A 55918-nucleotide genomic window follows, 5' to 3' on the forward strand; every position below is an offset into this window, starting at 1 on the left:
TTGGGGGCGGGGGGGGGGGGGGCCCTGTGGCGGGGGCCGGCCGGGGCGGGGGCCCGCCATGGGGGGGGGGGGGCGGGGCGCGTGCGCCGGCCACCCCCGCCCCCCGGCACGTCACCGCGAGCAGTATCGGAGTCATGCTGTGGTCGGACCCCGAGAACAACCCGCCCAAGGACATGCGGGACATGCAGGTGAAGATGCGCCGTGCGGGACTCGTCCTCGCCCTGGCGATGGTCGTGGCGATGTTCGTCCTCGGCCTGCGCTGACCCTCACCGGCCAAGGCTCACCGGCTGAGGCTCACCGGCTGGAACTCGCTACGCTGGCCGCATGAGTGATCAGCCCCGCCGTCTCGTCCTCGCCTCCAAGTCCCCCGCGAGGCTCGGCCTCCTGCGCCAGGCCGGTCTCGCCCCCGAGGTGATCGTCAGCGGGGTCGACGAGGACGCCATCTCCGCACCGACCCCCGCCGAGCTCGCCGTCGCCCTGGCCGAGGCCAAGGCGTCGGTCGTCTCCGCGCGCCCGGACGCGAAGGGCGCCCTGGTCGTCGGCTGCGACTCGGTCCTCGAACTGGACGGCGAAGCGCTGGGCAAGCCCGCCGACGCCGAGGAGGCCACCGCCCGCTGGAAGTCCATGCGCGGACGCGCGGGCATCCTGCAGACCGGCCACTGTGTGTACGACACCGTGGCAGGACGGCATGTGTCGGCGCTCGCCTCGACCGTCGTCCGCTTCGGTGAACCCTCGGACGAGGAGGTCGCCGCCTACGTGGCGAGCGGCGAACCGCTGCACGTGGCGGGCGCGTTCACGCTCGACGGCCGCTCGGCCCCCTTCATCGACTCGATCGAGGGCGACCACGGCAACGTCATCGGCCTCTCGCTGCCGCTGCTCCGCCGCCTCCTCGCCGAACTGGGCGTCGGCATCACGGAGTTGTGGGCGAAGTAGCCCCAGGAGGCCTCGTCCGGGCTCAGGCGGGCTGTGGGGCGCCGTTCTCCGGTGCGCCGCCGCCCGCTTCCCCGTTGCCGACGCGCGGCTCGCCGAAGGCCGCGTCGGGCTTCTTGTCGTACGCCACGAGGGTCAGGACGATCAGGCCCAGCACGACCATCATGAAGACGAAGGCGGCCCAGCCCACCAGGCCGATCGAGAACGCCCCGAGCACGCCGTGCACCACGGCGGCGCTGATCAGGAGCAGCCGCCCGAAGCGGCCCGGCGCGCGGTCGCGGATCGCCGAGCGCAGCATGATGACGCCGCACAGCGCGAGATAGAGGCCGAAGAGGCCGCCCGCGATCCACGTCGACACGGACATCGCGTGCGGGTCGAGCCCGGCGAGCGACATGTCCTGCTTGTTCACGACGAGCCCCAGGAACCAGTTGAGCAACGCGATGCCCACCGCCTCCACCAGGAGCACGATCGCGCCCACCCAGGCCACCGGTCTACGCGCCACGGCGCCCACCCTCTTCCGCTGTTACCGCTAGTACGCCCGCCCGTCGCCCGACCGCCACCCCTCGACGGGGCACTCCGGGCCACGAGCCTTCTTTCAGCATCGCGAACGCTACTAACGGGTAAACCAGGGGACAAGAGCTGTGCCGAAGGCAAAGAATCATTGGGCCATTCGTAGGGACTCCACAAAGAATGCCCCTCTGCCGCAGCGCGCTCTCACAGAGACCTTGACCACACCGGCGCGTTAGTCTCACCGGAAGGGACCCTGCGTACCGTGGTGCGACAAGGGATTTCGCGGACGGGCAGGCCCCGGATCACGCTCCGTGTGGGCAAGCTCACCACTGGGGACGGGTCGAAAGGTCGTGTCGGCAGTCCCTAAACTCGGCTTGTTTCAAGGAGGGAGCCATCGTGCGCAAGGTGCTCATCGCCAACCGTGGCGAAATCGCTGTCCGCGTTGCTCGGGCATGCCGGGATGCAGGGATCGCGAGCGTAGCCGTCTACGCAGATCCTGACCGGGACGCTCTGCATGTACGCGCGGCAGATGAGGCGTTCGCCCTGGGCGGTGACACTCCGGCCACCAGCTACCTGGATATTTCCAAGGTGCTGGCCGCGGCCAAGGATGCGGGGGCGGATGCGATCCACCCCGGTTACGGCTTCCTTTCGGAGAACGCCGACTTCGCCCAGGCCGTGCTGGACGCGGATCTGATCTGGATCGGACCGCCGCCGCAGGCCATCCGTGACCTGGGGGACAAGGTCGCCGCCCGGCACATCGCGCAGCGCGCGGGTGCCCCGCTGGTGGCCGGTACGCCCGATCCCGTCAGCGGGTCCGACGAGGTCGTGGCCTTCGCCGAGGAACACGGCCTGCCGATCGCGATCAAGGCCGCCTTCGGTGGCGGCGGGCGCGGTCTGAAGGTGGCCCGGACCCTCGAAGAGGTCCCCGAGCTGTACGACTCCGCGGTGCGCGAGGCCGTGGCCGCCTTCGGCCGCGGCGAGTGCTTCGTGGAGCGCTACCTCGACAAGCCGCGGCACGTGGAGACCCAGTGCCTGGCCGACCAGCACGGCAACGTGGTCGTCGTCTCCACCCGTGACTGCTCGCTGCAGCGCCGCCACCAGAAGCTGGTGGAGGAGGCGCCCGCGCCGTTCCTGAGCGAGGCCCAGACCGCCGAGCTGTACGCGGCGTCCAAGGCCATCCTCAAGGAAGCCGGCTATGTGGGCGCCGGCACCGTGGAGTTCCTCGTCGGCACCGACGGCACGATCTCCTTCCTGGAGGTCAACACCCGTCTGCAGGTGGAGCACCCGGTCACCGAAGAGGTCGCGGGCATCGACCTGGTCCGCGAGATGTTCCGCGTCGCCGACGGCGAGGAACTGGGCTACGGCGACCCCGAACTGCGCGGCCACTCCTTCGAGTTCCGCATCAACGGCGAGGACCCGGGCCGCGGCTTCCTGCCCGCGCCGGGCACCGTGACCCTCTTCGACCCGCCGTCGGGTCCCGGCGTGCGCCTGGACGCGGGCGTCGAGTCCGGCTCGGTGATCGGCCCGGCGTGGGACTCGCTCCTGGCCAAGCTGATCGTGACCGGCGCGACGCGCGAGCAGGCCCTGCAGCGGGCCGCGCGCGCCCTCGACGAGTTCACCGTGGAGGGCATGGCCACGGCCATCCCCTTCCACCGTGCGGTCGTCAAGGACCCGGCCTTCGCCCCCGAACTGACCGGCTCCGCCGACCCGTTCACGATCCACACCCGCTGGATCGAGACCGAGTTCGTCAACGAGATCCCCGCGTTCGCCGCGGCGGTCGACACCGAGACGGACGAGGAGCCGGGCCGCGAGACGGTCGTCGTCGAGGTGGGCGGCAAGCGCCTGGAGGTCTCGCTCCCCTCCTCGCTCGGCATGACCATCGCCCGCACCGCCGCCGCGGGCGGCGCCCGCCCCAAGCGGCGCGCGGCGAAGAAGTCCGGCCCCGCGGCCTCCGGTGACACCCTCGCGTCGCCCATGCAGGGCACGATCGTCAAGATCGCGGTCGAGGAGGGCCAGGAGGTCCAGGAAGGCGACCTGGTCGTCGTCCTGGAGGCCATGAAGATGGAACAGCCCCTGAACGCGCACCGCTCGGGCACGATCAAGGGCCTCACGGCGGAGGTGGGCGCGAGCCTGACCTCCGGCGCGGTCATCTGCGAGATCAAGGACTGATCCGCGGAGCGTTTCTCTTACGCTGGCCGGGCTGGAGCATCCAGCCCGGCCAGCGAGGTATTCAGCCCGTCCGGCGATTGAGGACGAACTCGGCGGAGCCGGTGATCGACGGTACGCACGCTTCGGGCAGACTTGAGCCACGCGTACGTTCAGGGAGGCACGCCATGGCAGAGAGCCCGCAAGAGCGCCCCCGCTTGAAAAGAGCTGACGCGCGCCGCAACTACGACCGGCTTCTCGCCCAGGCGCGCGCGGCCTTCGCCGAACACGGCACTGACGCCTCCCTGGAGGACATCGCCCGCCACGCGAACGTAGGCATCGGCACCCTCTACCGCCACTTCCCCAACCGGCACGCTTTGATGAGCGCCGTCTTCGAAGAGGCGGTGAGCGATCTCCTCGACCACTCCTACGCGCTGCTCAAGGACCCGCACCCCTGCTCGGCCCTGGTGACCTGGCTCCGCGCCATCATCACTCATGCGGGTGAGTACCGCGGGCTCTCCCGCGCCCTCATGTCGGCGTCGCACGACGACAGTTCGGCACTCTCCCGGTGCAGCAGGCCGATGCGCGAGGCGGGCACGGCCCTGCTCGTGCGGGCGCAACAAGCCGGTGCCGTACGCCACGGCGTCTCGATCGGCGATCTGATGCAGCTGACCAACGCGATCGCGCTGGCCGCCGAAGAGACCCCCGACGAGCCCGAGTTGGCCGACCGCCTTCTGATGCTGACCCTGCGCGGCCTGAAGCCCGAAGGCTCGGCGCCCGAAGGGCCGGCACCCGAAGAGCCCGTTCAGGGCCCGGTGGCCGGTTCAACGGCGGCGTAGATCCGCCACCCGCGCGGACCGCTCCCCGGGCTGCTGCTCCCCGAGCACCGCACTGCGCAACTGCGCCCCAGGGCCCGCCCCGTGACCACCGTGGTTACGGCGCTGGCCCGGCAGGGGCACGTCCCGGCGCTGCTGTCGCGCCGGGACGGAATCCACCCCTGATCCGGAGTTGGAGCTCGCGCTCCCGCCCGCGACCGCGATCTGTACGCCCTGGTCAGCCAGGGCCTGCAGTTCGGTGGCCGCACGGTCGTCGTGCGTGGGTGGTTCGTCCGTGACCAGGCGGGTGATGACGTCCGTCGGCACCGTCTGGAACATCGTGTCGGTGCCGAGCTTGGTGTGGTCGGCGAGGACCACGACCTCGGCCGCCGCCTGGACGAGCGCACGGTCCACGCTCGCCGAGAGCATGTTGGACGTGGAGAGGCCGCGCTCGGCGGTCAGACCACTGCCCGACAGGAAGGCGCGCGAGACCCGCAGACCTTGCAGGGACTGTTCGGCCCCGCTGCCCACGAGCGCGTAGTTGGATCCGCGCAGAGTGCCGCCGGTCATGACGACCTCGACGCGGTTGGCATGGGCCAAGGCCTGTGCCACCAGGAGGGAATTGGTGACGACGGTCAGACCGGGCACCCGCGCGAGCCGTCGGGCCAGCTCTTGCGTGGTCGTACCCGCCCCGACGACGATGGCTTCGCCTTCTTCGACGAGTCCCGCCGCGAGATCGGCGATAGCCGTCTTCTCGGCGGTCGCGAGATGTGATTTCTGCGGAAAGCCGGACTCCCGCGTGAATCCGCCCGGCAATACCGCACCGCCATGTCTGCGGTCGAGGAGTCCTTCTGCCTCCAGCGCGCGCACGTCCCGCCGTACGGTCACTTCGGAGGTCTGGACGACGCGGGCGAGCTCCCGGAGCGATACAGCTCCGTTGGCCCGCACCATTTCGAGGATCAATTGGCGACGTTCTGCAGCGAACACGAAACTGACAGTAACCCCAACGACCGTCTGCTTTCAGCAGTTTGCGCCGAATTGCAGAAGTTGTTCGCACGGCTGGTCGCGAAGTGGTATAGGGCCTATCCGTGCCGCCTATGCCGGGCGAATGGGACGCGACAGCCCGTGACCTGCGCAGAGTTAATACCCGCTCGAAACCCGATCAGTCGCCGTTCAACCGACGATCTGTCCGCGATCAGCCTTCGCCCGCCGACTTCCGCGTGTGGAGTTGACGCGCGACCTCCGCGATCGACCCCGAAAGGGATGGATACACGGTGAAAGCGTTCGCGATCTGCTCGACCGTCAGATTGTTGTCGACCGCGATCGCGATGGGGTGGATCAGTTCCGAAGCGCGCGGCGCGACGACCACACCGCCCACCACGATGCCCGTACCCGGGCGACAGAAGATCTTGACGAAGCCGTCGCGGATGCCCTGCATCTTGGCGCGCGGGTTGCGCAGGAGCGGCAGCTTCACGACACGGGCGTCGATCTTGCCGCCGTCGACGTCCGACTGGCTGTAGCCGACGGTCGCGATCTCGGGGTCGGTGAAGACGTTCGACGACACGGTCTTCAGGTTCAGCGGCTGCACCGCGTCGCCCAGGAAGTGGTACATCGCGATGCGCCCCTGCATGGCGGCGACGGAGGCGAGCGCGAAGATCCCGGTCACGTCACCGGCGGCGTACACACCGGGCGCCGACGTACGCGACACCTTGTCGGTCCAGATGTGCCCCGAGTCCTTGAGCCGGACCCCGGCCTTCTCAAGGCCCATGCCACTGCTGTTGGGGATGGCGCCCACGGCCATCAGGCAGTGCGTACCGGAGATGACGCGGCCGTCGTCGAGCGTCACCTCCACGCGGTCGCCCACACGCTTGGCGGAGGCGGCGCGCGAGCGCGACATGACGTTCATGCCGCGGCGCCTGAAGACGTCCTCGAGGACGGCGGCGGCGTCCGGGTCCTCGCCGGGCAGCACGCGGTCACGGCTGGATACGAGCGTGACGTTGGATCCGAGCGCCTGATAGGCACCCGCGAATTCGGCACCGGTGACACCGGAGCCGACCACGATGAGTTCCTCGGGGAGCTCGTCCAGGTCGTACACCTGGGTCCAGTTCAGGATCCGCTCGCCGTCGGGCAGCGCGTCGGGGACCTCGCGCGGGTGCCCGCCGGTGGCGATGAGCACGGCGTCGGCGACGAGGGTCTCCTCGGTGCCGTCGGCCGCGCGCACGACGACCTTGCGCGAACCGTCGGTGTCCTGCTGGCCCTCCAGGCGGCCACGGCCGCGCAGCACCCGCGCACCCGCGCGGGTGACGGAGGCGGTGATGTCGTGGGACTGCGCGAGCGCGAGGCGCTTCACACGCCGGTTGACCTTGCCCAGGTCCACGCCGACGACGCGCGCGGGAGTGTCGATGTGCGGAGTGTCGTCCGCGACGATGATGCCGAGCTCCTCGTACGAGGAGTCGAAGCTTGTCATCACCTCGGCCGTGGCGATCAGAGTCTTGGACGGGACGCAGTCGGTGAGCACCGACGCCCCGCCCAGACCGTCGCAGTCGACGACGGTCACCTCCGCGCCGAGCTGGGCGGCAACGAGTGCCGCCTCGTATCCGCCGGGTCCGCCGCCAATGATCACGATCCGAGTCACGTACTCCATTGTCCCGCACGCTTCAAGGTGCTTCGCCCCGGGGGCTCCATCCGGGCCGTTCCTCCCACATGTCCGCTACATGAGCGACTGCACGGACGGCTACGTGCCTGGGCCGTTCTTCCTACAAGAAGGGCGCTTCCGTACCGGAGGGACACACGCGTCGCCTGCCGTACCCTCGACCACATGTCGCTCTACGCCGCGTACGCTGGCAATCTGGATCCGCGGCTCATGTCACGCCGCGCCCCTCACTCGCCACTGCGCCAGACCGGCTGGCTGAACGGCTGGCGGCTGACGTTCGGCGGGGAGCACATGGGGTGGGAGGGCGCGCTCGCGACCATCGTCGAGGCGCCGCGCTCACAGGTCTTCGTGACGCTCTACGACGTCGCCCCCATGGACGAGGACTCCATGGACCGGTGGGAGGGCGTGGGGCTCGACATCTACCGCCGGATGCGGGTGCGGGTGCACACCCTCGACGGCGAGGAACCCGCCTGGGTGTACGTCCTCAACGGATACGAGGGCGGGCTGCCATCGGCGCGCTATCTGGGCGAGCTGGCGGACGCGGCGGAGACCGCGGGAGCGCCCCACGACTACGTGATGGAACTCCGCAAGCGCCCTTGCTAGGCCCACTTCTTCCCCCTTCTGGGCTGCTGTTCTTCGCCCTTCTTCGCTGCTCTTCTTCGCTCTTCTCCGCTCTTCTTCGCCGGCTCCGGGCCTCTCGTCGGAAACGACAAGACAACGATCCGAATCCCGTGAGCATCGTCATCTACGCGCGTAGGGCGTGAGCGGCTACTCTCATCCGCGTGAACGCTTCAGTTATTCCGGACGACATCCAGGGCGACCCCTACGCCGCCGCCGACGCCGCCGCCGCGCGCCTGCGTGAGCTGACGGGCGCCGAGACCCACGACGTAGCCCTGGTGATGGGCTCCGGCTGGGCACCGGCGGTGGACGCGCTCGGCGTGCCCGACGCCGAGTTCCCCGTCACCGAGCTGCCCGGCTTCCCGCCTCCGGCGGTGGAGGGACACGGCGGCCGCATCCGCTCCTTCAAGGTCGGTGACAAGCGCGCGCTCGTCTTCCTTGGCCGCACCCACTACTACGAGGGCCGTGGCGTCGCCGCCGTGGCACACGGCGTGCGCACCGCGGTGGCCGCGGGCTGCAAGACGATCGTGCTGACGAACGGCTGCGGCGGCCTGCGCGAGGGCATGCGCCCCGGCCAGCCGGTCCTGATCAGCGATCACCTGAACCTGACGGCCACGTCGCCGATCGTCGGCGCGAACTTCGTGGACCTCACGGACCTGTACTCCCCGCGCCTGCGCGCCCTCTGCAAGGAGGTCGACCCCTCCCTCGAAGAGGGCGTCTACGCACAGTTCCCCGGCCCGCACTACGAGACCCCGGCCGAGGTCCGCATGGCCCGCACGATCGGTGCGGACCTGGTGGGCATGTCGACGGTCCTCGAGGCGATCGCCGCGCGCGAGGCAGGCGCGGAGGTACTCGGTATCTCTCTGGTCACGAACCTCGCAGCGGGCATGACGGGCGAGCCGCTGAACCATGAGGAGGTGCTCCAGGCGGGCCGCGACAGTGCTACCCGCATGGGGGAGCTGCTCGGTCAGGTGCTGGGGCGTATCTGATTTTCGCTGGCGGGGGCGCCTTTGCTGGCGGGGGCGCCTTTGCATGGGGGCGCTGTCTTGTATGAGGGCGCTGCCTTGCCTGGCGGGGTCCTGCCTGGAGCGCTGTCTTGCCTGGCGGAGCCCTCTGCCCCGGGGACGCCTTGTTTGGCGGGGACCTCTGCCTGACGGGGCTCCGCGCACTTCGCCCGGCACCCTGCGATGGCCGCTGCCGCACAGGCTTTCCCGCCCACCCGCCCGATCACCCCGCATCATCGGCCAAGCGCACAAGCCCTCCCACGCCCCCCGGGGCACCTACCCGACCCGGGGCAATCGGGCGCGTGGGCGGGGGGGGCATCCGCCGCGCAGCGGCCGGACAGGAAACGCCTGCCCCACCCAAGACAATCGGCCGGGCGGATGGGCGGGAGACAGCCGCCGCGCGACGGTGGGACAGGGGAGACCGCCGACCCCACCGGGTAGGCGTACCCCGCACAGGCAGAAAGCCCCGCAGGGCAGGCACCCGGGCCCAGCAATAGAACTCCGCATACGAGAGGCTGAAGAAACGTGCTGGACGACTCTGAACTCATCGCCCGCGCCCAGACCTGGCTGGCCGAGGACCCGGACCCCGAGACCCGCGAGGAACTCGCGAAGCTCATCGACACCGCGGACACCGAAGAGCTGGCCGCCCGTTTCAGCGGCACCCTCCAGTTCGGCACCGCGGGCCTCCGCGGCGAGCTCGGCGCGGGCCCCATGCGCATGAACCGCTCCGTGGTCATCCGCGCGGCAGCGGGCCTCGCCGCGTACCTCAAGTCCAAGGGCCAGACCGACGGCCTCGTGGTGATCGGCTACGACGCCCGCCACAAGTCGACGGACTTCGCCCGCGACACCGCGGCCGTCATGACCGGCGCGGGCCTCAGGGCAGCGGTACTCCCCCGCCCCCTCCCCACCCCCGTACTGGCCTTCGCCATAAGGCACCTCGGCGCGGTCGCGGGCGTAGAGGTCACGGCGAGCCACAACCCCCCGCGCGACAACGGCTACAAGGTCTACCTGGGCGACGGCTCCCAGATCGTCCCGCCCTCGGACGCGGAGATCGCCGCGCGGATCGACGCCGTCGCCACGCTCCACGACGTCCCCCGCCCCGAGTCCGGCTGGCAGACCCTCACGGACGACGTCCTGAACGCCTACCTGGCCCGCACGGACGCCGTCCTGGCCCCGGACTCCCCCCGTACGGCCCGCACGGTCTACACGGCGATGCACGGCGTCGGCAAGGACACCCTCCTGGCCGCGTTCGCCCGAGCAGGCTTCCCCGCGCCCGCCCTCGTCGCCGAGCAGGCGGAGCCCGACCCGGACTTTCCCACGGTCGCGTTCCCCAACCCGGAGGAGCCGGGCGCGATGGACCTCTCCTTCGCGAAGGCCCGCGAGGTGGACCCGGACCTGATCATCGCCAACGACCCGGACGCGGACCGCTGCGCGGCGGCGGTCAAGGACGGCACGGACTGGCGCATGCTCCGGGGCGACGAGGTCGGCGCGCTCCTGGCGGCCCATCTCGTACGCCGAGGCGCCCGCGGCACGTTCGCCGAGTCGATCGTGTCCTCCTCCCTCCTGGGCCGGATCGCGGAGAAGGCGGGCCTCCCGTACGAGGAGACCCTCACCGGCTTCAAGTGGATCGCCCGCGTCGAGGGCCTGCGCTACGGCTACGAAGAGGCCCTCGGCTACTGCGTGGACCCCGAAGGCGTACGCGACAAGGACGGCATCACGGCGGCGCTCCTGCTCACGGAGCTGGCGTCCGGGCTCAAGGAGCAGGGCCGCACGCTGCTCGACCTCCTGGACGACCTGGCCGTGGAGCACGGCCTGCACGCCACCGACCAGTTGTCGGCCCGCGTGGAGGACCTGTCCCTGATCGCGGACGCGATGCGCCGCCTGCGCGAGCAGCCGCCGACGGCGCTCGCGGGCCTGCCCGTGACGAAGGCCGAGGACCTGACGCGGGGCACGGACACGCTGCCGCCCACGGACGGCCTGCGCTACACGCTCGACGGGGCCCGCGTCATCGTGCGCCCGAGTGGCACGGAGCCGAAGATCAAGTGCTACCTGGAGGTGGTGGTCCCGGTGACGGCGAAGGCCGACCTGCCCGCCGCCCGCGCCACGGCGACGGACCTCCTCTCGGCGATCAAGCGCGACCTGTCGGCGGCCGCGGGCATCTGACGAACGGCTGAGGACGGCTGAGGACGGCTGAGGACGGCTGAGGACGGCTGAGGCGGGCGGCCACAGCCGCCACCCGCCGCCACCCGTCCGAGTGGTTCCCCCGACGCGGCTGCCGCGACGATCCGTGCGCTGCCGGTCCCCCAGGAAGGGTGACCGGCAGCGCACGATCACGTTCCGGGAGCTGCCGCAGTGCCGTACGGACCGACCCCAGACACCTCGACCGCCTCGGCGCCCACCGCCGCACCCGGGATCATCCACCCGTCCCGCCCTCCCCGCATTTCCCCGAAGCGCCCCGCCCGCGCCCTTGGGCACGCGTCCCCCGCACTCCTCGCGTACGCCGCCGTACGCCTCTTCGGCGCCCTGGTCTTCGCCCTCTGGGCACGCGGGGAGCACCGGGACGTCTGGCACCTCCTGGCGGAGTCATGGGACTGCGACTGGTACCTGAAGATCGCCGACACCGGGTACACGCACACGCTGGGCACCCGGATCGACGCGAACAACCTCGCGTTCTTCCCGCTGCACCCCCTGCTCATCAGGGCGGGCAGCGTGCTCGTGCCGGGGCCGCGCGGGGCCGTGGGGCTCGCGGTCGCCGTCGTCTGCTCGTTCCTCGCGGCGTGGGGGATCTTCGCGGTGGGCGACCGGCTGTACGGACGCAGGGCGGGCGTCCTGCTCGCCGCGCTCTGGGGCTCGCTCCCCGTCGCGCTCGTGCAGTGGATGGGCTACACGGAGTCGCTCTTCACGGCACTCACCGCGTGGGCGCTGTACGCCGTACTCACCGGGCGCTGGATCTGGGCGGGCACGCTGGCCGCGCTCGCGGGCCTGACCCGCCCCACGGGTGTCGCGCTCGCGGCCGCGGTCTCCCTGACGGCGCTGCTCACGCTGTGGCGCCAAGGACGTCAGGAACGCCCGGAAGAGGGCCGACGTATCGCGCTCCGCACCCTTCTGGGCGCCCTGATCGCCCCGCTCGGCTGGCTTTCGTACGTCGCCTGGGTGGGGGTCCGGCTCGGGCGCTGGGACGGCTACTTCGCCGTACAGGCGCTGTGGCACAACGAGTGGGACGGCGGGGTGGGAACCCTGCGGACCGTGCGGGACCTGCTGTCGGTCGAGCGTCCGCAGCTGTTCCTGATGATGGTGACGGCGACACTGCTCGCGTCCGCGGCGCTGTTCGTCCTGTCGGTGGGCGACCGGCAGCCGCTGCCCCTGCTGCTCTTCACGGGGCTGCTGCTCCTGATCGTCCTCGGCAGCAAGGGCGTCTACTTCCCCCGGGCCCGCTTCCTGCTCCCCGCCTTCCCTCTGCTGCTGCCGCTCGCGGCGGCGCTGGCGCGGGCGCGCGCGCATGTCGCCGTCACGGTGCTGGTGGCGGCGGCAGTGACATCGGCGGCGTTCGGCGGCCACATGCTGCTGGGCTGGCACGGCCCGCCGTAGGCAGGTGAGCCTCCGATGAGCACGTGCGCCCTCCGAGCCCGATGGCCCTCCTAGCCGATGGCGAACAGCACCACGAGCAGCACCGCCCCGACCACGGCGGGGGCGATGACCTCGTAGCCCCAGCGCACCGCGGGCTCGCCCTGCGCCGACTCCGCGCCGACCCGCTGCTCGGAGAGTTCGCGCAGGTCGTCCATGATCTGGTCGCCGGGTGCGCGCAGGGAGTGCGCCTCGGCGGGCCGCCGCGCGTTCACGACGCTCGGATCACCGGCCGCCGCCCCCTGCGACTTCCTCCGGGAGGCCTTCTTGCGGCCGCGCAGGGAGACCGGGATGGCCCAGAGCTGGTACTTGGTGCCGGACTGGGTGAAGACCTCGTTCGAGTACCCGGAGCGGAGACCCGAGACGGACGCCCAAGGCAGCGTGATGGTCCTGAAGGGGTTCCGGATGCGGAGCCGGTCGTCGTTGGCGTACACGGCGGGGCGCACGGTGAAGGCGACGACGAGCGGCACCGCGAGGAGCAGTCCGGCGAGCGCGAGCCACGGGGTGCGGCCCTCGCCCCGGATCATCGCGTCGATGCCGAGCCAGCCGCCGAGGGCGAGCAGCAGGACGCCTCCGGCGATACCGCCGGACGACCGGAAGGTCCGGTCCTTGTACTCGGGGTGCTCGGGCTCCACCACGGGGGGCTGGGGGTCGGTCATACCCCTGATTCTGCCTGAACCCGCCGGGAGTCCGCCGGGAGCCCCACGGGAGCCGCAGGTGATCCCTGGGTGAGCCACTGGGTGAGCCCTAGGGGCGAGCGCCCTCCCGAAGTGGGGGCAACCCACTCGTCACCCGCCCTCTGTACAGCCGCTACGCGCGTAGATATGCTCCCCTCGTGACCATGCCCAATGCATCCGCACCTGCACACGCACTGACCGACGCCACGGCGTCGGACCGCACGCTGCGCCGCTTCCTCCACGGGCTGCCCGGCGTCGACACGGTCGGCCTGGAGGCACGCGCCGCCTCGCTCGGCACCCGTTCGATCAAGACGACGGCGAAGGCGTACGCCATCGATCTCGCCATCTCGATGATCGACCTGACGACGCTGGAGGGCGCCGACACCCCGGGCAAGGTCCGGGCGCTCGGCGCGAAGGCCGTGCACCCGGATCCGACCGACCGCGGCACCCCCAGGACCGCCGCGGTCTGCGTCTATCCGGACATGGTGGCCACCGCCAAGGAGACCGTCGGCGACAGCGGCGTCAAGGTCGCCTCCGTCGCGACCGCCTTCCCCGCGGGCCGCGCCGCCATCGGCGTGAAGCTCGGCGACGTCCGCGAGGCCGTCGCGGCGGGTGCCGACGAGATCGACATGGTCATCGACCGCGGCGCCTTCCTCGCGGGTGACTACATGACGGTGTTCGAGCAGATCCGCGCCGTGAAGGAAGCATCCGGCGAGGCCCGGCTCAAGGTCATCTTCGAGACCGGCGAGCTGTCCACGTACGACAACATCCGCCGTGCGTCCTGGATCGGCATGCTCGCGGGCGCGGACTTCATCAAGACCTCGACCGGCAAGGTCGGCGTCAACGCGACCCCCGCGAACACCCTCCTGATGCTGGAGGCCGTGCGCGACTTCCGCGAGCAGACCGGCGTGCAGATCGGCGTGAAGCCGGCGGGCGGCATCCGCACCTCCAAGGACGCGATCAAGTTCCTCGTCCTGGTGAACGAGACCGCGGGCGCGGACTGGCTGGACAACCACTGGTTCCGCTTCGGCGCCTCATCGCTCCTCAACGACCTGCTGATGCAGCGCCAGAAGCTGGCCACGGGCCGCTACTCCGGCCCCGACTACGTGACGGTGGACTGACCCATGACTTCCACACCTTCGGCTTCCACGGCCTTTGAGTACGCCCCCGCCCCGGAGTCCCGCTCCGTCGTCGACATCGCGCCGTCGTACGGCCTGTTCATCGACGGCGAGTTCGTGGAGGCCGCGGACGGCAAGGTCTTCAAGACCGTCTCGCCCTCCACCGAAGAGGTCCTCTCCGAAGTCGCGCGGGCCTCCTCCGAGGACGTCGACCGCGCGGTGAAGGCCGCCCGCAAGGCCTTCGAGAAGTGGTCGGCCCTTCCGGGCGCCGAGCGCGCCAAGTACCTCTTCCGTATCGCGCGGATCATCCAGGAGCGCAGCCGCGAACTGGCCGTCCTGGAGACCCTCGACAACGGAAAGCCCATCAAGGAGACGCGCGACGCCGACCTCCCCCTGGTCGCCGCGCACTTCTTCTACTACGCGGGCTGGGCCGACAAGCTCGACCACGCGGGATACGGCGCGGACCCGAGGCCGCTCGGTGTCGCGGGCCAGGTCATCCCCTGGAACTTCCCGCTCCTGATGCTGGCCTGGAAGATCGCCCCGGCCCTCGCGACAGGCAACACGGTCGTCCTGAAGCCCGCCGAGACCACTCCCCTGAGCGCCCTGTTCTTCGCGGACATCTGCCGCCAGGCGGGCCTGCCCAAGGGCGTCGTCAACATCCTTCCCGGGTACGGCGACGCGGGCGCGGCCCTGACCGCCCACCCGGACGTGGACAAGGTCGCCTTCACCGGCTCGACCGCCGTCGGCAAGGCCATCGCCCGTCAGGTCGCGGGCACGGACAAGAAGGTCACGCTCGAACTGGGCGGCAAGGGTGCGAACATCGTCTTCGACGACGCCCCCATCGACCAGGCCGTCGAGGGCATCGTCACCGGCATCTTCTTCAACCAGGGCCAGGTCTGCTGCGCGGGCTCGCGCCTCCTCGTACAGGAATCGGTCCAGGACGAGGTGCTCGACGCCCTGAAGCGGCGCCTGACCACCCTGCGTCTGGGCGACCCGCTCGACAAGAACACGGACATCGGCGCGATCAACTCCGCCGAGCAGCTCGCCCGTATCACCGCGCTCACCGAGACGGGCGAGGCGGAGGGCGCCGAGCGCTGGTCCGCCCCGTGCGAACTCCCCTCGTCCGGCTACTGGTTCGCGCCGACGCTCTTCACGAACGTCACGCAGGCGCACACCGTCGCCCGCGACGAGATCTTCGGCCCGGTGCTCTCGGTCCTCACCTTCCGTACGCCGGAAGAGGCCGTCGCCAAGGCCAACAACACCCAGTACGGCCTCTCCGCCGGCATCTGGACGGAGAAGGGCTCCCGCATCCTCGCGGTCGCCGATCGCCTGCGCGCGGGCGTCATCTGGGCCAACACGTTCAACAAGTTCGACCCGACCTCGCCCTTCGGCGGCTACAAGGAATCGGGTTACGGCCGCGAGGGCGGCCGCCACGGTCTGGAGGCTTACCTCGATGTCTGAGCAGCGATTGAGCGTCTTCAAGACCTACAAGCTGTACGTCGGGGGCAAGTTCCCCCGCAGCGAGAGCGGCCGGGTGTACGAGGTGACGACAGGAACATCTGCCACGGCGGGGAAGGGCAAGTGGCTGGCCAACGCCCCGCTGTCGTCCCGCAAGGACGCGCGTGACGCCGTCGTGGCCGCGCGCAAGGCGCAGGGCGGCTGGGCGGGCAGGACGGCCTACCTGCGCGGTCAGATCCTCTACCGCGTCGCGGAGATGCTGGAGGGCCGCAGGGACCAGTTCGTCCGTGAGGTCGCCGAGGCGGAGGGCCTGTCCAAGTCCAAGGCCGCCGCCGTCGTGGACGCGGCGATCGACCGCTGGGTCTGGTACGCGGGCTGGACCGACAAGGTCGCCCAGATCGTGGGCGGCACAAACCCTGTCGCGGGCCCCTTCTTCAACCTCTCGTCGCCGGAGCCGACGGGCGTGGTGACGGTCGTCGCCCCGCAGAAGTCGTCGTTCCTCGGCCTGGTCTCGGTGATCGCCCCGGTGATCGCGACGGGCAACACGGCCGTGGTGATCGCCAGCGAGGACTCCCCGCTCCCGGCGCTCTCGCTCGGCGAGGTGCTCGCCACGTCCGACCTGCCGGGCGGCGTCGTGAACATCCTGTCCGGCAGGACGGCGGAGATCACCCCGTCGCTCGCCGCGCACCAGGACGTGAACGCGATCGACCTCGCGGGCGTCGAGGACGACGTGCTGGCGAAGGAGCTTGAGGTCGCCGCGGCGGACAACCTCAAGCGCGTCCTGCGTCCACAGCCTGTGGACTGGTCGGCGGATCCCGGCACACACCGCCTGACGGCCTTCCTGGAGACCAAGACGGTCTGGCACCCCACGGGCTCGCTCGGCGCGTCCGGCTCCTCGTACTGAGCCGCTGGAACCAACCGGCCCCGGCCTTCCTCCGTCCAGGAGGCCGGGGCTTCGCCTTGTGGCCGCGCTCTCAGATGCCCAGCCGGGCCGCGATCCCGTCCAGGACGCAGTCGAGGCCCGTCTCGAACGTCCAGGTGGCGTCGTCCTTGCGCCGCGACCGCAGACCGTAGCGCCGGTAGGTGGGGTAGCGCCCGGTCTCCATGAGGTACGTCATCTGCGGCGCGAGGCCCATGCGGGTCTCGGCCCCTGACGACCAGCCCTCGGCCTGCGTCCACTCAAGGAGGGCCACCTCGGACGAGGCCGCGCCGTGCGCGTAGGCGCTGACCGTGCGGAAGGCCATCATCATCGTGTCCTCATCGAGCCCGAGACCGTCAAGGGACGCCAACTGCCGCTCGGCGATGGCCATCCGGCCCGGCGTGAGCACGAACAGGGCCGTGGGCAGCTGACCCACCCACGGGTGGCGCAGCATCATCTCCCGGGTCAGCAGGGCGAAGGCCCGCAGCACCTCACGCCACTCGGTCATCCCCTCGGGGATCCGGTGCTCGGCGGCCACCCACTCGGCCATCAGCGCCCACAGGTCGTCCTTGCCCGAGACGTGCCGGTACGCGGCCATGGGCGCGACCCCCAGCTCGGTGGCGAGGCGCCGCATGGTGACGGCGGCGAAGCCCTCCGCGTCGGCGACCCGTACGGCCACGGCACCGATCCGCTCCAGCGACAGCGACGCCCGTGGCGCGGCCACCGGCTGTTCGAGGCGCTCCCAGAGCGACTTGTCCGGCGCCGCCTTGCCGTCCTTCTGCTGGCCAGCCACAGCCGGGCCCCTCTCGTCGTCGGTCGTGGGCGTACAGCGTATCCCGTAGTAGACGCTGTACACATGGCGCGTGTACGTTGTACGCGGCTAGATACGCCGTACACATCCAAGCGTTCCCAGGGGGTCCCCCATGTCCAGCAGCAGCCGAACCAGCACTCCTCTCCGCGTGGCCGTCATCGTCGCCAGCACCCGAGAGGGCCGGTTCGCGCCGGTCGTCACCCGGTGGCTGACCGCCCATCTCGACCAGCGCGACGACATGACCACCGATGTCGTCGACCTCACCGAGACCCCGCTGCCCACCGTCTTCCCCGCCTTCGGGCAGCCGCCCGCACCCGGCACCGAGGAGGCCCTCGCCCTGGTCTCGCCGCGCCTCGCGGCGGCCGACGCGTTCCTCTTCGTCACGCCGGAGTACAACCACAGCTTCCCGGCGTCCCTGAAGAACGCCGTCGACTGGCACAACACGGAGTGGCACGGGAAGCCGATCGGCTTCGTCTCCTACGGCGGACTCTCCGGCGGCCTGCGCGCGGTCGAGCAACTGCGCCTGGTCATGGCCGAGTTGAACGCCACGACCATCCGCAACACGGTCAGCTTCCACAACGCCTTCGGCCGCTTCGGCGAGGACGGCTCCGTCGACGACCCCGCGGTCGACACGGCGGCCAAGTCGCTGCTCGACCAACTGGCCTGGTGGGCGCACGCCCTGCGGGACGCCAAGTCCCGTACCCCGTACGCCGCGTGACGCGAAGCCCGCCACTCATCACCAGGGGGAGCAGCCATGAGCCAGACCACGGATACGACGGATACGACGAACACCACGGGCCCCGAGGCCGCCGGACCACCGCCCTCCGGCCAGCCGCTCATCGACAAACCGCCCACCGACAAGCCACCCGTCAACGAGAGCGGGCCGTCGAAGCTCGTCCTCTTCGGACTGCTCCTCGGCCTGATGCTCGGACTGCTCGACGGCACGATCGTGGGCACCGCCCTGCCCACGATCGTCGGCGATCTCGGCGGCCTCGATCACCTCTCGTGGGTGGTGACGGCCTACCTGCTCACGGCCTCGGTCTCCACGCCCATCTGGGGAAAGCTCGGCGATCTGTACGGACGCAAGGGCGGTTTCATCTGCTCCATCGCCGTGTTCCTCGCGGGCTCGGTCCTCTCCGGGCTCGCCCAGGACATGGGCCAGCTCATCGCCTTCCGCGCCGTGCAGGGCCTCGGCGCGGGCGGTCTGATGGTCGGCGCCATCTCGATCATCGGCGTCATGCTGCCGCCGTCACAGGCGGGCCGCTCGCAGTCGATGGTCGGCGCGATGATGCCCGTGGCGCTGGTCGGCGGGCCACTGCTCGGCGGCTTCCTCACCGACCAGCTGGACTGGCGCTGGGTCTTCTACGTCAACGTGCCCGTCGGCGGGCTCGCCCTGCTCATCATCGGCCTGCGCCTGCACCTGCGCACCGAGCGCGTCACGGCCCGCATCGACTTCGCGGGCGCCGCGCTGCTCTCCACGGGAATCCTCGCCCTGACGCTGCTCGGCAGTTGGGGCGGGACGACGTACGGATGGACGTCGCCGCAGATCCTCGGGCTCGGCGTGACCGGCGCGGGATCCCTGATCTGGTTCGCACGGGTCGAGCGGCGGGCCGCCGAACCGATCATCCCGCCCCGGCTCTTCGCCGACCGCAACTTCACGCTCGCCCAGGTCCTCACGTTCCTGGCGGGCGCGGCGATGCTCGCGGCCTCCGCCTACCTGCCGCAGTACATGCAGTTCGTACGCGGCGCCTCGTCGACTGCCAGCGGCATGCTGCTGCTCCCGCTGATGGCGGGCATGTTCGGGGCGCAGCTCCTGCTCGGCCGGATCACGTCCAACGGCGGCGGCTACCGCGCCTACACCATCGCCGGCGGCGCGGCGACGGCCGTCGGCGGCCTCGCGCTCCTCGGCGTCGGCGCGGACACCCCCACCGCCGTGACATCCGCCCTGACGTTCGTGCTCGGCGCGGGCATGGGCCTCCTGATCCAGAGCACCCTGCTCATCACCATCAACAGCGCGGAGCCGCGCGACATGGGCGCCGCCACCGGCACCACCACCCTCCTGCGCACGATCGGCGGCTCGCTGGGCATCGCCGTCATGGGCGCCGTCTACGCGAACCGGCTGACGTCGGGCGGCATGCCGGACGGCGGCACCTCATGGACGCCCGAGGCGGTCCACGAGATGCCGGACGAGGTACGGGAAGCGGTACGCGCGGCGGTCACCAGCGGCATGCACGGTGTGGTCCTGGGCGCCGCGCTGCTCGGGACACTGGCCTTCGCGGTGGCGTGGCTGGTGCGGGAAGTCCCCCTGCGGAAGGACTGACAGGGGGGGGTGACTCCGCGTCGTGGACCGGCCGGGCCAGGTGCCGACCGGGCCAGGTGCCGACCGGACAAGGGACTAGCCGGGCAGCAGCGTCGTGGCCTGGCCCACGACCGGCAGTTCGCTCAGCGATCCGCCACTGGTCAGCGGGGCCGTCAGCGGCGCCGTCGAGACCGGCTTGAAGTCCGCGATCTTGGTGCCCACCGCGTTGTCCAGCGGGTCGGACCCGGTGCCCGCGAGCGGGTTGAGCTTCAGGTCCTTGATGGGCCCGAGCCCCCCGGCGGTGACCTCCCGCACCGCCCGGAGCACCCCCTCACCGGCCGCCGGCAGGTTGTCGGACGCCTGGGGCGCGGGTACGGGCGCGGCGCTCGCCGTCGCGGCGCCGCCGATGCCGAGTGCCGTGCCCGCGATGCTCACCGTCAGACCCGCGCGCAGCAGGGCGCGGGAGAGGTGCTTGGAGGCTGTTGCGTGCCGTGCCATGGGTACCGCCCATATCCTCTTGAGTAATCAGATGCCCACGTAGCGTAGTTGAGGTGGGATGTGGGTACCAAAGCCCTACCCGTCGGGTCGCCTGGGCGGCTCAATGCCGCACACTGGTCTCTCGTGAGTTCCCATCTCCCGATACCCACCCGAGTCGTACTGCTCGCCGGCCCCTCCGGTTCAGGCAAGTCGTCGTTCGCCACCCGCTCCGGGCTGCCCGTCCTGTGCCTCGACGACTTCTACAAGGAGGGTGACGACCCGACACTGCCGCAGGTACCCGGCAGCACGGACATCGACTGGGACTCCCCCGCGTCCTGGGACGCGGACGTCGCCCTCGCCGCCATCGAGCGGCTGTGCCGTACGGGACGTACAAGCGTTCCTCTCTACGACATCTCCACCAGTTCGCGTACGGGCGAGTCCGCGATGGACATCGAGCGCACGCCGCTCTTCATCGCGGAGGGCATCTTCGCGGCGGACATCGTGGAGCGGTGCCGGGAGATCGGTGTGCTCGCCGACGCGATCTGTCTGCGCGGCCGGCCCTCCACCACCTTCCGGCGGCGGCTTCTGCGGGATCTGCGCGAGGGCCGCAAGTCCGTGGCGTTCCTGCTGCGCCGCGGGTGGCGGCTGATGCGCGCCGAGCGCGCCATCGTCGCCCGGCAGACCGCGCTGGGCGCTCATCCCTGTGGAAAGGACGAGGCCTTGGGGCGGCTCGCCGCCGCCGCGGCCGGACGGTGCGTCAAGGCTCGGGGAGCCGTTCTCTAGAACGCGCGCCTCGCACGAGAAGCAGCAACAGAGGCGCAGCACCAAAGCAGAAGGACCGGAAAGACCCCCCGGCCTTCCGGTCCCGCCACTTCTTTCCCCCGAGATCCCCGTTCCCCCCGTGGACCCCGTTCCCCCTGCAACCGCCGCCTCCCCCCGGGAGCGGCGGCCCCCGTGATCCCTAGGCGACCAACTCGCCGAAGGACTCCTCCTGGTCACGGCCGAAGCTGAGGATCTCGTCCTCGCGCATCCGGCGCAGAGAGCGCCAGATGCTGGACTTCACCGTGCCCACGCTGATGTCGAGGATTTCCGCGATCTCGGGGTCCGTGCGGCCCTCGTAGTAGCGCAGGACCAGCATCGTCCGCTGCAGTTCGGGGAGGCGGGCCAGGGCCTGCCAGAGAACCGCGCGGAGTTCGGTGCCACGCATCGCGTCCGTGTTGACCGCCGTCTCCGGCAGCTCCTCGGTCGGGTATTCGTTGAGCTTGCGGCGCCGCCAGGCGCTGATGTGCAGGTTGGTCATGGTGCGGCGGAGGTATCCGCCGACCGCGGCCTTGTCGCTGATCCTGTCCCAGGCCCGGTACGTCGAGAAGAGGGCGCTCTGGAGCAGATCCTCGGCCTCGAAACGGTCACCGGTCAGGTGATAGGCGGTTGCGTACAGGGAGGCACGACGCTCCTGGACGTAGGCGGTGAACTCCGCCTCCGACGCCGATGCGCGTTCCCCCGTGTCCTGCCTGTACGCGGCTCCCCCGTGAGCCTCCCCGCCGGTTCCCCCGTTGTCCCCGTGGGTTTCCCCCCGGTACGCGTCAACCACCGTCATGTACGCGGTGTGCTGACGCCCGGTGCCGCGAGCGCACCCCCGCCCGCTCACGGCACCGGACTTCTCGTGCCTCTCGGCGGTCCGGATCACGTCGTGGAGTCGCGTGATTACTGCGCTTGAGCTGGTGCTGTGCAGCGTGTTCATCTCGCGCCCCCCGTCGGTGGTGTCCGGCTCTTTCCGTCTGACCAGAACTCTGCCGGACCCACTTCATGACGGTGTCCGCCGACTGTCACAGGCCTGCAACAGCGGTTCCATGTGTGAGGGAGAAGTGTGGGATGGGGTACCGACCAGCCCTTTGCGGACCCGGGGAACGACCAAGAGTCGAACTGTGACCGTGCCATGGGACAGAATGACGTCCGTGCCTTCCCTGTTGCTGATCGAGGACGACGACGCCATCCGAACGGCCCTTGAGCTTTCGCTCACCCGACAAGGGCATCGGGTGGCTACTGCTGCCACCGGCGAGGACGGCCTGAAGCTGCTCAGTGAGCAGCGGCCGGACCTGATCGTGCTGGATGTGATGCTGCCGGGCATCGACGGGTTCGAGGTGTGCCGTCGTATCCGGCGCACCGACCAGTTGCCGATCATCCTGCTGACCGCGCGCAACGACGACATCGACGTGGTCGTCGGGCTTGAGTCCGGTGCCGACGACTATGTCGTGAAACCCGTACAGGGGCGGGTGCTCGACGCCCGTATCCGTGCGGTTCTGCGGCGCGGTGAGCGCGAGGCCAATGACGCGGCGGCGTTCGGTTCGCTCGTCATCGACCGCGCCGCGATGACCGTCACGAAGAACGGCGAGGATCTGCAGCTCACACCGACCGAGCTGCGGCTGCTCCTGGAGCTGAGCCGCAGGCCCGGGCAGGCGCTCTCGCGACAGCAGTTGCTGCGCCTGGTGTGGGAGCACGACTACCTCGGTGACTCCCGGCTCGTCGACGCGTGTGTGCAGCGCCTGCGCGCGAAGGTGGAGGACGTGCCGTCCTCGCCGACGCTGATCCGTACGGTGCGTGGAGTCGGCTACCGGCTGGACACGCCTCAGTGACCAAACCGCAGGACAGGCTCCGCGGTTGGGCCGCGGCGCGCAGGGCGATAATGGCGGGGCTCCGTTTCACGAGTCTGCGGCTCCGGCTCGTCGTGGTGTTCGGGCTCGTGGCGCTCACCGCCGCCGTGACGGCCTCCGGGATCGCGTACTGGCTGAACCGCGAGGCGGTCCTGACCCGCGCCCAGGACGCGGCCCTGAAGGACTTCCAGCAGGAGATGCAGACCCGTGCCGGCGCGCTGCCGCCCAATCCGACCCAGGACGAACTGCAGCAGGCCGCCGGGACGATGGCCAACAGCAGCCAGCGCTACAGCGTGCTCCTGATCGGGCAGGACACCGACGGTGACACGATCGTGGGCTACTCCGACCTGGACGCCTTCACGCTGGCCGACGTACCCAAGTCGCTGCGCAAGACGGTGAACAAGGAGCAGCCGCTCACCTCCAGCAACAAGAGTCCGTACCACCTGTACTGGCAGCGGACCGTCGACAACGGCACCCCGTATCTCGTGGGCGGTGCCAAGGTGATCGGCGGCGGGCCGACCGGATACATGCTCAAGTCCCTGGAGCCGGAGGCGAAGGACCTGAGCTCGCTCGGCTGGTCGCTCGCGATCGCCACCGGGCTCGCGCTGATCGGTTCCGCGCTGCTCGCGCAGGCCGCGGCGACCACCGTGCTCAAGCCGGTGCACCGGCTCGGCGTCGCCGCGCGGCGGCTCGGTGAGGGCAAGCTGGACACGCGCCTGAGGGTGTCGGGCACGGACGAACTGGCCGATCTGTCACGGACGTTCAACCGGACCGCGGAGAGCCTGGAGAAGAAGGTCGACGACATGAGCGCCCGTGACGAGGCGTCGCGGCGCTTCGTCGCCGACATGTCGCACGAGCTGCGTACGCCGCTGACCGCGATCACCGCGGTGACCGAGGTCCTGGAGGAGGAGCTCGACGCGGAGACCGGCAGTGTCGATCCGATGATCGAGCCCGCCGTGCGCCTCGTGGTCAGCGAGACCCGCCGCCTGAACGACCTGGTGGAGAACCTGATGGAGGTCACCCGCTTCGACGCGGGCACGGCCCGGCTCGTCCTGGACTACGTGGACATCGCCGACCAGATCACGGCCTGCATCGACGCCCGCGCCTGGCTCGACGCGGTCGAGCTCGACGCCGAGCGCGGCATCATGGTGCGGCTCGACCCGCGCCGCCTCGACGTCATCCTGGCGAACCTGATCGGCAACGCCCTCAAGCACGGCGGTTCCCCGGTGAAGGTCTCGGTGCGGCTCGCGGGCGAGAGGCTCGTCATCGCGGTGCGTGACGCAGGCCCCGGCATCCCCGAGGACGTACTGCCGCACGTCTTCGACCGGTTCTACAAGGCGAGCGCGTCCCGGCCGCGTTCGGAGGGCAGTGGTCTGGGGCTCTCCATCGCCCTGGAGAACGCGCACATCCACGGCGGGGAGATCACCGCGGCGAACTCGCCGAAGGGCGGCGCGGTGTTCACGCTGTGGCTGCCGCGCGATCCGTCGGGGCTGCTCGACGAGACGGACGAGGGCACGGACGGTGACGATGCCGTCGAGGGAGAGAAACCATGAACCGCCGACGGCTGCGTGCCGCCCTCGTCGCCGCCGCGCTGACCGCGACGCTCGCCGGCTGCGGGATCCGCTCGACGGAGGTGCCCACGGACTTCGGTCCCGGGCCCTCCCGCGTGCCCTGCGTGATGTCCGGGTCGAACATCGCGTCGCAGTCCACCAGCGGAGTCCCGGTACAGGTCTTCCTGGTGTGCGCGGCGCAGCTGGTGACCGTCGACCGGTCGGTGCGGATCCCCTCCAAGAAGGCGGCGACCGACCGGGTCCGCATCGCGCAGGCGCTCCTCGACGAGCTGGCGCACACCCCGTCGGGTCCGGAGAAACAGGCGGGCTTCGCGACGGACGTGCGCGCCGGGACGGTCGTCAGCGGCCCCGCGAAGGGGGACCCCGAGGACGCGCTGCGGTTCAGTACCTCTCCCGACGATCTGTCGGCGTTCGCACTGGCTCAGATCGTGTGCACCTTCGCGGACAGCGCGGCGGCGGACGGCGGCCGGCAGGTGATCATGGGCGGCCCCGGCGACGAGCCGCTGCGCCGCTACGAATGCACCCAGGCGGTCCGCCAGCGCCCCGGAACGGTGGCTCCGCCCACCGAAACGGTGAAGTAGCCGAACAGGACAGTCACCCTGTGCGATCAGGACAGCGCCGCGTACCGGGAGGAGATACGCGGAACCGATCCTGCCACTAGGTGCGTCTTGGGGGGCGTGCGTCAAGGCTCGGGCGGCCACGGGGCCGCCATTCGCTTCCGTGCGACAGGAGGGTTCCTCCTGGTCGCGCATCTTCTGCTCGTCGCGTGGCTCACGCTGCGTCCGCTGGACGTGCCCTGGGTCAGCGCGGCGAACCTTCAGCCGTTCGCCGGCATCAAGGCGGATCTGGCACTCGGCCCTGTCGAGGCGGCCCGGCACATCGGCGGCAGTCTGCTGCTGCTGGCCCCGCTCGGCCTGCTGCTGCCGCTCGCCGGAGGGCGGGTCCATGTCTCGCCGCTCGGTTCGCTGGTGCGAACCGTCGCGGCGGGCGCGCTGATCTCGCTCGGCATCGAACTGCTGCAGACCGGGGTTCCCGGGCAGGTCGTCGACATCGACTCGCTGCTCCTGAACACGGTGGGCGTGGCCCTCGCGCACGTCGCCGTGGTGCCCGCGGCCAGGGCCAGACTCCGCCGCCGTACCGGCGTGGAGGATCGGGTGCCCCTTCTTCGGGAGGACGCTTCTCAGGGTCCGACCCCGACGATTCCCAGGGTCGGCATCGCACCCTGGAGCGACGCCTCGGCCGCTCCGTGAACGTAGCTTTGAGTCATCGGGGTAAACGCCCCGAACGACCTCATACCGACGGTTCACGAAGGAGCTCTCATGACCGCCCTTGCCCGCCCCAGGAACGGCCGGATGATCGGCGGAGTCTGTGCCGCCCTCGCCCATCGCTTCGGCACATCGGCGACCACGATGCGCGTGATCTTCGTGCTCTCGTGCCTTCTTCCCGGACCGCAGTTCCTGCTCTACATCGCGCTCTGGGTCCTGCTGCCCACCGAGGGCAAGACCTCGCAGGCCGCCTGGTGAATCGGCGTCCTTCGCCGCCACATATGTACGCCGATGGGGCGCACCCTGATTTCGCGGGCGCGCCCCATCGGCGTACGCGGTGACCGGCGAGGATCAGCCGAGCGGCAGACCGTCGAGCGGCAGACCCTGCAGGGGCAGGCCCTGGGTGGGCAGGGCGCCGGAGATCGGCAGGCCGCCGAGCAGACCGGCGACCGGGTCGGCGGGCTTGACCGACCTGTCGGCGGCGGGCTTGGTGCTCTCGCCGAGCTTCGCGACGGTCGGCGCGGCGGCCTCCAGGGTGCTGCCGACCGCGTTCTGACCCGCGGCTACCGCCTCGGGGCCACCGGCGGGCAGGTTGTCGGCGACCTGCTCCACGGGCAGCATCGAGGTGGCGGAGCCGAGCGCGTCCGTGGCGTCGGGCAGGCCCGGAGCGGCGGTGGCGACACCCGCACCGGCGGCGGCGAAAGCGGCGCCGAGAGCGGCGACACCGAGGGTCTTGACGGCAGACTGCTTCATCTTCAATGCGTCCTTGATGACGGGGACTTTTGAGCGGCCCATGACCGTAAACATGTGAAGGGGCAGTCCGCAAACAGCGAAACAGCAAAAGCGCGACCGGGAATTAATGTTCCCGGCCGCGCCCGCATCGCCTCAATTTCTGTTACATATCGACAGAAGCCCTGGTGGAGGCGGTCTGACGGAACAGCCATTCGGACTTCAACTCGGCATATCCGGGCTTGATCACGTCATTGATCATGGCCAGCCGTTCATCGAAAGGAATGAACGCTGATTTCATCGCATTGACTGTGAACCACTGCATGTCGTCGAGCGTGTAGCCGAATGTGCCGACCAAGTGCTCGAATTCACGGCTCATGGTGGTGCCGGACATCAGACGATTGTCGGTGTTCACCGTGGCCCGGAAGTGCAGCTTTCGCAGCAGACCGATGGGGTGTTCGGCGTACGAGCTCGCCGCGCCCGTCTGGAGATTGGAACTGGGGCACATCTCCAGGGGGATGCGCTTGTCCCGTACGTAGCTGGCGAGGCGGCCGAGCTTCACGGTGCCATCGTCGGCGACCTGGATGTCGTCGATGATCCGCACGCCATGGCCGAGCCGGTCGGCGCCGCACCACTGCAGGGCCTGCCAGATGGAGGGCAGCCCGAAGGCCTCACCGGCGTGGATCGTGAAGTGGTTGTTCTCGCGCTTGAGGTACTCGAAGGCGTCGAGGTGGCGGGTGGGAGGGAAGCCCGCCTCCGCGCCCGCGATGTCGAAGCCGACGACACCCAGGTCGCGGTAGCGGTTGGCGAGTTCGGCGATCTCCAGGGCGCGGGCCGCGTGCCGCATGGCGGTGAGCAGGGCGCCCACGCGGATGCGGTGCCCCGCCTCCTTCGCGCGCCGCTCGCCTTCCCGGAAGCCTTCGTTGACGGCCTCGACGACCTCTTCGAGGGTGAGGCCCCGCTCCAGGTGCTGCTCGGGGGCGTACCGGATCTCGGCGTAGACGACGCCGTCCCGCGCCAGGTCCTCGGCGCACTCGGCCGCCACGCGCTTGAGGGCGTCCTTCGTCTGCATCACCGCGCAGGTGTGGGCGAAGGTCTCCAGATAGCGGGGCAGCGAACCGGAGTCGGCGGCCTCCCTGAACCAGATCCCCAGCTTGTCGGGGTCGGTCTCGGGCAGCCCCTCGTAACCCGACTCACGGGCGAGGTCGACGATGGTGCCGGGGCGCAGGCCGCCGTCGAGGTGGTCGTGGAGGAGCACCTTCGGGGAGCGGCGGATCTGTTCGGCGCTGGGCGTTTCGCGGTCCGTCTGACCGGCTTTGGTGGTCTGGCTCGTCATCTCGGCACTCTAGCGCCTACGCGCGTAGATCGCCCGGGGAATCTCATGGGTCGATACGTAACAGTGACCCCGCGGACGGGTGGCGTACACCATCGCTTCTGACACTGTTCTGTCATGGCACAGCAAGCGACGCCCGATTCCGCGCGCGCGGCCAGGCTCGGGCGCGTGATCGGCACCCGTCCTTCGTCGGTCAGCGGCGCGGTGCTGCTGCTCCCCGGCGGCCACGAGACCTCAGCCCGCAAGCCGTCCCCGTTCGCCGCCAACGCGGTGCGCGCGCTCGGCCGCAAGCTCGCCCAGGACGGCCGCGGCGAGGGGCTCGCCGCGCATGTCGTGCACTACCGCTACCGCGGGTGGAACGGGGCGCAGGCGCAGCTCGCGCGGGACGCGGAGTGGGCGGCCGACGAGGTCACCCGGCTCTACGGCGATGTCTCCATCTGCCTCGTCGGGATGGACATGGGCGGCCGGGCCGCCCTGCGGGCCAGTGGGCACGACGCGGTCAACTCCGTCCTCGCACTGGCCCCTTGGCTGCCCGAGGACGATGTGGCCGCGCCTCCCGAGCCGGTGAAGCAGCTCGCGGGGCGGCGGGTCCTGATCGTGCACGGCACGAACGACGAGCGGACCGATCCGGAGCTCTCGTTCCGGCTCGCGGAGCGGGCGAAGAAGGCGAACCGGGAGGTGTGCCGGTTCGAAGTCCACTCCGACGGGCACCGGTTGCATCAGCACCATGACGAAGTCCAGGCGCTGGTATCGGACTTCGTCATGGGGTCGCTGTTCGGCCACGCGTACGCGCGTCCGTTGGAGGACGCGCTCGCGGCTCCGCCGCCGTTGGGGCTGCGGATGCCGCTCGCATCCGGCTTCGGGCGGTCGCTGAAGCACTGAGCGGTCATACGCGGCGGGCGGGCACGTCACCGTCTCCCGTCGCGGACGCCCGCGCGACCCCGTGGGCGACGCCCTCGCCGCCCTCGGGCCCGAACGCCAGGTCATCGCCGCGACCCCGGGCGCGGCAGCGGCGCTCCCCTCGCCCTCGACCCCCTCGTCCTCGACCCCATCGTCCTCGACACCGACCTCGCCGTCACCGTCCCCCAAGCCGTCACCGACTCGGCCCCGCGCGACCTCGGCCTGCGGACGCTCCCCCTCCCCCGCACCATGCCGCCGATCCCCTAGCACCTGGTCCGGCACCGGCACCGGCACCGGCACCACGACAACGACCGCGCCCACGCATGGCTGCGCGCCCGGACCCGCTCGGCGCTGCGGACCCGGACCCTGACTATTCGGGCAGCAGCCGTCCCCTGCGCCCCAGCAGGAACTTCTTGAACGCCGCCACCGGTGGAGTATCCGGGTGCCCGTCCAACCACGCCACGCCGATCTCGCGCACCGCCCGCTGCCCCGTCACCGTCAGCTCCACGACTCCCGGCCTGGGGACGGCCGGTGGCGGCAGGAGGGCCACGCCGAGGCCCGCCGCCACCAGCCCCCGCAGCGTCTCCGCCTCCTCCCCCTCGAACGCGATCCGCGGCCTGAAGCCGGCCTCCTGGCAGAGGTCGTCCGTGATGCGGCGCAGGCCGTAGCCGGGTTCGAGGGTCACGAAGGCCTCGTCCGCCGCCTCCGCGAGACGGACCCGCTTCCGGGAGGCGAGGCGGTGATCGTCCGGCACGACGAGGCGGAGCCGCTGCTCGTCAAGGCGGCGGGCGACCAGGTCCGGCGCGTCCGGCACGGGCGAGGTCAGACACAGGTCGAGCTCCCCCGCCCGCAGGCGCTCGATCATCGCTTCCCCGTAGTTCTGTACGAGGCTGAAGCGGATCCGCGGATGGTCCGCGCGGAAGGCGCGGATCAGGCCGGGCACGGTCTCCGACCCCATGGTGTGGAGGAACCCGAAGGCCACCTTGCCCGACGCCGGGTCCGCGTCCGCCCGTACGGACTCCGCCGCCCGCTCCACCTCGCCGAGCGCCCGTTCGACGGAGGCGAGGAACGTACGGCCCGCCGGGGTCAGTGACACCGTGCGGCCGTGCCGCGCGAACAGGTCGACGCCCAGGTCCTGTTCGAGGCGTACGAGCGCACGCGAGAGGGTCGACTGCGGCACCTGCATCTCCTGCGCGGCCCGCGTCACATGCTCCGTCCGTGCGACGCCCGCGAAGTACGCGAGGCGCGGCGAGAGCAGCGCGGACCAGGACTCCGGGGTCAGCTCGGCCGGGCCCGACGCCGCCGCGCCGATGTCTCCTACGTAACTGCTCTGCGACAGACGCCGCTCTGAACTGCGCTCATGCACCATAGGAACGATTATGGCCAGTCCATGCATTGGACGGATGAGTCATGTGTGCCTACGTTCAATGCATGCCTCCTGCCAGTAGCGGGGCGTCCGTCACCCACGCGGCCGCCCACCCCCCGTCGTCCCCGGACACCGACGCCCCCGACGTCACCGACACACGTCTGAACCCCGGCGGTCCCGGTTACCGCCGGATGAGCTTCGCCCTCTTCCTCGCGGGTGTCGCCACCTTCGCCCTCCTCTACTCCACGCAGGCGCTGCTCCCCCTCGTCTCCGCCGACTTCGGCGTCAGCGCGAGCTCGGCGAGCTGGACGGTGTCGGCCGCCACGGGCGCCCTCGCCCTCTTCGTACTGCCCCTGAGCGCGCTCAGCGAGCGGTTCGGGCGCCGGACGCTGATGACCGTTTCGCTGACGGTCGCGGTGGTCGTGGGCCTGCTCGTCCCCTTCGCGCCCTCCATCGGCGTGCTCGTCGCGCTGCGTGCCGTGCAGGGCGCCGCCCTCGCCGGGCTTCCGGCGTCCGCGATGGCCTTCCTCGCGGAAGAGGTCAGGCCCAAGGCGCTGGTCGCCGCGATCGGCATGTTCGTGGCGGGCAACTCCATCGGCGGCATGAGCGGGCGCATCATCACGGGCTGGGTCGCGCAGGCATGGGGCTGGCGCGTGGCCGTGGGCGTGGTGGGTGTCGTGGCCGTCCTGTGCGCCCTCGCCTTCCGCGCGCTGCTCCCCGCGCCGCGCCACTTCACTCCGGGCTCGCTCAACCCCAAGGCGCTCGGCAGGACGATCCGTTCGCACCTCGCCAACCCGCTGCTGTGCAGGCTGTACGCGATCGGCGCCCTGTTCATGACGGTGTTCGGCGCTGTCTACACCGTGATCGGATACCGCCTCACCGAGGCGCCCTTCTCCCTCCCCCAGGGCATCATCGGCTCGATCTTCCTGGTCTACCTCGTCGGTACGGTCTCGTCGGCCGCCGCGGGGAAGCTGGTGACGCGGCTCGGCAGGCGCGGGGCGCTGTACCTGGCGGTGAGCACGACGGCGGGCGGTCTGCTGCTCTCCCTGTCCGACGCCCTCGTCATGGTGCTGCTGGGGCTCGTCCTGATCACCGCGGGCTTCTTCGCGGGACACGCGGTCGCCTCCTCGTCCGTGAGCCGTACGGCCACCAGCGGGCGGGCGCAGGCTTCGGCGCTCTACCAGTCCGCGTACTACCTGGGCTCCAGCGCGGGCGGCACGCTCGGCGCGGTCGCCTTCCACGCGGGAGGCTGGGCCGGGACGGTCGGCCTGGGTCTTCTCGCGGTGCTCGGCGTCGCGTCCATCACCGTCTGGGGGTCGCACGCGGCTCGCGCCCAGGAACGGCGGGGGCTCGTGGCGGCGCACTAGCCGTCCCGGACGGTCCTTTCCCGGCTGCGGGTTTTCCCACTCCGGGGGCCGTTGTCAGTGGGCTGCGGTAGCTTCCGAAGTGCTGGGGACTTCCGTGGCAGCCGCAGGGGTGGGTTGGGATGACTGACATCGCAGGCACGACGTCGGAACTGGACGTCACTCTCGAGAAACACCGGGTCGAACTGACCGGGTACTGCTATCGCATGCTGGGGTCGGCCTTCGAGGCCGAGGACGCGGTGCAGGACACGATGGTGCGGGCCTGGCGGAGCTTCGAGAAGTTCGAGGGCCGCTCCAGCCTCAGGTCGTGGCTGTACAGGATCGCGACGAACGTCTGTCTGGACATGCTGAACGCGGGCAACCGCCGCGCGCGCCCGATGGACCTGACGGCGGCGGCGCCCCTCGCCCAGGCCGCGCTCACACCGCGCCCTGACAACGTGTGGCTTGAGCCGATGCCGGACGCCCGCATGCTGCCGTCCCTCAGCGACCCCGCGGAGGCGGCCGTGGCGAAGGAGTCGGTGCGGCTCGCTTTCGTCGCCGCCCTGCAGCAACTGCCGCCCAAGCAGCGGGCGGTGCTCATCCTGCGCGAGGTCCTCGCGTGGAAGGCCAGCGAGGCGGCCGAGCTCCTCGACACCTCGGTGGCCTCCGTCAACAGCGCGTTGCAGCGGGCGCGGGCGACCCTCGCCGAAGCCCCCGCCGACGACACCGCCGTCTCCGATCCGCTGGACGACGAGCAGCAGAAGCTCCTTGAGCGGTACGTCGCGGCCTTCGAGGGCTATGACATGACGGCGCTGACGGCGCTGCTGCACGAAGACGCCATCATGACGATGCCCCCGTTCGACCTCTGGCTGCGCGGCACCGCCGACATCACCGGCTTCATGTCGACCATCGGCGCCTCCTGCGCGAACAGCCGCCTGTTCCCGGTCGACGTCAACGGCACGCCGGGCTTCGCCCACTACAAACCCGACCCGGAGAACGGCGGGTTCTCGCCGTGGGCGGTTCAGGTCATCGAGATCTCAGCGGGGCGGATCGCGGGCTTCCACTGCTTCCTGGACACGCCCCGGTGGTTCCCGCTGTTCGGCCTGCCGCTCCATCTCGACGACAAGGCCGAGTAGTTCGACGAGCCCGACGAGACCGAGCAGGGCCAGCAGGGCGGGGGACGGATTTCTGAGACGGATCCGGCCCCCTGCCCTGCGGGCGGCGAGGTGCAGCCGGGCTATGACGTCGACCGTCGTGAGGTCGGCGGTGGTGACGGCGGCGACGTCGCAGATCACGTCGTCATCGCCGGGGCGGTGCCGGGCGGCGGCCACCCGGTCGCACAGATGCGGGATGTCGCCTGCGCGCAGGGGGCCCTCGATTCGGATGAGGTTCTCTTCGGGAGCAGCCATGCAGGGTTGACCGGTGGGACGGCCGGAACTCATCGGTACGGGCGCCCCGTGCCGCCGCATGCCGCCCCGCCCCGTGCCGCCCCGTGCCGCCGCATGCCGTCAGCCGCGGGTCAGGCCTGGGGCCGCTTGCGGACGCGCAGGGTCAGGGCGTTCACGAAGTCACCCCGCCCGCTGTCGTACTGCTGCTCGTGGAACGACTGACCCGCTCCCGACCCGTACATGCGGAAGAACCACTTGCTGTTCCACTCGTTCTTCGCCTCCGAGAGCCGCCTGAACTCCTCGGTGCCCCGCTGGGCGCTTCCGGCGAGTTCTTTGAGCAGCTTGTTCACCTGGTCCATCTCGGAGCCCCCGGGCGCGGGCTTGCCCTTGGAGCGCAGCAGAGGGATGGCGGTCTTGGTCTTGAACTCCTCCACCAGCTTGGGGAGCAGTTCCTGCAGCGCGTCGCCGGAGTTGGCGGTGCGGGTGTAGTTCTCCAGGGTGACGCGGTCCTCGCCGTTCGCGCTGAGCGCCGCGACGCCCGCGAAGTGGAAGCCCCAGATGTCCTGGGGCTTGGCCTCGGGGGTGGCGGACCCGGCGAAGTCGAGCTTGGCGCTCTGCCCCAGGGAGACGGTCGCGAAGCCCTCGCCCACCGCGGGGGCCGCGGCCTTGTTCACCCCGAGGTCCGCTGCCGCGGCGTCCATCTCTCCGGGGTGCTCGCGCAGGGCGCCGCCGTAGCGCTCCGGGGTGGGTGCGCCCTTCGGCGCTCCCGCGCGGTCGGCTAGACCGTCGGCCACGCCGTCGACGGTCTTGTCCTCCCAGGGCATGGCGTCCCGCCCGGTCAGGACGACGTCCGTCTGCCTGCCGCCGCCCATCAGTTCCCTGGCCACGTCGATGCATTCGGACTTGAGCAGGTTCGCGAAGCCCGACTCGGCGTTCTTGGGGTTCTCCCGTGTCTGGGGCTGTACGCGCTTGAGGACGACGGACCCGTCGCCGTCCGGTTTCTCCACGGAGATCTGCGCGCCGCGGACCGCCAGCGAGTAATTGCTGCCGACGTCCGTCAGGGACGCGTTGCTCGCCTCGATGACGCCCCCAGTCGCGTAGAACTCCTTCGGTTCGCGCGCGGTGTCGTGCACCGCGAGGGATCCGTCGCCCGCGACCCTGAGGGGCAGCCCGAGCGGCGGGTCAGGCTCGACGCCGGTCTCCTCCGCAACGTCCTGCTGGAAAGGGTCGTGGGTACGGGCCCCGAGGTGGTCCACCGAGTGCTTCGAGGTCTGCCGCGGGTCCGGGACCAGGGCGCCCTGTGATGACTGCGACTCGAAGTAGGGGCCCTCGCCCTGCTCGCTGACCAGGCTCTTGACCTGGCCGCTCGCGTAGCGCTGCACGTGGATCTGTTCGCCGTGCCGGTGTGCGTCGCCCGCGCCGCCCGCGTCGCCCGCGTCGCCCGCGTGCGGGTGGCCGGCCCGGCGCAGCATCTGGACGACAGCGGCGTTCCCCGCGTCGCGATGCAGGGCGATGAGCCCTCCGGGCGCCACCGCACCCGCGGGCCGCCGGACCGGGGCACGGGTTGGCCCGGCGTCGGCGGCTCTGGCGTGATCGTGGTCATGGTCGTGCAAGGCTGCCCCTCCCGCGCAGGATGCGACTCATCCCTGAATACGCGGCACGGGCGGGCGGGGACCAGGTACGGAAGGGCACAGTCCCCGACCGCACGGGCAAACTCACACGGCCGCCCCCGCAAGGAGCGCGGAGAACGGCGCGAGCAACCACAACACACCCGCAGCCGGGCCCCCTCAGGACGGACCGAGCCCTTAGCCGATCCGGTCCAGCACGATCGCCTCCGGCGAGAAGTCCGTCCCGGCGGGAGCGACGTCGTACGCCCCTTCGAGGGACTGGAGCGCGTACGCGAAACGGTCCGGCGTGTCCGTGTGCAGGGTCAGCAGCGGGGCGCCCGCCTCGACGGAGTCGCCCGGCTTGGCGTGGAGTTCGACGCCCGCGCCCGCCTGGACGACGTCCTCCTTGCGCGCACGCCCCGCGCCGAGCCGCCAGGCGGCGACGCCGACGTCGTACGCGTCGAGGCGGGTCAGGACGCCGGAGGACGGCGCCGTGACGACGTGCGTCTCGCGGGCCACCGGCAGGGTCGCGTCCGGGTCGCCGCCCTGGGCGGAGATCATCCGGCGCCACACGTCCATCGCCGAGCCGTCCGCGAGGGCCTTCTCCGGGTCGGCGTCCTTCAGGCCCGCCGCGTCGAGCATCTCGCGGGCCAGGGCGAGGGTCAGCTCGACGACGTCGGAGGGACCACCGCCCGCCAGGACCTCCACCGACTCGCGGACCTCAAGGGCGTTGCCCGCCGTCAGGCCCAGCGGCGTGGACATGTTGGTGAGCAGCGCGACCGTACGTACGCCGCTGTCGGTGCCCAGCTCGACCATGGTGGACGCCAGTTCGCGGGCGTCGTCGATGTTCTTCATGAAGGCGCCGGTGCCGACCTTCACGTCGAGGACCAGCGAGCCCGTGCCCTCGGCGATCTTCTTCGACATGATGGACGAGGCGATCAGGGGGATCGCCTCCACCGTGCCCGTGACGTCCCGCAGCGCGTACAGCTTCTTGTCCGCGGGGGCCAGGCCGTCGCCGGCCGCGCAGATGACAGAGCCGACGCCCTCCAGGACGGACAGCATCTCCTCGTTCGAGAGGAGAGCCTTCCAGCCCCGGATCGACTCCAGCTTGTCCAGGGTGCCGCCCGTGTGACCGAGACCCCGGCCCGACAGCTGCGGAACCGCGGCGCCGCACGCGGCGACCAGCGGGGCGAGCGGCAGCGTGATCTTGTCGCCGACGCCACCCGTGGAGTGCTTGTCGGCCGTCGGGCGGGACAGGGACGAGAAGTCCATGCGCTCGCCGCTCGCGATCATCGCGGCCGTCCAGCGGGCGATCTCGCCGCGGTTCATGCCGTTGAGCAGGATCGCCATGGCAAGGGCCGACATCTGCTCGTCGGCGACCACGCCGCGGGTGTACGCGTCGATGACCCAGTCGATCTGCTCGCCGCTCAGCTCGCCGCGGTCCCGCTTCGTACGAATCACGGAGATGACGTCCATGGCATAACCCCTCTTTGCGCCTTAAAACGGTGAGGCGACTCTACGCGCATAGAGCCGCAGGATGAAGACGGCCCCTCCCCGTCGCACAGCAACAGGAAGGGGCCGTGCGTCAGTTGAGGTGCTCCGGGCCGAACGGGTCCGGGAGCATGTCCCCCAGTGTCCGGATGCCGGCGGCCGTCTCAAGAAGGAGCGTCGCGCCACCGAACTCGTAGAGCAGCTGACGGCAGCGGCCGCAGGGCATCAGGATCTCGCCCTTGGCGTCGACGCAGGTGAAGTGCGTCAGACGGCCGCCCCCGGTGAGCTGGAGCTGGGATACGAGGCCGCATTCGGCGCACAGGCCGAGGCCGTACGACGCGTTCTCCACGTTGCAGCCCGACACCGTGCGGCCATCGTCCACGAGGGCCGCGGCGCCGACCGGGAAGCCCGAGTAGGGGGCGTAGGAACGGGACATGGCCTCGCGTGCGGCATCCCGCAGCGCGTCCCAGTCGGGCTCGGTCTCGCTCTCCGGCTCGGAGCCGCTCTCGGTCTCGGTCACGTTCCTTGTCCCTTTCGATAGGGCTGGCCGTCCGCCTTGGGCATGCGCAGCCGCTGGGCGGAGAGCGAGAGCACAAGGAGCGTGACGACGTACGGCGTCGCGGTGACGACCTGGTTGGGAACCTCGTCGGTCAAGCCGTACCACGCGAACATGAGCGCCGAGACGGCCGCGGTGATCGCCGCGGGGACGTAACGCTTGCGCCATACGAGGTAGACCGCGCCGATGACCAGCAGGATCGCGAGCAGCAGGAGCAGCGCGTGCACGTTCGTGCCGCCGCCCCGGAGCTTCAGGCTGTCGGTGTAACCGAAGAGACCGGCGCCGAGCGCGAGTCCGCCCGGCATCCAGTTGCCGAAGATCATCGCGGCGAGGCCGATGTAGCCGCGTCCGCCGGTCTGGCCCTCCAGGTAGATGTTCGAGCCGACCAGCGAGAGGAACGCGCCGCCGAGCCCGGCGAGACCGCCGGAGATGATCACGGCGAGGTACTTGTACTTGTAGACGTTCACGCCGAGGGACTCCGCCGCGACCGGGTTCTCGCCGCAGGAGCGCAGACGCAGACCGAACGACGTACGCCACAGGACCCACCAGCTCAGCGGCACCATCGCGACGGCGATGACGGTGAGCGGCGAGAGATCCGTGAACAGGCCGCCGAGCAGGCCCGCGATGTCCGAGACGAGGAACCAGTGCTTCTCGTTCAGGTCCTGCAACCAGTCGGAGAGGCCGGGGACGGAGAAGCTGCCAAGGGATTCGACCGGCGGCGACTGCTTCGACGTACCGCCTTCCTTGCCCTCGAAGGCGAAGGTGGAGAGGTAGCGGGTGACACCCAGGGCGAGGATGTTGATGGCCACACCGGAGACGATGTGGTTGACGTTGAAGGTGACCGTCACGATCGCGTGAAGCAGTCCGCCGAGCGCGCCGCCGAGTATGCCGAACAGGATGCCGACCCACGGGCCCCACTGGTAACCGGCGAACGCGCCGAACCAGGTGCCGAGGATGAGCATGCCCTCCAGGCCGATGTTGACCACGCCCGCGCGCTCGGCCCACAGACCGCCCAGGCCCGCGAGGCCGATCGGCACGGCCAGCCGCAGCGCGGTGGACATCTGCCCGGTGGAGGTGATGCCGTCCGCGTCGGTGATCAGCCGGACCACCGAGGTCAGGACGAGGACACCCGCGATGATCAGCAGGAGGACGGGGAGCGAGATGCGGCGGCGGCCCGGCGCGGGCTGCTTGGCCGGGGGCTTGGCTACGGTTGCCGAGCTCATCGGGCAGCCACCTCCTTCACGGTGTCGTTGTTGCCGTTGTCGTCGTTGCGGGCGGCGGCCAGTTCCTCACCGACGCGGCGCTGCTGACGGCTCAGGCCCCAACGGCGTACGGCCTCGTAGGAGACGACGACCGCGATCACGATGAGACCCTGCATGATCACCGCGATCTCCTTGTCGTACGCGACCGGGGTCGCGTAGTCGAGAGCGGGTGACGCCTTGTCCAGGAAGGCCCAGAGCAGCGAGGCGAACGCGATGCCGACCGGGCTGTTGCGGCCGAGCAGCGCGATGCCGATGCCCGTGAAGCCGAGGCCCGCGGGGAAGCTGAGGCTGTAGGTGTGGGTGTCGCCGAGCAGGATCGGCATGCCCGCGAGGCCCGCGACCGCGCCGGAGATCAGCATCGCGCTGAGCACCATGCGCTTGGCGTTCACACCGGAGGCCGCGGCAGCCGACTCGGAGGCGCCGGTGGCACGCAGGTCGAAGCCGAAGCGGGTGCGGTTGAGGACCAGCCAGTACAGGACACCCGCCAGAGCGGCGATGATCACGAAGCCGTAGATCTCGCCGGAGTCGCCCATGCTGATGCCGGGGAACCAGCCGGACTCGTGCATCTCGCCGGTGGTCTGGTTGTTGCCGACCGGGACGCCGAAGTTCTCGGTGAGGGTCATGTAGCCGATGACGCTCGTCGCGATGGCGTTGAGCATGATCGTCGCGACGACCTCGCTGACCCCGCGGGTGGTCTTGAGGATGCCCGCGATGCCCGCCCAGAAGGCGCCGGTGAGCATGGCGACCAGCATCAGGAGCGGGATCTGGAGCGGGGCGGGGAGCGCCACGTGCGCGCCGACGACGGCGGTGGCCATCGCGGCGAGGCGGTACTGCCCGTCCACACCGATGTTGAACAGGTTCATGCGGAAGCCGACGGCCACCGCGAGCGCGGCCAGGTAGTACATGCCGGCCTGGTTGATGGTCAGGACCTGGATGTCGGAGTAGCTGATCTGCTCCAGCATCAGGGTGTACGGCTCGATCGGGTTCTTGCCCGAGGCGAGCAGCACGACCGAGGTCAGCGCCACGGCCACGACGAGGGCGATGACCGGTCCGGCCACCGCGAGGAGCAGACGCTCCTTGTCGAACTTCTTCATCGGGCCTCGTCCTCCGAAGTCTCGGTCTCGGCAGAGCCCTCTTCGGGGTCTTCTTCTACGTGTTCGAGGTGGCCGGATGCCGCACCCGTCATCGCCGAACCGAGCTCCTCCGGCGTGACGGTGGCCGGATCGGCGTCGGCGACGAGCCGTCCGCGGTAGATCACGCGGAGGGTGTCGGAGAGGCCGATCAGCTCGTCCAGGTCCGCCGAGATCAGCAGGACGGCGAGTCCTTCGCGGCGGGCCTCGCGGATCTGGTCCCAGATCTGGGCCTGCGCGCCGACGTCCACACCGCGGGTGGGGTGGGCGGCGATCAGGAAGCGGGGCTTGTGGCTCATCTCGCGGCCGACGATCAGCTTCTGCTGGTTGCCGCCGGAGAGGGAGGCGGCCGTGACGTCGATGCCGGGCGTGCGGACGTCGTACTGCTCGACGATGCGCCGGGTGTCGGCCTGCGCGCCCTTGGGGTCGAGCCAGAAGCCGCCCTTGCCGCGGGAGTTGGGCTTCTCGGTGACGTGACCGAGGATGCGGTTCTCCCAGAGCGGCGACTCCAGGAGGAGGCCGTGGCGGTGGCGGTCCTCGGGGATGTAGCCGACGCCCTGCTCGCGGCGGTGGCGCGTGGCCAGCTCCGTGATGTCCTCGCCCGCCATGCGGATGACGCCCGAGTCGGCGTGCTTGAGGCCGATGAGCGCGTCGATCAGCTCGGTCTGGCCGTTGCCCTCGACGCCCGCGAGGCCGAGGACCTCGCCCTCGTGGATCGTGAAGGAGATGTCGTCGAGGAGGGCGCGGCCCGACTCGCCGTCGGCGAGGAGCTTGAGCTCCTCGACCTCGATCATCGCCCGGTCGGTGACCGTCGACTCCGCCGTCTCCGGCGTGGGCAGCTCGCTGCCGACCATCAGCTCGGCGAGCTGGCGCGGCGTCGTCCGGGAGGGGATGGCCGTGCCGACGGTCGTGCCGCGCCGGATGACGGTGATGTCGTCGGCGACGGAGAGGACTTCGCCCAGCTTGTGGGAGATGAAGATGACGGACAGGCCCTCGGACTTCAGCTCGCGCAGGTTGTCGAAGAGCGCGTCGACCTCCTGGGGCACGAGCACGGCCGTGGGCTCGTCCAGGATCAGCGTGGTGGCGCCGCGGTAGAGGACCTTGAGGATCTCCACGCGCTGCCGGTCGGCGACGCCGAGGTCCTCGACCATGGCGTCGGGGCGGACCCCGAGGCCGTAGCGGTCGGAGATCTCCGCGATCTTGCGGCGGGCGGCGCCGCCGATGCCGTGCAGCTTCTCGCTCCCGAGAACGATGTTCTCCAGGACCGTGAGCTGGTCGGCGAGCATGAAGTGCTGGTGGACCATGCCGATGCCGCGCGCGATGGCGTCGGCGGGGCTCGCGAAGGTCACCTGGGCACCGTCGACCGAGATGGTGCCCTCGTCCGGCTTCTGCATGCCGTAGAGGATCTTCATCAGGGTCGACTTGCCCGCGCCGTTCTCGCCGACGAGGGCGTGCACGGTGCCCTTGCGGACGATCAGGCGGATGTCATGGTTGGCCACGACGCCCGGGAAGCGCTTGGTGATGCCGGTGAGTTCAACGGCAACGGCCTGTGCGGTGGGCGGAGGGCTGGTGGACGCGTCGATGGCGCACTCTCCTCGGAAATCCTCAGGAAAGGGGCCACCTACGCGCGTAGCGCCCCTGGTTCTACGGGAGTTGAGCAGTGGGCCGCGCGAACGGGGCGCGGGGGAACCATCGTCCCCCACACCCCGTTTCGCGGCCGTGACTTCGCTGTTGCAGCGCAGTACTGGTACAGCGATTCCCGGTTACAGCGTGGTCCCGGTTACAGCGTGGTCTTGACCTTGGTCTTGCCGCTGGTGATGTCCTGCTCGGCCTTCGCCACGGCGGCCTGCAGGTCCTTCATCTTCTTGTACTCGGGGTTCGAGTCGGCAAGCGCGACGCCGCCGGACTTCAGGTCCGCACGGACCACGCCGCCCTTGGCCTTGTCATCCTGGACCGACTTCGTCAGGTTGTACACCGCTCCGGCGACGTCCTTGGTCGCCGAAGTCAGGATGTACTTCTTGTACTTGGCCAGGGCCTTCTGCTCGTACTGGTCGGAGTCGACACCGATCGCCCAGACCTTCTTGGCGGCGGCCGCTTCGATCACGCCCTGCCCCGAGAGACCCGCCGCGTGGTAGACCACGTCGGCGCCGCCCTCGATCTGGCCGTTGGCGCCTTCCTTGCCCTTGTCCGGGCTGGAGAAGCCGCCGTCCTCGGCCTTCTCGGTGAGGAACTGGCGCTTGATCTTGACCGACTTGTCGGTGGCCTTGACGCCCTGGACGAAGCCGGCCTCGAACTTGCGGATCAGCGGGTTGTTCACGCCGCCGATGAAGCCGACGGTCTTGGTCTTGGTGGCCTTGGCGGCGGCGACGCCCGCCAGGTACGAGGACTGCTCCTCGTTGAAGACCAGGTCGGAGACGTTGTCCGCCTCGATGGTGGCGTCGTCGACGATGCCGAAGTTGACCTTCGGGAACTTCGCGGCGACTTCCTTCACGGCGGGGGCGTAGGCGTAGCCGATGCCGATCACCGGGTTGTAGCCCTGCTTGGCGAGCTCGGTGAGGCGCTGGGCCTTGTCGGCGTCGGACTCGCCGTCCGTCGGCTCGACGGCCTTCTTGCCGATCTTCAGGTCCTTGGAGGCCTTGTCCATACCTGCGGTCGCGGCATCATTGAAGGACTGGTCGCCCTTGCCGCCGACGTCGTACGCGATGGCGACGCCCTTGCTCTTGCCGTCGCCGGAACCGGCGGCGTCGCTTGAGGTGCCGCCGCAGGCGGTGGCGGAGACGGCGAGTGCGGCGGTCGCTACACCCGCTGCGGCAATTCGGGAAACCCGGCGCATAGAGAGGAACTCCTTATGTACAAGCAAGCAAAAGCACGTACGAGCGCCTCACCTGGCGCTGATTTCGCCGCAGCGTAACGCGCGTAGACCTGACATAAGAACCCTTCTGTCCCGTCCGTTATCGAGCTGTGGCCGCGAGGTTGCGCGAGCGTGTACGCAGTGTGGGGCGCCCCTCACGCAAGGGGCGCCCCACCTGTCGTACGTGCCGCGTACGTCCGCCCGTCGGCGCGGGCTACGGAGTGGTCTTGACCTCGATCTTGCCGTCCGCGATGTCCTTCTCGGCCTTCCGCACGGCGGCGACCACGTCCTTCATCGCCGTGTACTTCGGATTCGAGTCGGCGAACCCTACCCGGCCCGACTTCAGGTCGTAGCGCTGCTCGCCCGTGATCGGCTTGCCCGCGACGACGGACTTCGTCAGGTCGTACACGGCCCCGCCGACGTCCTTGAGGGCCGAGCCGAGGATGTAGTCCTTGTACTTGGCCAGGGCCTTCTGCTTGTACTGGTCGGAGTCGACGCCGATCGCCCACACCTTCTGGGAACCGGCCTCCTGGATCACGCCCTGCCCGGAGAGCCCCGCCGCGTGGTAGAGCACGTCGGCGCCCGACTCGATCTGGCCGCTCGCCGCGTTCTGCCCCTTGTCGGGGCTGGAGAAGCCGCCGTCCTCGGGCTTCTCGGTCAGGTACTGCTTCTCGATCTTGATCTTGGGGTCGACGGACTTGACGCCCTGTACGAAGCCCGCCTCGAACTTGTGGATGAGCGGGATGTCCACACCGCCGATGAATCCGACGTGACCGGCCTTGGTGACCTTGGCCGCGGCGACGCCCGCCAGATACGACCCCTGCTCCTCGTGGAAGACCAGGTCGGCGACGTTGTCCGCCTTCACGGTGTTGTCATCGATGATCCCGAAGGTGGTCTTGGGGAACTTCGCCGCGACCTCCTTGATCGCGGGGGCGTAGATGTAGCCGACGCCGACGACCGGGTTGTAGCCCTGCTTGGCCAGCTGTTCGATGCGCTGCACCTTGTCGGCACTGGACTCGCCGTCGCCCGGCTCCATGTCCACGCCGCCGATCTTGAAGTCCTTGCGGGCCTTCGCGTATCCGGCGTAGGCGGCGTCGTTGAACGACTGGTCGCCCTGACCACCGATGTCGTACGCGAGGCCGATGCCCTTGTCGTCGTACTTCGACGAGCCCCCGGACTTGCCGTCCTTGCCCTCGTCGTCCGAGGAGGCCTCGCTGCTGGTCTTGCCGCACGCGGAGGCCGCGAGGGCGACGGACGCCACCGCCACGGCCACTTGGCAGAGCCTCGTTCCCCGGGCTCCACGAGATCCTTGACGAAGACGCATAGGACGCACCCCTTACGTTCCCCGAAGCACCCTTGACGGGCCTGATTTCGGCGCACAGTAACGCGCGTAGAAAGGGAGGGGAACGGGGTTTCGCGCTGCCGTTACCTATTCGTGCCGAGGGCCGGTTACGTCCGGGTGAACGGTACCGCCGTAACCGGCCGATAGCGGTGCTTACTGCTTCCTGCCCACCGCTTGCCCGCTACCGGGTGCTGTCGAGGAGAGCGGCGGCCGTGAAGAGCTCGACGCCCACCGTGATCGCCGACTCGTCCGCGTCGAAGTCGCCCTGATGCAGATCGCGGACGGTGCGCTCGCCGGGCGTACGGACGCCGAGGCGGGCCATGGCTCCGGGCATGTGCTCCAGGTACCAGGAGAAGTCCTCGCCGCCCAGGCTCTGTTCGGTGTCCTCGACGGAGTGCGTGCCGCGCCGCAGCTCCATGGAGTCACGCAACAGGTCGGTCACTTCGGGATCGTTCACGACGGGCGGCACGCCGCGGATGTAATTCACCACGGACTTGGCGCGGTACAGGTCGGCGATCTCCTGGACGGCGCCGTGCACCAGGTCGGGCGCCTTCCGCCAGGCGGTGAGGTCCAGGCAGCGGACGGTGCCGGAGAGCTCGGCGTGCTGCGGGATGACGTTGCAGGTGTGCCCGGACTCGATACGTCCCCAGGTCACCGCGAGCCCCGAGCGGGCGTCGATACGCCGGGCGACCAGGGCGGGGACCTCGGTGACGACCTTGGCGGCGGCTGTGACGAGGTCGGTGGTGAGGTGGGGGCGCGCGGTGTGGCCGCCGGCGCCGTCGAGCGAGATCTCAAGACGGTCGCAGGCGGAGGTGATCGGCCCGTGCCTCAGCCCGATCTTCCCCGCGTCGACACGGGGGTCGCAGTGCACGCCGATGATGCGCCCGACGCCGTCGAGCACCCCCGACTCGATGGCGTCGGACGCGCCGCCGGGCAGCACCTCCTCCGCGGGCTGGAAGATCAGCCGCACGGGGCAGGGAAGTTGCCCCTGCTTCGCGAGATCGGCGAGCACGAGCCCGGCCCCGAGCACCACGGTGGTGTGTACGTCGTGCCCGCAGGCGTGGGCGCGATCGGGCACGGTGGAGTGGTACGGGACGCCGAGCTTGGTGTCCGGGATGGGCAGCGCGTCGATGTCGGCGCGCAGGGCGAGCATGGGGCGTACGCCGTCCCACCGCTCGATGCCGATGTCACAGACGAGCCCCGTGCCGATGTCGAGCACGCGGGGCTCAAGGCCGGCCTGCTCCAGCCTGGCCTTGAGGGCCGCGGTGGTGCGGAACTCCTGGTTGCCGAGCTCGGGGTGCATGTGCAAGTCGCGCCGGAAGGCGATGAGTTCGCTGCGCAAGTCGTCCGGGAGCACACCGGGAAGCACGGCTGCCCCGGGGGCGTCCCCCGCTGCTTCGCCGGGCAGATCAACCTCGGATCCTCGCTCGGACCCTCGCTCGGAATCTCGTGACATCAGTTGGTTCACCCTCTGAAGGGTAGGGCGAGCCATGTGCCAACTGACCCACGATCAACAAAAGTTCAGCCCGATAGGGTAAGAAAAAGTGGCCGCGTGGCGCATAAGCGCTACTTGAGGTGGGTAAACTCTCCGCCTTTTCAGGCAACGAGGCACTGGTCATATGCGTACGCGGCGACGTACGCGCTCCGGGCGGCCATCCAGATGACGCCCTCCACAAGTACCACGGAGGGGCGGGATCATGCGCGGTCGGGGGCGGCCGCCGCGCCCGCCCCCTCGTCACCCGGCGGCGGGCGGAATATGGCGCTCCGGGGCGGGGTTCGCAGGAGGGTATCGCCTGAGCCGGGCGGGGTTCGCAGGAGCGTATCGCCTCCAGGCGGGCGGCGTCCGTGGACCCTCCGAGCTCCTCGGAGTGAGCGAAGGCTGAAGGTGGGTGTGGGCGTGAGAGAGATGAAGTCCATTGTCAGGACCGGTGCTGGTGGGCCTGAGGTTCTTCAGTTCGTCGAGCGTCCGGTTCCCGAGCCCGGGGTCGGTGAGGTGCGGGTCCGTGTGTACGTCTCCGGCGTCAATCCGACCGACTGGCGCAGCCGCCGGCGGGCGCTGCCGCCGGGTGTGCGCGAGGAGGTGCCCCACCAGGACGGGGCCGGGGTGATCGATGCCGTGGGTCCGCAGGTCGACCCGGCGCGGGTCGGGCAGCGGGTGTGGATCTGGGAGGCCGCCTGGGAGCGGCCCTGGGGAACGGCACAGCAGTACACGCTCGTCCCCGATCAGCACGCCGTCGCCCTGCCCGACCACGCCCCGTTCGAACTCGGCGCCGCCCTGGGCATCCCGGCCCTGACCGCCCACCGCGCGCTGACCGTGCACGACGGCGGGCCCGGCCTGCTCGCGCCCGGCACGCTGCGAGGCTCGACCGTACTGGTGGCGGGCGGCGCCGGCGCCGTGGGCAACGCGGCGGTCCAGCTCGCCCGCTGGGCGGGAGCCCGCGTGATCACCACGGTCAGCGGCCCCGCCAAGGCCGCGCTGGCGCACGCGGCGGGTGCCCACCGGGTGATCGACTACCGCACGCGAGACACGGTCGCGGAGATCCAGGCCTTCGCTCCCGAGGGCGTCGACATCATCGTGGAGGTCGCACCGGGCGCCAACGCCGCTCTCGACATCGCGGTGGCCGCCCAAGGCGCGGTGGTGGCGTACTACTCGGGCGGCGAGAACGAGCAGCTGTCCATCCCCGTACTCACCTCACTGCCGTCGAATCTGCGCTGGCAGAGCGTCTTCGTCTACACCGTGCCGTCCGCGGCGAAGCAGCAGGCGCTCACCGACGTCACGGCGGCAGTGAACGCGGGCGCGCTGCGTGTGGGCGAGGAAGCGGGCCTGCCACTGCACCGCTTCACGCTGGAGCACACCGCCGACGCCCACGCGGCTCTCGAAAAGGGCGTGGTGGGGCGGGTACTGGTCGACATCCCCTGATCACAGCTCCTGTCACGCCGTAGCCGCGATCCCCTGCGTCGCGGAGGCCGAACCAGGGGCCGCCGAACCAGGGGCCGCCGATCCAGGAGCAGAGGCCACCGACGCCAGCCGATGCACATCCCGTGCCGTGCCCGTGACGCCCGACAAGAAGCCCTCCGCCCGTGGTGACGCGTCCTCCGTCAACCAGGCCGGGTCGATGTCGCACACCGCGACACGCACCTCCGTGCCCGCCAACGCCAACGGCAGCGTATGCACCACGGTCGAGGGGAAGCTCAGGATCGTGCGGCCGATCGGGCCCCGGCGGGCGATCAGTTCCAGGGGGAGATCGGGGCGGACCACCTGCAGGCCCGTCTCCACCGCCAGGCGGTGCAGTTTCTCCGCGCTCTCGCGGCGGTGTGCGAAGTAGCGTGTGGCGCCGTGGGCGCGGGACAGCGTACGGACCGCTTCCACATAGCGGTCCGGGTCCACCACGCCCGTTTCCACGAGCGAGGTGCCCACCAGGTCCGCGCCCTTCGACACGCGCGGCGGGCCGAACCGCTCCCTCGTCCAGGCGAAGCTGTTGACCGTCACCCGCACCCCGTCCGGCGCCGATTCGATCGGCATCGAGGAGAAGATCTCCACGGTTCGCTTGCCGCCCGGCGTCAGGCGGCGTCGGGCCGACGCCGAGACCGGCGCGAAGGCCAGGTCCCGGAGGCCGGGCCGACCGCCCCTCCGGTGCCAGCGCACCAAGCGCTCGCCCGCCGCCAGTTGGGCCACGAACTCCATCGTGGCCGTGCCGTCGTCCACGACCACGAGGGAGCGGGCCCGAGTGATCGTGAGGAGCAGCTGTACGTAGCGCGAGAACGGGTCGCCGATCACGATCCGGTCCGCCGCGCGCAGCGCGCCCGTCAGGCCGCCGATCGTGTGGAAGGGAGCAGCCGCGCCGCCGCGCGCCTCCTCCCAGCGGACGTTCAGGCCCTCGTCGCGGGCCAGCTGGGCCATGCGGCGCAACTGGCCCCGGGTCATGGGGTCGTTCGGGGAGAGGACGACGACGGTGAGACCCCCGGCCGGGCCCGTCGCCCCGGCCGAATGCGCCCACTCAAGGACGTTGAGGAGCTGCACAGGGCTCTCTACGAACGCCAGAGTGGTGGGCGCCGCATCGGTGGGGGCCGTCGGCCCGGGGGTTCGGGGGCTCATCGTCGTATGACCGTGTCCTGTCCTTGTGGGGGGTCCCGAGGGTCTCGGGAGCCACGGGACTCCCGGTGAAAGGTCCCGGTAAGAGCGTCCGCGCGCTCAGACCGCGACCGGCTCGCGCTCGGCCGCGTCGGCCTCGGCGACGACGCCCGCGACGCGGCGCAGCTTCTTCATCGGGCCGAGCTCCGACTCGTAGACCTTCTTGACGCCGTCACCGAGGGAGGCCTCGATGGTGCGGATGTCGCGCACCAGGCGGGTGAGGCCCTGGGGCTCCACCGACGCCGCCTGGTCCGAGCCCCACATGGCGCGGTCGAGGGTGATGTGGCGCTCGACGAAGGTGGCGCCGAGCGCGACCGCGGCGAGGGTGGTCTGCAGGCCCGTCTCGTGGCCGGAGTAGCCGATCGGGACGTTGGGGTACTCGGCCTGCAGGGTGTTGATGACGCGGAGGTTGAGCTCCTCCGCCTGCGCCGGGTACGTCGACGTGGCGTGGCACATCAGGATGTTGTCCGAGCCGAGCACCTCGACCGCGTGGCGGATCTGCTTCGGGGTCGACATGCCCGTGGAGAGGATGACCGTGCGGCCCGTGGCGCGCAGGGCGCGGAGCAGCTCGTCGTCCGTCAGCGAGGCCGAGGCGACCTTGTGGGCCGGGAGGTCGAACTTCTCCAGGAAGGCGACGGCCTCGGTGTCCCACGGCGATGCGAACCAGTCGATGCCGCGCTTCTTGCAGTGCTCGGTGATGGCCTGGTACTCGGACTCGCCGAACTCCACGCGGTGGCGGTAGTCGATGTACGTCATCCGGCCCCAGGGGGTGTCGCGCTCGATGTCCCACTGGTCGCGCGGGGTGCAGATCTCCGGGGTGCGCTTCTGGAACTTGACCGCGTCGCAGCCGGCGTCGGCGGCCACGTCGATCAGGGCGAGGGCGTTGTCGAGCTCGCCGTTGTGGTTGATGCCGATCTCACCGGTGATGTACACGGGCTGACCGGGTCCGGCCGTCTTCGAACCGAAGGTGCGCAGGCGGGAGTTGGAGATCGTAGAGCTCATGGCAGGAACGTTCCTTACTTGTTGAGGGAGGGGCCGAGGATCCATGCGGCGATCTCTCGGATCGCGCCGTCACCACCGGGGAGAGCGGTGACCGCGCGTGCGGCGCCGCGTACGACGTCGTGGGCGCTCGCGACCGCCACGGGCCAGCCGACGAGGCTGAAGCACGGGAGGTCATTGACGTCGTTTCCGACGTAGAGCACGCGCTCGGGAGCGATGCCCTGCTCCTCGCACCACTGCTTGAGTGCGAGGTCCTTGCGGTCGATGCCGTGCAGGACGGGAAGCTTCAGCTTCCTGGCCCGCGCAGCGACGACCGGGTTCTTCTCCGTGGACAGGATCAGCAGCGGAAGGCCCGAATCACGCAGGGCCGCGATGCCGAGGCCGTCCCCGCGGTGTACGGAGACGAACTCCCGTCCTTCGGAGTCGATCAGCACCCTGTCGTCGGTCTGGGTGCCGTCGAAGTCGAGTACGACCGCGTCGATGTCGTCGCGGGTCGGAAGCGCGTCGGCCCGGCCGGAGTCGAAGAGGGGCGCGAGCGCCCGCGCACGAGCGAGGTCGTGCGGGTCGTCGATCTCCAGGACGCGCGCCGGGTCCGTGCGGACCAGCTCGGTGCGGCCGAAGAAGCGGTGCTTGTGCTCGCGGAAGCCCGCCACGTCCATGGCGTAGACGGCGCCCGTCTCCAGGAGGTCCTGGGGGCGGTCCTGGCGGCGCGGGCGGAAGGACTTGTCGTGGTTGACGCCGTAACCGCCGTCGGTGGCGGTCGAGTTGGCGACCTTCGTGGTGCCGCCCATCTCGCCGGTGCGCCGCGCGTCGAGGACCGCGGGCTCGTCGTCGGCGTCGCGCCAGACGAAGCCGTGGAAGGGAGCCACGGTCAGTGCCGTGTCCGCGCCGCCGTCGATGATCGAGCCGACCACTCCGTCGACGTCCTCGCGGACGATGAAGGGGCTGGTGCACTGTACGAGCAGGACGACGTCGACGGCCTTGCCGTGCAGCGTCTCGTGCTCGTCCATCGCGTGCAGGACCGCCGCCTCGCTGGTCGCGGTGTCCCCCGCGATCGCCGCGGGGCGCAGCACCACTTCGGCGCCCGCCGCCCGCGCCGCCTCGGCGATCACGTGGTCGTCCGTGGAGACGACGACGTCCGTGACGAGCCGCGCGGCCAGGCACTCCCGGATGGCCCGCGCCACCAGGGGCACGCCGCCGACCGGGGCGAGGTTCTTGGCGGGCACGCCCTTGGAGCCGCCGCGGGCCGGGATGACGGCGAGGACGCGGTGGGCGGGCGCGCTTCCTGGGGCGGGATGGGACATGGGGGCTCCTTGAGAGGGGTGGGGGATCGCGGCGCGGTTCGCGGGTCGCCCGCGGTTCGCGTCTCGCTCGCGGTTCACAGCTCGCCCATCCGCCGGATCACCGGCGCGACGCGCTGCACGCCGTGCCGGTAGGCGCCGCGCGCCGCGCTGCGGACGGCCTGGCGCACCGGGCCCGGCTCGCGGTCCGCCGCGGGTGCGCCGGGCAGCGGGCCGCCGTCCGGGCCGAGGTGGTGGCGGGCCAGGATGCCGGGGAGGTATCCGGGAGCGGTGGTGAGGCTGTAGTACGGGGCGATGGGGGGCAGTTGGGGCCGGGCGAGGAGGCTCGCGACGCGCTCACGTGCCGCGTCGAACGCCGTCTCGTACGTGCCGTCCGGCGCGACGCCCTGCCGTGCGACCCACTCCGGAGCGGCCTCGGGGCTGTACCCCGCGTCGATCTCGTCCCAGGACGCCAGGCATCCGGAGCCGATGAAGTGGTGGTTGCCGAGCGCCTCGCGCACCCCGAGGTCGGTGAGGACCGCGGTGGGGATGCGGCGGTGCAGGGATTCGAGCGCGGCGGTGGAGCTGACCGTGACGAGCAGGTCGGTGCGGTCGAGGACCTCACCCATGTTCCCGTACACGAGACGGCAGTTGGGCGGCAGCTCCTCGGCCTTGGCGAGCTTCTGGTAGGGCAGTTCCTCGATGTGCGTGGTGTGTTCGCCGGGCTTGCTGCGCAGCTTGATCAGGACCTCGCGGTCCGGGTGCAGGCGTGCGTGCTCGACCATGCGCCGCAGCAGGTACGTCCGGTGTGCGCGGCTGTCCGGCACGGAGGGCTGCGCGGCGAAGACGACCGTGTACGGGTCGTGCTTCTGGCCCTTTTCGAGGTAGGCGGCGCCGCCGAGGAACGGCAGCGCGCTCTCCACGACCCCCGACGCGTCGGCGCCCACTCCCTCGTACACGGCGCGGAAACGCTCCGCGTCCTGGCGGGAGTTGGCGAGGACGACGTCCGCGCCGTGCCGCAGGAGCAGGCCGTCGGCGAGCTTCTCGTACACGACGCCGACGTAGCCGGTGACGATCACGGGACGCTTGCCGGGACTGTCCGCCGCTATCCGGGCGAGCCCGTGGAGGACCGCCTGGACCGCGCCGCCCACGAGGGCGAGCACGATCACGTCGGGCGCTTCGCGCTCCACCTCGCGCAGGAACTCGACGGCGGTGACTTCGCGGAGCGAGTCCGCGCGCACGCCGACCTCTTCGAGCTGGCGGACGGTGGGCGTGGCCCGGCCTCGGAGAAGGCGTCCGTCGAGGCGCGTGTCCGCTCCCGCGCTCTTGTCCGCTCCCTCACCCGCGAGGCGGCTCGCGGTGAGCGCACCCCATTTCCACCGGGTGTCCGAGTCGGCGAGCACGGTGATCCGTGTCGTCCCGCTGTTGCTTGCTGGCACAGCCAAGACGCTAGGAAGGCATTTCGATTGGCGGCCCAACTCAGGTGCAACAAACGGTTAACAGCACGCCGACGAATGGCGAATCAGCCCGGGAAACCGCCGGTAAGCAGGCGGGTTAACCGTTCCGCCATGCTTCGTTCACCTGACATCTCACCTTCGGCCAAGACGAATGCCGGGCCGACACCTAACGTCACCCACGTGGTTAAGCTCTCCGTCATCGTGCCGTTCTACAACGTGCAGCAATACGCGCCCGACACATTGAAGAGTCTGCGAGCGAACGCACGCGACGACTTCGAATTCATTCTCGTCGACGACTGTTCGAAGGATGAGACTCCAGAGATCCTGGAGCGTGCCGCGCGCGAGCTGCCCGGCGCCGTCCATCTCAGACATGAGACGAACGGCGGTCTGGCGACCGCCCGCAACACCGGCCTTGACGCGGCGCGCGGCGAGTACCTCACCTTCCTGGACGGTGACGACTGGCTCGCCCCCGGTTACTACGCGCGACTCGTCGAGTCCATAGAGCAGCTGGGCTGCGACTTCGTCCGTACCGATCATGTGCAGTGCACAGCCCGCGCCCGCACCGTCCACCGTGTCCCGCACGGCAGGCGCGATGTCGTCATGGCGCCGCGTGACGTCATCCTGCCCGCCGACCGCTCGACGTCCGTCGACTACGCGTACGCCTGGGCCGGCATCTACCACCGGCGCCTCGCCGACCGGGGCCTGCTGCACTTCACGGACGGCCTGCGCACCGCGGAGGACCGGCCCTGGATCTGGCGCCTCCACCGCGAGGCGGAGTCCTTCGCCGCCGTGGGCCACCTCGGCGTGTTCTACCGGCGCGGAGTCGCTTCGTCGCTCACACAGATCGGCGACGTACGGCAGCTCGATTTCATCCGGGCATTCGACCAGGTGGTGCGTGAAACCGCCGAGGACCGCGACGCCGACAAACTCCTGCCTAAGGCAGTCCGTACTTACTGCGCGATCATTTCCCACCATCTGGGATCCATCGAAAGGTTCGAGCCACAAGTGGCGCGGAAATTGAAGTCACTGAGCGCGGCCGCCCTGAAGCGGATGCCGCAGGGCGTTCTCGATGACGCCCTCGACTCCATGGACATACAGCGGGCGACACGCCTTCGCCGGCTGCGTCGGCGCCCGGTGTCGGCGGAGGTGGCCGCGTAATGGCGACGACGCAGATCTTCCTCGCGTCCACGCTGTACGGCACCGCGACGCTCGCCGCCGCGATCGACGCCGTCCTCTTCGGTCCCGCCGACCGGCGGCTGCTGCTCGTCAGCAACAACGCGGCGACGCCGGAGACGACGGCCGCCGTGGACGAGATGCCCGGCTTCGCGCGTCTTCGGGACCGCTTCGACGACGTACGTTCCTGGAACGAGGCCATCTCCCCTTTCCACCCGGGCGGTTGGGCTCCCCGGGCCGACGACATCCCGATGTGGGAGCGGTACATCCGGCTCCTGTGGGACCTCGGTGACGACGACATCGAACTGGCCGTCGAGTCGATCCAGGTCAATCCGGCCCTGGCCCTCACGCAGATCTTCACGGGCGCGCCCGTGGACGTCTACGCGGACGGCCTGATGAGCTACGGCCCGACCCGCAACAAGATCGACCCGCTGGTCGGCACGCGGGTGCGCCGCCTCCTCCACCTCGACCTGGTGCCGGGCCTCACCCCGCTGCTCCTGACCGAGTTCGACGTCGAGCCGGAGATCGTGCCGACCGAGGCGTTCATGAAGGTGCTCGGCAGCCTCGCCGACCCTGCCGACACCGAGACCGACATCCCGGACATCGCCGAGCCCGCCCTGCTCCTGGGCCAGTACCTCTCCGCCCTCGGCATCCTGACCGCCGAGGAAGAGGAGGAGCTGCACGTACGCATGGTGCGCGGCGCCGCCGAACTCGGCCATACGCGCGTGGTGTTCAAGCCGCACCCGACGGCCCCGGCACGCTGGTCGCGCATGCTCGAAAAGGAGGCGGAGGCGATCGGCGTGGAGCTGACCGTCCTCGACTCGCCGGTCCTCGCCGAGGTCCTCTACCAGCGGATGCGCCCCGCACTCGTCGTCGGCTGCTTCTCGACCGCGCTGCTCACCGCATCCGCGCTCTACGACCTGCCGGTGGCCCGCACCGGCACGGAGCCCCTCCTGGAGCGGCTCGCGCCCTACCAGAACAGCAACCGCGTCCCGGTCACGATCGTGGACGCGCTGATCCCCGACCTCGCCGACAAGGCCGCCGTCACCGGGGGCCGCCCCGGCATGCCGGTCGCCGACCTGGGCGAACTGCTCGTCGCCGTCGGCTTCGCCATGCAGCCGCAGATCTATCCGCACCGGCGCACGGCAGCCGAGCGGTACCTCTCGACGCACCTCACCCCGCGCACCTGGCGCTACTTCAAGCGGCGCCGCCTCACCGCCCTCGCCCTGCCCGGAGCGCTGCCCTCGCAGCTCGCGTTCATCCCGCGCAACGCGGCCGTACGCCGGGTCGCGCGCCGCGCCCGTTCGGTCCAGCGCTCCATCAAGCGGACCGCACTCGGATGACCGCTCCCGGAACCACGCTCCCGAAGCACGCCCCGGGGCCGGACGGTACGGATGCCCTCGCGCGCCCGATCGCGGCCCCCGATCCGGCTCCGGCTCCGGCCGCCAGGCGTGCGCGGCCCCGCCTCAGGGCCCTGGACGGCCTGCGGCTCATCGCGGCCCTGATGGTCGCGGCCTACCACTACGGCGGTCGCGACGGCGAGATCTCGGAGGCCTGGGGCAGCTCACCGCGGCTGCAGTTCCCCTCGGCGCACAGCTGGTTCGCTTACGGCTGCCTCGGCGTGCAGATCTTCTTCGTCATCAGCGGCTTCGTGATCTGCATGAGCGGCTGGGGCCGTCCGCTGCGCGCGTTCTTCGCCTCGCGCGTCTCGCGGCTCTTCCCCTCGTACTGGGCCGCGATCGTCCTTGTGACGGCGGTCTTCGCACTTCCTGTGGTGGCCTACGACGCGGTCTCGCCCAGCGACGCCCTGGTGAACCTGACCATGCTGCAGCAACCGCTCGGAGTGGACCGGGTGTTGGGGGTCTGCTGGACGCTCTGGGCCGAGCTGCGCTTCTACGCCCTCTTCGCGCTCTGCGTCGTCATGCCGGGCGCGAACCGGGCCCGCGTGATCCTGTTCTGCGCGGTGTGGACCCTCGCCGCGGTCATCGCGGAGGGCGCGAACGAGCCGCTGCTCGACCTCGTCCTCATGCCCGAGTACGCCCCCTTCTTCATCGGCGGCATCGGCATCTACCTCGTCCACCGCGACCGCAAGGACCTCACGGCCTGGGGCATCGTGGGGGTGAGCTGGCTGATCGGCCAGCACTACGCGGTGGACCGCCTCTGGCACGCCCCGAACCCGGACTTCTTCTCCTACCGCACGTCCTTCGGCATCATCGCCGTCGTGACGGCGGGCTTCGCCGCGGTCCTGCTGATCGCACTCGGCGCCCTGCACCGGGTCGACTGGAAGTGGCTGACGGTGGCGGGAGCCCTGACATACCCGTTCTACCTGGTGCACGAGCATCTGGGCTGGGTGACGGTGGCCGCGCTGCACCGGGGGCTCGGGCTTCCGTCGTACGCCACTTTCGGTCTGACGATCGTGGCGATGCTGACCCTGGCGTGGCTGCTGAACCGTCTCGTCGAGGAGCGGCTCACTCCGCTGATCCGCAACGGGCTCATGACCCGGAAGTAGCACCGCCGGTATCGGTCTCGGCGTCGCCCGCCACCGCGCGGGCGACGTCCATCGCCTCGCCCATGACGACCTCGGCCTCCCCTATCGCGTCCGCCAGTTCCCGTACAAGGCGGTCCAAGGTCTCGCCCGGGTCTTCGTTCATGGGCCAAGACTACGTTTCCAGCATCGTCGCCCCGATCCCGGCGACCACCGCGGCGAGACCCTTCTCGAACCCGGCGTCGAAGTCACGGAACATCTCGCCGCCCGCCGCCGCCGCGAGCGGATAGGCGGCCAGGCGCTCCGCGCGGGCCGCCAGGTCGTAGCTCCCGCCTTCCTCCTTCACGGGGTCGGGGCCCATGGACTGCTCCTCGGTCACGTATCCGATCGTGTAGCTGTACGCCGTGAACCACGCGCGAGCCGCCCCGCCCGGCGTGAAACCCCCGCCGACGAGCGTGCGCAGGTGCGCCTCCATGGGAGCGGCGTACGACAGGTCGGTGAAGTGCGTGCCGCTGTAGACCTTCGCGCCGTCGCGGTACATCAGGAGATGGCGCCGCAGACCCCGCAGTGCCGCGGTGAGGGAGCTCTGCCAGTCGGTGTCAGGGCCCGCGCCCGCCGCGAGCTCCTCGTTCATACGGCGCATCATCTCCGTCGCCATCTCGTCGAGCAGCGCCTGTTTGTCCTTGAAATGCCAGTACAGAGCGGGTGCCTTGACGTCCAGCTCCTTGGCGATGGCACGCAGGGAGAGACCGTCGAGGCCCGTCTCGTTCAGAAGCTTCAGGGCGGCGCGCGCCACGCGGGTGCGGTCCAGGGGTGTCGTAGCCACCTTGACAATTTAACACTGTTAAGCGCAGGCTCTGAATATGGAACTTAACAGCGTTAAGGACGCTTCTCCGCTGACGGACGCTTCTCCCCTGACGGAGGCTTCTCCGCCTCCGGACACCCTCACGACCGACGTACTCGTCGTCGGCTCGGGGCCCACAGGACTGACCCTCGCCTGCGACCTCGCCCGGCGCGGGGTGCGCGCCCTGATCGTGGAGCGGGCCGACACCCTCTTCCCCGGATCGCGCGGCAAGGGCATCCAGCCCCGCACCCAGGAGGTCTTCGACGACCTCGGGGTCATCGCGGCGGCCGAGGCGGCGGGCGGCACCTACCCGGTCGGCATGGTCTGGCAGGGCGGCGAGCGGCAGGGCGAGCACCGGATGTTCGACGAGCGGGAACTGACGGAGGACGCCCCGTACAACCGGCCGTTGATGGTCCCCCAGTGGCGTACGCAGGAGATCCTGTACGCCCGCCTCAAGGAACTCGGCGGCGACGACATCCTGTTCGGCGCCGGTCTCACCGACCTCGCCCAGGACGACGAGGGCGTCACCGCCCGGCTCGCGGACGGCCGCAGCGTCCGCGCCGCGTACGCCGTGGCGGCCGACGGCGGACGCTCGACCGTGCGCGCGGCGCTGGGCATCGGCATGACGGGTGAGACCGTCGACCCGAACCCGATCCTGGTCGCCGACGTCCGCATCCCCGCCCTGGACCGCGACAACTGGCACAT

General features: G+C 70.4%; 53 protein-coding genes (1 of these 53 cut by a window edge). 27 read left to right on the forward strand and 26 right to left on the reverse strand.

What is annotated here, in order from left to right:
- Positions 1–134 precede the first annotated feature (134 nt).
- Complete coding sequence (gene mmpB / locus ACFVXC_RS11260) at positions 135–263, forward strand: morphogenic membrane protein MmpB (protein WP_389903963.1); 129 nt, start codon at positions 135–137, stop codon at positions 261–263.
- A gap of 61 nt (positions 264–324) precedes the next feature.
- Positions 325–933, forward strand: coding sequence for a nucleoside triphosphate pyrophosphatase (locus tag ACFVXC_RS11265; protein ID WP_389903965.1), 609 nt, complete (start codon positions 325–327; stop codon positions 931–933).
- 22 nt (positions 934–955) lie between these two features.
- Here ACFVXC_RS11265 and ACFVXC_RS11270 read toward each other — a convergent pair whose 3' ends face one another.
- The gene (locus tag ACFVXC_RS11270; protein ID WP_389903968.1) at positions 956–1432 is read right to left on the reverse strand and encodes a hypothetical protein; all 477 of its coding nucleotides are present in this window, start codon (positions 1430–1432) and stop codon (positions 956–958) included.
- A gap of 404 nt (positions 1433–1836) precedes the next feature.
- Between ACFVXC_RS11270 and ACFVXC_RS11275 the strand changes: the two genes are divergently transcribed.
- Positions 1837–3609, forward strand: a complete 1773-nt coding sequence (locus ACFVXC_RS11275; RefSeq protein WP_389903970.1) for an acetyl/propionyl/methylcrotonyl-CoA carboxylase subunit alpha — start codon at positions 1837–1839, stop codon at positions 3607–3609.
- A gap of 164 nt (positions 3610–3773) precedes the next feature.
- Positions 3774–4424: a TetR/AcrR family transcriptional regulator gene (locus ACFVXC_RS11280; protein ID WP_389903971.1), complete on the forward strand. Its 651-nt coding sequence runs from the start codon at positions 3774–3776 to the stop codon at positions 4422–4424.
- Here the strand turns inward: ACFVXC_RS11280 and ACFVXC_RS11285 are convergent.
- Both ACFVXC_RS11285 and ACFVXC_RS11290 read right to left on the reverse strand, forming a co-directional pair.
- Positions 4410–5387: a DeoR/GlpR family DNA-binding transcription regulator gene (locus tag ACFVXC_RS11285; protein WP_389903973.1), complete on the reverse strand. Its 978-nt coding sequence runs from the start codon at positions 5385–5387 to the stop codon at positions 4410–4412. The genes ACFVXC_RS11280 and ACFVXC_RS11285 overlap by 15 nt on opposite strands.
- Before the next feature lie 208 nt (positions 5388–5595).
- Positions 5596–7044, reverse strand: a complete 1449-nt coding sequence (locus ACFVXC_RS11290) for an NAD(P)H-quinone dehydrogenase (protein ID WP_389903976.1) — start codon at positions 7042–7044, stop codon at positions 5596–5598.
- Between the two features lie 174 nt (positions 7045–7218).
- Between ACFVXC_RS11290 and ACFVXC_RS11295 the strand changes: the two genes are divergently transcribed.
- The 4 genes from ACFVXC_RS11295 (at position 7219) to ACFVXC_RS11310 (ending at position 12263) form a co-directional block, all read left to right on the forward strand.
- Positions 7219–7656 carry a gamma-glutamylcyclotransferase gene (locus ACFVXC_RS11295; protein WP_249588135.1) on the forward strand — a complete coding sequence of 146 codons (438 nt, stop codon included), beginning with the start codon at positions 7219–7221 and terminating at the stop codon, positions 7654–7656.
- Positions 7657–7835: 179 nt separating this feature from the next.
- The gene (locus ACFVXC_RS11300) at positions 7836–8660 is read left to right on the forward strand and encodes a purine-nucleoside phosphorylase (RefSeq protein WP_389903977.1); all 825 of its coding nucleotides are present in this window, start codon (positions 7836–7838) and stop codon (positions 8658–8660) included.
- 543 nt (positions 8661–9203) lie between these two features.
- Positions 9204–10838 carry a phospho-sugar mutase gene (locus tag ACFVXC_RS11305; protein ID WP_389904441.1) on the forward strand — a complete coding sequence of 545 codons (1635 nt, stop codon included), beginning with the start codon at positions 9204–9206 and terminating at the stop codon, positions 10836–10838.
- 189 nt (positions 10839–11027) lie between these two features.
- Complete coding sequence (locus tag ACFVXC_RS11310) at positions 11028–12263, forward strand: glycosyltransferase family 39 protein (protein WP_389903979.1); 1236 nt, start codon at positions 11028–11030, stop codon at positions 12261–12263.
- Between the two features lie 50 nt (positions 12264–12313).
- Here ACFVXC_RS11310 and ACFVXC_RS11315 read toward each other — a convergent pair whose 3' ends face one another.
- Entirely contained in the window at positions 12314–12958 is a 645-nt protein-coding gene (locus ACFVXC_RS11315; RefSeq protein ID WP_389903980.1) for a PH domain-containing protein, read from the reverse strand.
- A gap of 182 nt (positions 12959–13140) precedes the next feature.
- Between ACFVXC_RS11315 and deoC the strand changes: the two genes are divergently transcribed.
- The 3 genes from deoC to ACFVXC_RS11330 are packed head-to-tail and all read left to right on the forward strand — an operon-like array spanning position 13141 to position 16456.
- Positions 13141–14097: a deoxyribose-phosphate aldolase gene (gene deoC / locus ACFVXC_RS11320; RefSeq protein ID WP_389904444.1), complete on the forward strand. Its 957-nt coding sequence runs from the start codon at positions 13141–13143 to the stop codon at positions 14095–14097.
- Positions 14098–14100: 3 nt separating this feature from the next.
- A complete protein-coding gene (locus tag ACFVXC_RS11325; protein WP_389903981.1) occupies positions 14101–15555 on the forward strand; it encodes an aldehyde dehydrogenase family protein in 1455 nt (484 codons plus the stop codon).
- The gene (locus ACFVXC_RS11330; protein ID WP_389903983.1) at positions 15548–16456 is read left to right on the forward strand and encodes an aldehyde dehydrogenase family protein; all 909 of its coding nucleotides are present in this window, start codon (positions 15548–15550) and stop codon (positions 16454–16456) included. Before ACFVXC_RS11325 ends, ACFVXC_RS11330 begins: the two co-directional genes overlap by 8 nt.
- 70 nt (positions 16457–16526) lie before the next feature.
- Here the strand turns inward: ACFVXC_RS11330 and ACFVXC_RS11335 are convergent, their stop codons facing one another.
- Positions 16527–17264: a TetR/AcrR family transcriptional regulator gene (locus ACFVXC_RS11335; protein WP_389903986.1), complete on the reverse strand. Its 738-nt coding sequence runs from the start codon at positions 17262–17264 to the stop codon at positions 16527–16529.
- A gap of 130 nt (positions 17265–17394) precedes the next feature.
- On the opposite strand from ACFVXC_RS11335, the gene ACFVXC_RS11340 reads away from it, so the two are divergent.
- Positions 17395–18000, forward strand: a complete 606-nt coding sequence (locus ACFVXC_RS11340) for an NADPH-dependent FMN reductase (protein WP_389903989.1) — start codon at positions 17395–17397, stop codon at positions 17998–18000.
- Between the two features lie 36 nt (positions 18001–18036).
- Positions 18037–19602 (forward strand): MDR family MFS transporter, encoded by a 1566-nt coding sequence (locus ACFVXC_RS11345; RefSeq protein ID WP_389903992.1) that lies wholly within the window; start codon positions 18037–18039, stop codon positions 19600–19602.
- A 75-nt stretch (positions 19603–19677) separates the two neighbouring features.
- Here the strand turns inward: ACFVXC_RS11345 and ACFVXC_RS11350 are convergent, their stop codons facing one another.
- Entirely contained in the window at positions 19678–20079 is a 402-nt protein-coding gene (locus ACFVXC_RS11350) for a hypothetical protein (protein WP_389903995.1), read from the reverse strand.
- Positions 20080–20202: 123 nt separating this feature from the next.
- On the opposite strand from ACFVXC_RS11350, the gene ACFVXC_RS11355 reads away from it, so the two are divergent.
- Positions 20203–20841, forward strand: a complete 639-nt coding sequence (locus ACFVXC_RS11355) for a uridine kinase (RefSeq protein ID WP_389903996.1) — start codon at positions 20203–20205, stop codon at positions 20839–20841.
- A 178-nt stretch (positions 20842–21019) separates the two neighbouring features.
- Here ACFVXC_RS11355 and ACFVXC_RS11360 read toward each other — a convergent pair whose 3' ends face one another.
- Positions 21020–21799 (reverse strand): SigE family RNA polymerase sigma factor, encoded by a 780-nt coding sequence (locus ACFVXC_RS11360; protein ID WP_389903998.1) that lies wholly within the window; start codon positions 21797–21799, stop codon positions 21020–21022.
- A 214-nt stretch (positions 21800–22013) separates the two neighbouring features.
- Here ACFVXC_RS11360 and afsQ1 point away from each other — a divergent pair, with 214 nt between their 5' ends.
- From afsQ1 to ACFVXC_RS11385, 5 genes are all read left to right on the forward strand, one after another.
- Complete coding sequence (gene afsQ1, locus ACFVXC_RS11365; protein WP_389904000.1) at positions 22014–22691, forward strand: two-component system response regulator AfsQ1; 678 nt, start codon at positions 22014–22016, stop codon at positions 22689–22691.
- 50 nt (positions 22692–22741) lie between these two features.
- The gene (locus tag ACFVXC_RS11370) at positions 22742–24262 is read left to right on the forward strand and encodes an ATP-binding protein (RefSeq protein ID WP_389904447.1); all 1521 of its coding nucleotides are present in this window, start codon (positions 22742–22744) and stop codon (positions 24260–24262) included.
- On the forward strand, positions 24259–24861 hold the full coding sequence (locus ACFVXC_RS11375; RefSeq protein WP_389904003.1) for a hypothetical protein: 603 nt from the start codon (positions 24259–24261) through the stop codon (positions 24859–24861). The genes ACFVXC_RS11370 and ACFVXC_RS11375 overlap by 4 nt, the downstream gene beginning before the upstream one ends.
- Positions 24862–24957: 96 nt before the next feature.
- Positions 24958–25530 carry a VanZ family protein gene (locus tag ACFVXC_RS11380; RefSeq protein WP_389904004.1) on the forward strand — a complete coding sequence of 191 codons (573 nt, stop codon included), beginning with the start codon at positions 24958–24960 and terminating at the stop codon, positions 25528–25530.
- A 69-nt stretch (positions 25531–25599) separates the two neighbouring features.
- The gene (locus ACFVXC_RS11385; RefSeq protein WP_389904007.1) at positions 25600–25803 is read left to right on the forward strand and encodes a PspC domain-containing protein; all 204 of its coding nucleotides are present in this window, start codon (positions 25600–25602) and stop codon (positions 25801–25803) included.
- Positions 25804–25896: 93 nt separating this feature from the next.
- Here ACFVXC_RS11385 and ACFVXC_RS11390 read toward each other — a convergent pair whose 3' ends face one another.
- Both ACFVXC_RS11390 and ACFVXC_RS11395 read right to left on the reverse strand, forming a co-directional pair.
- Positions 25897–26298 (reverse strand): ATP-binding protein, encoded by a 402-nt coding sequence (locus tag ACFVXC_RS11390; protein ID WP_389904010.1) that lies wholly within the window; start codon positions 26296–26298, stop codon positions 25897–25899.
- A gap of 142 nt (positions 26299–26440) precedes the next feature.
- Positions 26441–27610 (reverse strand): adenosine deaminase, encoded by a 1170-nt coding sequence (locus ACFVXC_RS11395; protein WP_389904013.1) that lies wholly within the window; start codon positions 27608–27610, stop codon positions 26441–26443.
- Positions 27611–27724: 114 nt separating this feature from the next.
- On the opposite strand from ACFVXC_RS11395, the gene ACFVXC_RS11400 reads away from it, so the two are divergent.
- Positions 27725–28489 carry an alpha/beta hydrolase gene (locus ACFVXC_RS11400; protein ID WP_389904015.1) on the forward strand — a complete coding sequence of 255 codons (765 nt, stop codon included), beginning with the start codon at positions 27725–27727 and terminating at the stop codon, positions 28487–28489.
- Between the two features lie 388 nt (positions 28490–28877).
- Here the strand turns inward: ACFVXC_RS11400 and ACFVXC_RS11405 are convergent, their stop codons facing one another.
- On the reverse strand, positions 28878–29876 hold the full coding sequence (locus tag ACFVXC_RS11405) for a LysR family transcriptional regulator (protein WP_389904018.1): 999 nt from the start codon (positions 29874–29876) through the stop codon (positions 28878–28880).
- Positions 29877–29938: 62 nt separating this feature from the next.
- Between ACFVXC_RS11405 and ACFVXC_RS11410 the strand changes: the two genes are divergently transcribed.
- Positions 29939–31240, forward strand: a complete 1302-nt coding sequence (locus ACFVXC_RS11410) for an MFS transporter (RefSeq protein ID WP_389904020.1) — start codon at positions 29939–29941, stop codon at positions 31238–31240.
- A 119-nt stretch (positions 31241–31359) separates the two neighbouring features.
- A complete protein-coding gene (locus ACFVXC_RS11415) occupies positions 31360–32352 on the forward strand; it encodes a sigma-70 family RNA polymerase sigma factor (RefSeq protein ID WP_389904022.1) in 993 nt (330 codons plus the stop codon).
- Here the strand turns inward: ACFVXC_RS11415 and ACFVXC_RS11420 are convergent.
- The 10 genes from ACFVXC_RS11420 to ACFVXC_RS11465 form a co-directional block, all read right to left on the reverse strand.
- Positions 32254–32625, reverse strand: coding sequence for an STAS domain-containing protein (locus ACFVXC_RS11420; RefSeq protein ID WP_389904024.1), 372 nt, complete (start codon positions 32623–32625; stop codon positions 32254–32256). The two genes, ACFVXC_RS11415 and ACFVXC_RS11420, sit on opposite strands and share 99 nt — an antisense overlap.
- Positions 32626–32735: 110 nt before the next feature.
- Complete coding sequence (locus tag ACFVXC_RS11425; protein WP_389904026.1) at positions 32736–34217, reverse strand: hypothetical protein; 1482 nt, start codon at positions 34215–34217, stop codon at positions 32736–32738.
- Positions 34218–34409: 192 nt separating this feature from the next.
- Positions 34410–35687 carry a thymidine phosphorylase gene (locus ACFVXC_RS11430; protein WP_389904028.1) on the reverse strand — a complete coding sequence of 426 codons (1278 nt, stop codon included), beginning with the start codon at positions 35685–35687 and terminating at the stop codon, positions 34410–34412.
- A gap of 109 nt (positions 35688–35796) precedes the next feature.
- Positions 35797–36222: a cytidine deaminase gene (locus ACFVXC_RS11435; protein ID WP_389904030.1), complete on the reverse strand. Its 426-nt coding sequence runs from the start codon at positions 36220–36222 to the stop codon at positions 35797–35799.
- Positions 36219–37481 carry an ABC transporter permease gene (locus ACFVXC_RS11440; protein WP_389904031.1) on the reverse strand — a complete coding sequence of 421 codons (1263 nt, stop codon included), beginning with the start codon at positions 37479–37481 and terminating at the stop codon, positions 36219–36221. Before ACFVXC_RS11440 ends, ACFVXC_RS11435 begins: the two co-directional genes overlap by 4 nt.
- A complete protein-coding gene (locus ACFVXC_RS11445) occupies positions 37478–38614 on the reverse strand; it encodes an ABC transporter permease (RefSeq protein WP_389904032.1) in 1137 nt (378 codons plus the stop codon). Before ACFVXC_RS11445 ends, ACFVXC_RS11440 begins: the two co-directional genes overlap by 4 nt.
- Positions 38611–40233, reverse strand: a complete 1623-nt coding sequence (locus ACFVXC_RS11450; RefSeq protein WP_389904449.1) for an ABC transporter ATP-binding protein — start codon at positions 40231–40233, stop codon at positions 38611–38613. The genes ACFVXC_RS11445 and ACFVXC_RS11450 overlap by 4 nt, the downstream gene beginning before the upstream one ends.
- A gap of 197 nt (positions 40234–40430) precedes the next feature.
- Positions 40431–41483 (reverse strand): BMP family protein, encoded by a 1053-nt coding sequence (locus tag ACFVXC_RS11455; protein ID WP_389904035.1) that lies wholly within the window; start codon positions 41481–41483, stop codon positions 40431–40433.
- 232 nt (positions 41484–41715) lie between these two features.
- Entirely contained in the window at positions 41716–42825 is a 1110-nt protein-coding gene (locus ACFVXC_RS11460) for a BMP family protein (protein WP_389904037.1), read from the reverse strand.
- Between the two features lie 199 nt (positions 42826–43024).
- A complete protein-coding gene (locus ACFVXC_RS11465) occupies positions 43025–44299 on the reverse strand; it encodes an amidohydrolase (RefSeq protein ID WP_389904040.1) in 1275 nt (424 codons plus the stop codon).
- A 450-nt stretch (positions 44300–44749) separates the two neighbouring features.
- Between ACFVXC_RS11465 and ACFVXC_RS11470 the strand changes: the two genes are divergently transcribed.
- Complete coding sequence (locus ACFVXC_RS11470) at positions 44750–45763, forward strand: NADPH:quinone reductase (protein ID WP_389904451.1); 1014 nt, start codon at positions 44750–44752, stop codon at positions 45761–45763.
- A 12-nt stretch (positions 45764–45775) separates the two neighbouring features.
- On the opposite strand, the gene ACFVXC_RS11475 is transcribed toward ACFVXC_RS11470, so the two are convergent.
- The 4 genes from ACFVXC_RS11475 to ACFVXC_RS11490 form a co-directional block, all read right to left on the reverse strand.
- Positions 45776–46939: a hypothetical protein gene (locus ACFVXC_RS11475; protein WP_389904043.1), complete on the reverse strand. Its 1164-nt coding sequence runs from the start codon at positions 46937–46939 to the stop codon at positions 45776–45778.
- A 96-nt stretch (positions 46940–47035) separates the two neighbouring features.
- On the reverse strand, positions 47036–47965 hold the full coding sequence (locus ACFVXC_RS11480; protein ID WP_389904453.1) for an N-acetylneuraminate synthase family protein: 930 nt from the start codon (positions 47963–47965) through the stop codon (positions 47036–47038).
- A 26-nt stretch (positions 47966–47991) separates the two neighbouring features.
- Positions 47992–49278 (reverse strand): cytidylyltransferase domain-containing protein, encoded by a 1287-nt coding sequence (locus tag ACFVXC_RS11485; protein WP_389904045.1) that lies wholly within the window; start codon positions 49276–49278, stop codon positions 47992–47994.
- Between the two features lie 74 nt (positions 49279–49352).
- Positions 49353–50693 carry a DUF6716 putative glycosyltransferase gene (locus ACFVXC_RS11490; RefSeq protein ID WP_389904046.1) on the reverse strand — a complete coding sequence of 447 codons (1341 nt, stop codon included), beginning with the start codon at positions 50691–50693 and terminating at the stop codon, positions 49353–49355.
- Between the two features lie 198 nt (positions 50694–50891).
- On the opposite strand from ACFVXC_RS11490, the gene ACFVXC_RS11495 reads away from it, so the two are divergent.
- The 3 genes from ACFVXC_RS11495 to ACFVXC_RS11505 are packed head-to-tail and all read left to right on the forward strand — an operon-like array spanning position 50892 to position 54393.
- A complete protein-coding gene (locus ACFVXC_RS11495) occupies positions 50892–51869 on the forward strand; it encodes a glycosyltransferase family 2 protein (protein WP_389904049.1) in 978 nt (325 codons plus the stop codon).
- Positions 51869–53227 (forward strand): alpha-2,8-polysialyltransferase family protein, encoded by a 1359-nt coding sequence (locus ACFVXC_RS11500; protein ID WP_389904051.1) that lies wholly within the window; start codon positions 51869–51871, stop codon positions 53225–53227. The genes ACFVXC_RS11495 and ACFVXC_RS11500 overlap by 1 nt, the downstream gene beginning before the upstream one ends.
- Positions 53224–54393, forward strand: coding sequence for an acyltransferase family protein (locus tag ACFVXC_RS11505; RefSeq protein WP_389904053.1), 1170 nt, complete (start codon positions 53224–53226; stop codon positions 54391–54393). Before ACFVXC_RS11500 ends, ACFVXC_RS11505 begins: the two co-directional genes overlap by 4 nt.
- Here the strand turns inward: ACFVXC_RS11505 and ACFVXC_RS11510 are convergent.
- Entirely contained in the window at positions 54377–54535 is a 159-nt protein-coding gene (locus ACFVXC_RS11510; protein WP_389904056.1) for a hypothetical protein, read from the reverse strand. The genes ACFVXC_RS11505 and ACFVXC_RS11510 overlap by 17 nt on opposite strands.
- 9 nt (positions 54536–54544) lie before the next feature.
- A complete protein-coding gene (locus ACFVXC_RS11515) occupies positions 54545–55204 on the reverse strand; it encodes a TetR/AcrR family transcriptional regulator C-terminal domain-containing protein (protein WP_389904456.1) in 660 nt (219 codons plus the stop codon).
- Between the two features lie 28 nt (positions 55205–55232).
- On the opposite strand from ACFVXC_RS11515, the gene ACFVXC_RS11520 reads away from it, so the two are divergent.
- Positions 55233–55918, forward strand: partial view of an FAD-dependent oxidoreductase gene (locus ACFVXC_RS11520; RefSeq protein WP_389904058.1) — the start only. 841 nt of this gene lie beyond the right edge of the window; only the first 686 of its 1527 coding nucleotides appear in the window; the start codon lies at positions 55233–55235; its stop codon lies beyond the right edge, outside the window.

It is taken from the genome of Streptomyces sp. NPDC058257 (assembly GCF_042881845.1).
In the GTDB taxonomy this organism is placed as follows: Bacteria; Actinomycetota; Actinomycetes; order Streptomycetales; family Streptomycetaceae; genus Streptomyces.

Excerpts from the sequence above, each read along its gene's own strand:
- ACFVXC_RS11505 (WP_389904053.1), top strand. The coding sequence starts at position 53,224 with ATGACCGCTCCCGGAACCACGCTCCCGAAGCACGCCCCGGGGCCGGAC.
- ACFVXC_RS11405 (WP_389904018.1), bottom strand. The coding sequence starts at position 29,876 with ATGGTGCATGAGCGCAGTTCAGAGCGGCGTCTGTCGCAGAGCAGTTAC.
- ACFVXC_RS11470 (WP_389904451.1), top strand. The coding sequence starts at position 44,750 with ATGAAGTCCATTGTCAGGACCGGTGCTGGTGGGCCTGAGGTTCTTCAG.
- ACFVXC_RS11430 (WP_389904028.1), bottom strand. The coding sequence starts at position 35,687 with ATGGACGTCATCTCCGTGATTCGTACGAAGCGGGACCGCGGCGAGCTG.
- ACFVXC_RS11465 (WP_389904040.1), bottom strand. The coding sequence starts at position 44,299 with ATGTCACGAGATTCCGAGCGAGGGTCCGAGCGAGGATCCGAGGTTGAT.
- ACFVXC_RS11390 (WP_389904010.1), bottom strand. The coding sequence starts at position 26,298 with ATGAAGCAGTCTGCCGTCAAGACCCTCGGTGTCGCCGCTCTCGGCGCC.
- ACFVXC_RS11385 (WP_389904007.1), top strand. The coding sequence starts at position 25,600 with ATGACCGCCCTTGCCCGCCCCAGGAACGGCCGGATGATCGGCGGAGTC.
- deoC (WP_389904444.1), top strand. The coding sequence starts at position 13,141 with ATGCCCAATGCATCCGCACCTGCACACGCACTGACCGACGCCACGGCG.
- ACFVXC_RS11360 (WP_389903998.1), bottom strand. The coding sequence starts at position 21,799 with ATGAACACGCTGCACAGCACCAGCTCAAGCGCAGTAATCACGCGACTC.
- ACFVXC_RS11485 (WP_389904045.1), bottom strand. The coding sequence starts at position 49,278 with ATGTCCCATCCCGCCCCAGGAAGCGCGCCCGCCCACCGCGTCCTCGCC.
- ACFVXC_RS11350 (WP_389903995.1), bottom strand. The coding sequence starts at position 20,079 with ATGGCACGGCACGCAACAGCCTCCAAGCACCTCTCCCGCGCCCTGCTG.
- ACFVXC_RS11265 (WP_389903965.1), top strand. The coding sequence starts at position 325 with ATGAGTGATCAGCCCCGCCGTCTCGTCCTCGCCTCCAAGTCCCCCGCG.
- ACFVXC_RS11290 (WP_389903976.1), bottom strand. The coding sequence starts at position 7,044 with ATGGAGTACGTGACTCGGATCGTGATCATTGGCGGCGGACCCGGCGGA.
- ACFVXC_RS11295 (WP_249588135.1), top strand. The coding sequence starts at position 7,219 with ATGTCGCTCTACGCCGCGTACGCTGGCAATCTGGATCCGCGGCTCATG.
- ACFVXC_RS11375 (WP_389904003.1), top strand. The coding sequence starts at position 24,259 with ATGAACCGCCGACGGCTGCGTGCCGCCCTCGTCGCCGCCGCGCTGACC.
- ACFVXC_RS11460 (WP_389904037.1), bottom strand. The coding sequence starts at position 42,825 with ATGCGTCTTCGTCAAGGATCTCGTGGAGCCCGGGGAACGAGGCTCTGC.
- ACFVXC_RS11395 (WP_389904013.1), bottom strand. The coding sequence starts at position 27,610 with ATGACGAGCCAGACCACCAAAGCCGGTCAGACGGACCGCGAAACGCCC.
- ACFVXC_RS11415 (WP_389904022.1), top strand. The coding sequence starts at position 31,360 with ATGACTGACATCGCAGGCACGACGTCGGAACTGGACGTCACTCTCGAG.
- ACFVXC_RS11325 (WP_389903981.1), top strand. The coding sequence starts at position 14,101 with ATGACTTCCACACCTTCGGCTTCCACGGCCTTTGAGTACGCCCCCGCC.
- ACFVXC_RS11280 (WP_389903971.1), top strand. The coding sequence starts at position 3,774 with ATGGCAGAGAGCCCGCAAGAGCGCCCCCGCTTGAAAAGAGCTGACGCG.
- mmpB (WP_389903963.1), top strand. The coding sequence starts at position 135 with ATGCTGTGGTCGGACCCCGAGAACAACCCGCCCAAGGACATGCGGGAC.
- ACFVXC_RS11475 (WP_389904043.1), bottom strand. The coding sequence starts at position 46,939 with ATGAGCCCCCGAACCCCCGGGCCGACGGCCCCCACCGATGCGGCGCCC.
- ACFVXC_RS11445 (WP_389904032.1), bottom strand. The coding sequence starts at position 38,614 with ATGAAGAAGTTCGACAAGGAGCGTCTGCTCCTCGCGGTGGCCGGACCG.
- ACFVXC_RS11315 (WP_389903980.1), bottom strand. The coding sequence starts at position 12,958 with ATGACCGACCCCCAGCCCCCCGTGGTGGAGCCCGAGCACCCCGAGTAC.
- ACFVXC_RS11410 (WP_389904020.1), top strand. The coding sequence starts at position 29,939 with ATGCCTCCTGCCAGTAGCGGGGCGTCCGTCACCCACGCGGCCGCCCAC.
- ACFVXC_RS11510 (WP_389904056.1), bottom strand. The coding sequence starts at position 54,535 with ATGAACGAAGACCCGGGCGAGACCTTGGACCGCCTTGTACGGGAACTG.
- ACFVXC_RS11330 (WP_389903983.1), top strand. The coding sequence starts at position 15,548 with ATGTCTGAGCAGCGATTGAGCGTCTTCAAGACCTACAAGCTGTACGTC.
- ACFVXC_RS11455 (WP_389904035.1), bottom strand. The coding sequence starts at position 41,483 with ATGCGCCGGGTTTCCCGAATTGCCGCAGCGGGTGTAGCGACCGCCGCA.
- ACFVXC_RS11440 (WP_389904031.1), bottom strand. The coding sequence starts at position 37,481 with ATGAGCTCGGCAACCGTAGCCAAGCCCCCGGCCAAGCAGCCCGCGCCG.
- ACFVXC_RS11340 (WP_389903989.1), top strand. The coding sequence starts at position 17,395 with ATGTCCAGCAGCAGCCGAACCAGCACTCCTCTCCGCGTGGCCGTCATC.
- ACFVXC_RS11400 (WP_389904015.1), top strand. The coding sequence starts at position 27,725 with ATGGCACAGCAAGCGACGCCCGATTCCGCGCGCGCGGCCAGGCTCGGG.
- ACFVXC_RS11345 (WP_389903992.1), top strand. The coding sequence starts at position 18,037 with ATGAGCCAGACCACGGATACGACGGATACGACGAACACCACGGGCCCC.
- ACFVXC_RS11500 (WP_389904051.1), top strand. The coding sequence starts at position 51,869 with ATGGCGACGACGCAGATCTTCCTCGCGTCCACGCTGTACGGCACCGCG.
- ACFVXC_RS11420 (WP_389904024.1), bottom strand. The coding sequence starts at position 32,625 with ATGGCTGCTCCCGAAGAGAACCTCATCCGAATCGAGGGCCCCCTGCGC.
- ACFVXC_RS11370 (WP_389904447.1), top strand. The coding sequence starts at position 22,742 with ATGGCGGGGCTCCGTTTCACGAGTCTGCGGCTCCGGCTCGTCGTGGTG.